The following is a 57671-nucleotide window of genomic DNA, read 5'->3' on the forward strand; positions in this document are numbered from 1 at the left end:
AAGATTTTCATATTCGTTTCAATGTAGAGAGCATAAATACAGTATTTTTAGCTCTAGCGCTGACCGAAACACAAAGCTTCAGTCAGCATTGTTTTGTATTAGATGATGCCACCATTGACACGAAGTACTTGGGCATTGACCCAGTTGCTGGCTTCATTCACTGCAAAATCTAAAACTGCTGCAATATCTTCTACCTGACCCAAGCGTTCCAATGGCGCCGCTTTGCTTAACTGTGCAATCAACGTTTCACTCTTCCCTTCTAAAAAAAGCTCAGTCGCAGTTGGCCCAGGCGCAATCGCATTAACGGTAATATTTTTACCTCGAAGTTCCTTGGCTAAAATAGCGGTTAAAGATTCAATTGCGGCTTTTGATGCTGCATAAACCCCATAGCCTTCAAGTTTTAGCCCAACCACACTACTGGATAAATTAATAATTTTTCCCCCATGCGTCAGTCTTTTTGCCGCTTCACGCATGGTATATAAAGATCCTTTCAGATTGATTGCCAGAATTTGATCAATACTTTCATCATCGACCTGCTCGATTTTACTTAAACGCATGATGCCAGCATTATTAATCAGGACATCCACACGACCATAGGTCTGGATCGCATAATCGAAAAGTTGGGTCACTTCATCTGAATGGCTGATATTGGCTTTAAACGCACTCGCGATGCCGCCCGCAGCCTGAATTTTCTTTACCACTTGATCCGCTTCCTGATTATTATTGGCATAGTTAATAATAATCTGATGTCCTTGCTGAGCCAGTAAATTTGCCGTAAAAGCACCAATGCCTCGAGAAGCACCCGTAATTAAAACTACTTTTGATGGATTAGAATGTGCTGCTGTATTTGTCATTTTAAACCTCATTGAATGAAACTTATCATCTTATGCGTTCTATGATACTGTCCAGCTATCAGTTAATAATCTATCGGATTCTGACATCTTTGTCCGAATAAACCGAACAAAGGACATCAAGATATGGATAAGTTAAATGCAATGTCTGCTTTTATCCATGTGGTCGAGCAGCAAAGTTTTACCAAAGCGGCGCAAATATTAAACCTGCCCCGTTCTACACTCACGGATGCGATCAAGCAGTTAGAGACCCAATTAAACACACGCCTGTTATTCCGCACCACACGTCAGGTTCGACCAACCGATGAAGGCCAGATTTATTATGAGCGCTGTAAGTATATCTTGAGCTATATCAATGAATCAGATCATGATTTTCTGCATGCAAAACCTCAAGGAACCTTAAAAATAGAAGTGCATGGTATTTTTGCCTCTCATTTTATTTTGCCAAAACTACGAGATTTTTTAAGCGAATTTCCTCAAATCCAATTACAACTGACAGAAAGCGATCGTTATGTTGACGTGATTAAGGAAGGAATTGATTGCGTGATCCGGATCGGACAACTGAATAATAGTGAACTGATCGTTAGGCATCTGGGAAATATCCAGCAAGTCACGTTGGCAAGTCCGCGATATTTACAACAATACGGTACGCCCCATCATCTAGACGCGCTTAAAAGCCATATTATGGTTGGGTTTTATTCCACTGCCCGCCAGAAGAATCTTCCTCTGGAGTTTATGGTTGAGGGCGAACTAAAAAATTATGATTTGCCCTTTATGATTCAGGTCAATGGTGCACATACTTACTCGGCAGCAGCAAAACAACACTTTGGGCTGATACAGGTGCCGCGTTATGGTCATGTTGATGAACTTGCACAAGGCGTACTGTGTGAAGTCTTGCCTCATTATCCCGTACCTTCGTTGCCTGTCTCTTTACTGTATCCTTCTAAGACACTGGTTTCACCGAGACAGAAAGTTTTTATTGAGTGGATTGTACAGTTATTTAAACGCTATCCTTTGGGTTGATGATTTTCTAGCAAAACGGCTCATTACCCTTGAATGGACAATGAGCCAAAATTCTATTTTTGAATACGTTAAGGCTTTTCACCTTGATTTAGACGGCGCTCAATATCATCTAATACGGCTGGTAAATCAGCGATACTATCAATCACATAATGTGCACCTGACTGATTCATTTTTGCGTAAGCTTTGTCTTTGAGTGGTTGTTGCTGTTCAGCAGATAGCGCTTGCCACTCTTCAAAACTCAGACCAACTTCATTCCCGCTAATCGCAAGACCGACCGTCCAGCAGCCTGCATTTAAGCCTTCTTCAATACCGACCACGGTATCGTCCACTTTAACCGCAGTTTTAATATCTGAGACATCTAGCTCAATCAGGTTTTTCCAGAGCATTTCTGGATATGGGCGACCATGTTTGACATCACTTGCGGTGATAATACAGTCAGGTTGATAGCCCTGCTGTGCCGCATCTTGAATCAGTTGTCCAATCATCATTGAGGCATAACCTGTATTACTGCCAATTTTTGCGCCACGTTGCTTGATATTGTCAAATACAGCCAATGCACCTGGAATCAGTGCTGAACATTGCGGAATAGATTTCAATTGGTATGGAATAAAGTCCTGATATAAACGGTCAATATCGGCAACCGTCACTTCACTGCCGTAAATCTCTTTCCAGAGTTGTGCCACACGAGGCATTTTCAATACAGCAGCAATATGATCACGTTTTTCCAAGCCCATGGGTGCACGAGCTTCTTCAATGGTGAGCTCGATTTTATTGTCTTTAAATAGTGCCATAAAAGCCAAAATCGGAGCGCGTGAACCAAAATCAACAGTTGTACCTGCCCAGTCAAAAACCACAGCTTGAAGTTGGATATTTGTATTTGTCATGAGATATTTCCCTAAAGTATTTATGTCGAATAAAGTTATGCAGTGACTGCGCTGAGATGGAGATGGGTCTGACAATAATCCGAAATTGCCGCTAATAAACCTTCGATATCCTGTTGCTTAACTTCGCCAATATTGCCGATACGGAAACAGTTCAGATCAGTCACTTTGCCGGGATAAATGACATAACCTGCTTGTTTTAAGCTTTCATAAAACTGCTGAAAGCTGAACTTTGGCGAAGCTGGATATAAGAAGGTGGTAATAATCGGAGATTGAGTACATGCATTGCCCAGTACCCGTTCAAATCCAAGTGCTGACATACCTTTTGACAGGGTTTGCTGATTATTCAGATAACGTTGGTAGCGCGCTTCGATACCGCCTTCTTGTTCCAATTCGAGCAAGGCTTGATAAAATGCGCGAACCACATGAGTGGGTGAGGTAAATCTCCATTTCCCATTTTGTTGTTCCATGGTATGCCACTGGTCATAGAGATCCAGACTGACTGAACGTGCCAATCCCTGACATTGTTCAAGACGCTCGCGTTTTGCCAGAATAAAACCAAAGCCCGGTACACCCTGAATGCATTTATTGGCACTGGAAATCAGAAAATCAATTTCAAGCTCAGCAATATCCATCGGTATGCCGCCGAATGAACTCATGGCATCCACAATCCAGACCTTGCCTGCAGCTTTGACTAAACGCCCGATGTCTTGAATTGGATTTAAAATACCTGTGGTGGTTTCACAATGAACGCAAGCCACATGGCTGATACTTTCATCCATTAATACTTGCTGGATTTCAGCCAAGTCGGGTGTACTAGTTTCAGGATAAACAAGTTCAACCACTTCGATATTTAAGCAGCGCGCCATTTGCACCATGCGCGCCCCGTAAGCACCGTTATTGATAATCAGCACTTTTTCATGCTTGGCAATCACTGAACCTAAAACAGACTCAACCGCAAAGCTGCCACTACCTTGCATCAGTACTGCGGTGTATTGATCTACTGCTGTGGTTGCCAGATTCACCAGTCTTTGGCGGATATCTTGTACCAGACCATTATATTCCTTGTCCCAAGTACACCAGTCTTTTTGCATGGCACGGCGTACCGTTGCAGAGGTCGATAATGGACCCGGTGTTAGCAGTAAATATTTATTGTCCAAGGCTAAATTTAAAGTGTCTTGTGTGTTCATGCTATTGCTCATCGTTTCAAGATTTGATTTCAATATATATCAATCTGGTTTAAACCAGATTACAAGATTAAAAAATATGTTGTTCTAAAACATGTCGGATAAAACCTGCACCTGTGGTCATGCCTTTACCTGCGATTGCACTAATCAGGAAGATGCCTGACTCAACTTCAGTCACACAGGCCAGTTCGGTTGGATGTTGAAGGTAATAGCCATTCCAGCGGGTTTGAATGGGTGGTAAACGCAGTCCAATTTTTTCCACACAGTACTGTTCAATAAACTGGTTGATTTCTTCACGCTGGTCGAACTGAGTCGGTTCATCAATATCTGCATATTCATGGCTATCGCCGAGAATGATCTGCCCAGCCTGATTCTGCTTAATGAGAATATGGATGCCAAAATCATGGACAAAGCCCTGTTGGGACGCTTGGTGGAGCTCCTGATAAGACGGACAGATTTCAAAAGCGGGATAACGGGAAACAGATAAACCTGAATAAAGGGAAACACCTAACTGTTGTGTTAAAGGCTGGGTTAATGCCATTTGCAAGGTACAACGTTTTAACCCTAGTTCCTGAAGTACTGTTGGATATAAGGTGTCCGTTTCGGCACCATGACAAATCAGGATGCGGCTTGCTTGTACGCTTTGACCTGAGGCAAGCACGGCGATAGTTGATGCCTGTTGAGAAATGGTTTTCACCACACAGGCATTACAATGGATTTCTACCCCTAAAGAGATTGCGTATTGCAAAAGACGCTGTCCGATCAGGTGTGGTTCAACGGAATAATCTTCTGCAAATAGTAATCCTCCCAGCATAGGCGCTTGCGGTTGAAGAAATCCGTATTGTTGTGCCATTTCTGTTGTAGATAATAGCTGTACAGGAATATCAAATTGTGGTGCAAGCTGGGCAAACTCATTAACCACCTGCCATTCCAGAGCGGTATTTACCACATACAGACCATTGCGCTGTTGAAAAGTAATGTCGTACTGATGCTGGATCCGTTGATAAAACTGCTTTGTATCTAGTGCATACTTGCGCCATTCACTTTCTGGATGAGTTAAGGTTGAGGTACCGACCATGCCAAAGTTACGGCGTGTCGCGCCGATGGGCTGGGCATCTTTTTCAAATACCTTTACGGTGAGGCCTTGTTCCGTAGCCTGAATAGCGGCAGATAGGCCTAAAATTCCTGCACCTACAATAATGAGATCGGTCATTGTGGTTGTCCTATTAAGTCTGTTCCAAGCAGTCATTGGGCTTGATTCGGGCTGAATTAACCCCTACCTCATACAATGAAGTATCAAAAACGAAGTGAAATTAATGAGTTAGTGTGAAGCTTCTCGCCAAGCCTGTGTTTTCTTCAATATTCCTCGAGTCAGCAAACCATGTATGAGTTTGACGATGGCTGAAGTGAGCAAGATCAAGACGCTCATTGCTACTGCCGAAGCAGTATCACCTGCATCATCCATATTCAGAATAGAAACCGCAGCAAGGTTGGTATCTGGTGAATATAGGAAGATTGCAGCTGAAACGGTGGTCATCGCATTAACAAATAGATAGACCGAAATATCACACAGTGCAGGTAAGCTGAGTGGCAAATATACTTTGTAGAAGGTTTTCCAGCGACTGCTTCCCAAGCTTTGTGCGGCAGCTTCCAGTTGTACAGGAATCTGTTTAATGGTGCTGCTCAGTGTCAGATGCGGCACGGTGTAATAGTGAATAATGGTTGAAATCACCAGTAAACTCATGGTGCCGTACAAGATATGTAAAGGATTCTGCATATCATTGAAAAACAGGATGTAGGCAATACCTAATACCAGACCAGGAATGGCAAGTGGCAATAAGGTCAACATCTGTACCAGATTTTTTAATAATGGGTGAACTTTAAAACGCTCGGCACATAAGGCCACCATAAAGATCACCACACTTCCGACCAGCGTTGTAAAACCAGCCAGTTTGAGTGAATTAAAATAGGCATCCCAGCCACCGCCCTGAACATATTCAAAACGATAATGATCGAGGGTCATGCTCAGGTCATACGGCCAGTAGCGGATAAAAGAAGCCACGATTGCAGTGATGATCAGCAATAAGATAAAACCAGCAATCAGATAGCAAAACCCGCTGAACAGCCACTGACTTTGTGTACTTGCTTTCATTACATACGGCTTGACCTGAAAATTCTGATAGCGCGCCTGACGTTTGCTTTGATAACGGTCAAACACAAAGGCCAATAATGCTGGACAAAGCAACAGGATGGAAATCACAGCACCCATTTGCATATTTTGTTGGCCAATAATCTGCTTGTACACATCCAGTGCCATCATGTTGAATGAGCCGCCAATGACTTTAGGAATACCAAAATCAGTAAGTACATAGGTAAATGCCACCAATGCTGCACTAACCAGACCATAACGGATAGCTGGCAGAGTGACAGCGCGATGTGTCGCCCACAGTCCTTTTCCTAAACTACGCGAAGCTTCTATCAACGACTGGTCAATATTTCTAAATGCAGACAGCATCAAGATAAAAATAGCTGGAAATAACCAGAAGCAATAGCTGATTAGGATGCCCAATGGCCCGTAGATTTCAGTATCACCGAGCAAACTTTTCAATACACCTTGTTGACCAAACAGATAGACCAGCGCCAGAGACGGTAAAATGGACGGCGCCAGAATAGGCAAAAATGCAATCGCTTTTAAGATCCCTTTTCCCTTGATATCAACGACTGTTAAGGCATAGGCATAAATACTTGCCATCAAGACCGTGATCGCTGTAGCAACACTTGCAATCCAGATTGAATTAAAAATCGATGAGAATAAACTTGGATTGGAAAAATATTCAATAAAGTTTGCCAGACCGATGTATTGTCCATCACTATTTAAAAATGCCCCTTTAAACAGAATCGCTAAAGGCAGAATGAGTAGACAAAACAGACCAAGTGCAGCAATAAATAAAAATGCTGATGAACGGAAAGAATAAAGCGAAGATTTAGCGGCCTGATTCTTTAAAATCGCAGCGGCAGTCGACTGATTTAACATAGTGTCCGCCCTTTCCCGTCAAAGACATGTAACTGTTTTATAGCCACCTTGATATACATGTTTGGATTGAGTATCGCGAGTGCATCATTGTCCAGATCAAGCTGAATCACATGGGCAGCATCATTTTGTTCAAGATTGACTTGGGTAAACAGCCGACGTTTTGCACCAAGAAATTCAGTTGAAATAATGGAAACAGGCAAATAGATAAATGCTGGATCATGATCAGCTTGTTCACACACGGCGACCATTTCTGGGCGAAACGCCAGTTCAATTTGCTGTCCAGCTTGTAAAGATGAAGTTTTTAATTGTACTGACTGCCCAAGTACCTGAATTGTGTTTGAGTCGCTCACCTGTGCTGGCAAGAAATTCATGGTGCCAATAAACTGGGCTACAAATTTGGTTTGAGGCTTATAGTAGATATTATGTGGTGTATCGACCTGCTCAATCACGCCGTGATTCATCACCACCACACGATCAGAAATACTTAGTGCTTCTTCCTGATCATGAGTCACCATCACGGTTGGTAAACCCAACTGCTGCTGAATGACACGGATTTTTTGTCTTAAATTGACACGGACGATGGCATCCAGTGCAGACAGTGGCTCATCCAAAAGCAGAATATCGGGTCGTGGTGCGATTGCACGGGCTAAGGCAACGCGCTGCTGCTGTCCACCAGATAATTGATTCGGATATTTTGTTGCAATCGTAGGTAACTCGATCAGTTGTAATAATTCTTCAGTGCGCTGTTGACGCTCAGCCTTATTCCATTGTTTTGCATGGAGTCCAAAGGTAATATTTTCAGCGACAGTGAGATTGGGAAACAGTGCATAGTTTTGAAATACGATGCCACAACGGCGTTTTTCAACTTTCTGGTTGGAAATGTCCTGTTCCATTTTAAGAACTTTTCCATAGTCCTGTACTTCTAATCCGGCAATAATTCTTAAAAGTGTGGTTTTACCACAGCCTGAAGGTCCTAACAGGCTAATGAACTCACCTTCATAGACTTCAAAATTGATATGATCCAGAACCTGATGTTTCTGAAAACTTTTATGAACATCAATAACTTCTAGAACTTTCTTGCGTTTATCCGCATGGATAAAATTGCTCAGTCCAGAGACTAAACTGCTCGCAGACTGAGTCGAAAAGTTATTCGGTGAATACTGCTTCATCAACGTTCCTTATCCAGAACTTTAAGTGATTAAGCCGTATTTGAGCAGGTTATTATGACAGTTTAATTAAATCTGGTTTAAACCAGATTGGCTAGCTTTGCGCTTCAAAATGTAAATCCAGCACATCATGTAACCAGTATTCTTGGTCAATATCAGTCACTCTTCCATGCTGGTCGCGGTTACTTCGGCAAATATAAAGCCCTAAAGATCCAACATTTACATGTAAGGCTTTAGCTTGTTGCTCAGCCAAGGCTGTAGGAAACAAATTAATATTGGCACGGGTAATGACACATTGATATTCATCTGCCATGAGTTGGGTGACTGATTGATTCAGCGGATGTGCTAAAAAATCAGGAAATAAATCTGCACGGATACGTAAATGCTCAACCACCACAGGTCGTCCATTAATACTTCGACGACGCCAGATTGAATAAACCGAACTACCGACCGCAATATCTAAATGTTTGGCATCCCAAGGGGTTGCTTCCACCTGCTCTGCTGAAATCAGGTCTGTAGAAGGCACATAGCCTTGTTCGCTGACATATTGCATAAAGCTTTTTGTCGATTGCGGATGATAAATAATGCGAGGTGCCCGAACATACCAGCCACGACGATCCAAACGGTAAATTAAACCATCCATCTCTAAAGCCAGTAAGGCTTCACGCACGGCAACGCGAGTGGTTTGAAACTTTTCTAATAGTGTACGTTCAGATGGAAGTTTGACATTACTCAGTAAAATTCCAGACTCTATTTCATGCGCCAATGAATCACGAATAGGAATATATTTAGGAATACGTGCTGATGATTGATCGATCTGAACCATAATTTTGAACCCAACATTTTAATTTTACTATACATGCAAAAAATGAAAGATTATTGAAAACTAGCATTTCTTTTGCGGAGTTTAAGTTTTTTTGTCGGAAAAATAAAAGAAGAAAAATAATAAATCTGGTTTAAACCAGCTTAATGAAATTGTCATATTCACTTGCTTAAATGTCCATCAACTCAGAAACCGTTGCATCATTATTCAAGGACGCTCTCATGACACGTTTATATCGATCTCTTTCTCTTTTAACCCCAACATTGATGGGCAGTTTGCTGTCGGCTACCCTCACCTCAGCTGGTGAAATTACTGTCTATACTGCATTAGAATCTGATCAGCTCGCTGCATATAGTGCAAAAATTCGTGAAGACTACCCTGATTTAAAAATTAAATGGGTACGTGATTCAACGGGTATCATTACCGCACGTTTGCTTGCAGAACAAAAAAATCCAAAAGCGGATGTGGTGGCAGGTCTTGCAGTGACGAGCTTAATGTTGCTGGATCAGAGAAATATGTTGCATCCTTACGCACCTGTGGGCGTGGAAAAATTAAATAAACAATTCGTCAGCCCGAAAAAGGTGCCGACCTGGACGGGTATGGATGCGTGGGAATCAGCGTTGTGCGTCAATAGTATCGAATTGAAAAAGCGTAAACTTCCAGTTCCTCAAACGTGGGCAGATCTAACCAAGCCCATCTATAAAGGCTTAATCGTAATGCCAAATCCTGCATCAAGTGGGACTGGATATTTAGATGTATCTGCATGGCTACAACTATTTGGACAGCAAAAAGCATGGACGTATATGGATGCGCTGCATAAAAATATTTCCCAATATACCCATTCAGGTTCTAAACCGTGTCAGATGGCTGCACAGGGTGAAGCTGTGATTGGTATTTCTTTTGGTTATCGTGCTGCTCAATTGAAACAACGTGGCGCACCGTTAGAAATCGTATTTCCTAAAGAAGGCTTAGGTTGGGAAATGGAAGTCTCCGCGATTGTTAAAGGAACAAAAAATCTGGCAGATGCACAAAAATTTATTAACTGGACGGTGAGTAAAAAAGCCAATGAAGCCTATGCCAAGAACTTTGCGGTGGTGGCTTATCCAAACGTGGCGAAACCAATGCCATTCCGACCAGCCCAGATTAACCAAATGATGATTAAGAACAATTTTGAGTGGGCTGCGAAAAACCGCGATGGTATTTTAAAAGAATGGACTAAACGCTACGATGGTAAAACCGAGAAAAAATAATCTTCAGCATTGCGATGAGGAGGATATTCTGTAGCTTGGTCTGCCTTCCTCCCCACCGCTATTTTTTATATTTGCTGCATCCTAAAACGTACTTTTTAGATGAAATATATGATTGATGAAAAGTTCAACGATCTGGCGGAGGGTTGAACTTTTCATGGGCAGCTAAAAGCCGATTCTCTACGCTATTTTATGATCACGTTTCACTAAAATCTGATACGCAATAATTCCGCCGACCAAGCCCCAAAATGCTGAACCGATTCCCAATAAGGTAACACCCGATGCGGTGAGAAGAAAACAGATAATCGCTGCATCACGACCTTGTTCTTCCGCCAATGCTTGATGCAGACTGTTCATCAAGGTGGTGATTAAAGCCAATCCAGCAAGAATATGGATTAATACAGTTGGTAAGCCATTAAACAATATAAAAATTGCGCCACCAAAAATCCCTGCGATTAAATAGAAGATCCCTGCCCATGTAGATGCAATATAACGTTTTGCAGGGTTTGGATGGACATCAGGTGCCATACAAAGCGCTGCGGTAATGGCCGCAATACAGATACTAAAACCACCCCACGGCGCTAAAATAATCGCGGTTAAGGACGTACATACCAGCAACATTGACGTTTTAGGTGAATAACCGCTGGCCTGTAAAATTGCAATACCTGGCGCATTTTGAGATGCGAGAGAAACAATAAAAAATGGAATCCCGACACCAATCAGTGTAGTCATGGTGAAATGCGGCTGGATAAAGGTTGGAAGCGTAAAGACGTTGCTGGTCTGTGTAAAATGCAAATCCCCACTGAGTCCCGCAACAACAATTCCTGTAATTAACGTTGCAATAATGGCATAAAGTGGAAACCAGCGGCGGGTCAACACAAATGCCGCCAACATGGCAATACACAGGATAAAGTTGACCTGTAATGCTTCAAATGTACTTAAACCAAAACGTAACAGGATGCCCGCCAACATCGCAGAAGCAATAGAACGCGGAATGTAATTCATGAGCTTGGCAAAAATACCAGTCGCGCCACATAACAGCATTAGTCCCGAAGCAAAAATAAAGACACCCACCACTTCATTAATACTTACCCCAGTCAGGCTGGTTGCAAGCAAGGCAATTCCGGGTGTCGACCATGCTGTTAAAATCGGAGTACGGTAATATAGCGACAAGCCAATACTGGTGATCCCCATGCCGATACCCAGCATCATCAGCCAGCTTCCAGTTTGCGAAGCATCCAACCCAGCCCTTTCCAGTGCCTGCAAAATAATGGCCAAAGAACTGGCATAGCCCACCAGTACGGCCACAAGTCCAGTCATGATCATGGCTGGTGAGGAAGACCTAAAAAATGCTAAGTTACGCATAGGAAGTACTTTACTGAAGATGACGGTAGAGTGACTAAAGTATCATCGTCTGTTATAACGGACAATCCTTTTTAATCAAGAAGACTTCTATTTATGCAAGATATTCCACCCAATGTTGCCGAAGCTTTAAAAAAATTAAGAACCGAGCGAGGTTTGAGTCTTAGCCAGACTGCTGAATTAACTGGTGTGAGTAAGGCGATGCTTGGGCAGATTGAGTTGGGTAAGTCGAGTCCAACTGTTGCAACCCTCTGGAAAATCGCTACAGGATTCAATATTGCATTTTCGACCTTTCTTGAAGGTGGGCAAGCTCAAAGCCAACCAGAGATTCATCATTTCAGTGATTTACCTGTTTTTGAACAGGATCATTCAGGAATGCGCGTCAGCCCTCTGATTCCTTTTGATGAAGAACTGCGAATGGATGTGTTGAAGATCGAATTGCTACCCGGTGCAAAAAGTGAATCTAGCCCACATGAGGCAGGCGTGATTGAGCATATTATTGTGTTTGCTGGGGTATTGCAGTTACAGCTTGAGGGAATGAATCATACTGTTGCGGCAGGAGAATCCATTCGCTTTCATGCCGATATTCCGCATACCTATGCCAATACGGGTGAGCAGAGTGTGATTATGCACAATGTCATTCACTATCCACATCCTCCCTCTTAACCTCTTATCAGCAAAGGCACACTTTTGCTTTTATAGGATCTTGGTCAGATCTGACAGATGTTGAATGGTATAAGTAATATTCAGATTCTGTTCATTCTTGAGTTGTTTCGGGTTATACCAACAGGTCGGGATTTCACAGGATGTTGCCCCCTTGATATCTGCCTCTAAGCTGTCCCCAATAAAAAGTATTTCCTCTTTGGCGATATTACTTCTGGCTAAGCAGGTCTGGAAAAAACGCTGGTCAGGTTTTTCATAACCCACATCATCAGAAACATATAAATCAGAGAAATGCGGTAATAAACCCGCCAAGTGTAAACGTGCTTTTTGTTGAAGCAGAATGCTATTGGAAGCGGCAAAAAGTTTATATTTTTGGCTCAAATACTGGATTGCTTCTTCGGCACCTTCTTCGAGCGTATGTTCTTTGGCCAGATTACCTTGAAAGGTATCACGAAAATGATCGTGGTTAATTTCAACTTTTAGTGCAGTAAACAGTTCTTTAAAACGATTATTAATCACATCCTGTACGGTAATTTGACCTAACTTCTGTCTTTCCCATAAAAGATGGTTAATTTGTTTATAGGTAGAATAGATTAGATCATCATGATGTAAATTGAATTCCCCAAATGATTTCACAAATGCCGAGCGATTCGCCACGCTAAAATTCAGCAAGGTATCATCAATATCAAAGAAAATCGCCTTATACATTCTACTCTTCCTATCTGTTCATCCTCAATCGCCGCTATTTTATTATACCGATAAGTCAAAAGCCAATGTACATCATCTTGAATCTATCATTGGCGGATTTGCAGACTGAAATAAAAAAGGAAACAGCGGAGCTATTTCCTTTGATTGTGGACGTCGAAAAATGAATCCTTTTCTAACCTTCAATTGATAAGACTAAATCAGGTAGTGACGATCTTTAGATTCTCTTTTTCTTCTACGGAATGCGTCGGTTTACGAAGTAAGATCAATGCTGAAATGGCAGCCAATAAAATCATTGGAATACTTGAAGCAATCACCACAATTTCACTTTGACCTGTTCCAAGTAAATACCCCGCGACTAATGGGCCAGAAAACGCACCTATCCGGCCAATTGCGACGGCAGCCCCCACTCCCGTACCTCGCATTTCTGTTGGATAATACTTGGCTGCTAAGGTATAGAGAATTGACTGACAACCAATCACAAACATACCGCATCCAGTCGCAAATAAGGTAAAGCTAAATGCGCTATTAGAATAAGCTAGGCCAATCAGCGAGAGCAAAATCCCGCTATAAACACTTGCAACAATCACGAACTTATTCAATCGATCCAGCATAAAACCTAAAATGAGTACGCCGATTGAGCCACCCAGATTAAAGCCAATCTGGATATAACTTGCTTGTTCTTTATTAAGTCCTAATCCTGAAATGAGGGTTGGTAACCAGTTTTGGAATAGCGCCAGTACCAAAAGCGTTCCGAAGAAACTTAACCATAGACTAGAAGTGATCAGCACACGTGGCTTTGCAAATAAAACCGTCATCAAGCTTTGATTTTTTGCTGGACTGGTTGCCGTTTTATTGAGATAAGCTTTTGATTCAGGTAAAAAGAAAATCAGAATAGGTACAAGCAATAAAGGTGCGATACCACCGAAATAGAAGATATGTCGCCACTCATGATCGGCAGTGAGAGATAATGCAACCACAGAAGTGAGTACACCGCCAATCGGCATACCGCAATACATCACACTTACCGCCGTGGCTTTGTATTTTTCACTCACAGCCTCGGAAACCATGGTAATCACAATGGGTAAAGCCCCGCCCATGCCTAATCCTGTCAAAAATCTTACCAACAGTAAGGTATTCAGTTGTTGGGCAAAAGGCGTTAATAAAGACATCAGGCCAAAAATAAGAATACAGCTAATAAATACTTTCTTACGTCCAATCGAATCGGCGATCCTTCCTGCAATCATGGCACCTGGTAAAGTCCCCAGAACCGCTGCGCTAAATACCCAGCCCATTTCCGTACTGTTCAGTAGCATTTCCGCTTTCATTCTGGGAGCCGCAACGCCCATTGACTGCAAATCAAAGCCTTCAATAATGGCGAAAATAAAACATAAAACTAATGTAATGATCATGCCAATTTTTGATGACGGCGATGCGACTTCTGCATCCTTTAACATTTCTATCTTCCTTTTTGATTCTTCGAATTTATAATCCCTTATATGCTATACACATTTTTGGCATATTTTTAGCGTGTGTAAAAGACTAGCAGAGCGAATTTAATTACGCAATGCAAAATAAATTTATGAATTATATAATCAATACACATTGTGAATACTTATAAAATATATAAACTTCATTAATCCAATAATGTTGATTCATATATTTAATCAAATCAGTTAGATGATAAATTATAAGTGTTAGATTCAAATTTTTAATTATTGAGTAGGTGTGCAAGATTGTAGTAATAGGTCAAAATCTCACCAAGCCGTTTTTTTCATATCTTTTTCTAAGTTATCGCCAATGAAAAATGCTTCTGTATTGTTTAAATAATAACGTTAGATATCTTTAAAATCATTGGCTTGAGTTTTCATTATCCCTAAAATAGGCTTTGTCATCTAATCTCTAAACCACATCCAGACCAATACTGCTGCCATACATGCTATAAGAGGATAAACTACCCAAGGATGTGGAATGATCCAGATCATAATTCCAGCAGCTATACTCATACTTACCGTTGAAATATATTTGGCTTTTTTCGGAATACGTCTATTTTTCTGCCATTCCTTGATGATTGGACCGATAAAGCGATGATTGAGAAACCATTGATGGAGCTTTTCTGAACCTCTGGCAGCAAAGAAAACAGCCAATATAATAAAGTCAACGGTCGGTAAACCCGGAATAAAAATTCCAAGAATACCGAGTCCAATGCACAACCAGGCAAGGCAAATAAATAATAATCGCCACCAAACAGAACGCGCCAATTTGCTTACTGGCTGTGGCGTTTGTGACAAAATATCTGTTTTCAGATCTTTATTCATGTGATCAATATTCTCCATACCTGGCAGTACTCAATTCACTTGTTTATTTCAACTCATCCAGTTGACTTAATGCTTTTCCAAAATACTCAAAAGCATCTAGCGCACCTTGCACTACGCGATCCTGTAAAGCCGTTTCAAAATCTGCATCATCAAGTGCCTGAACAAAGCGTTTCCAGACCTTGGCACGTCCTTCTGGATACGCCGCGAGGTTACGGGCAGCAAATGTTTCAGAGAAGCCTAAGTTTTTTTGAGCTTGTTTAAATAAAAAAGCTGCGCCTAAGGTTGACCCTTCTGAGACATAGATCCAGCCCAATGCTTCAGGTAATTTAACCGCTGCACTTTGCAACGGCTGTCCTGCTGGTTGAATACCTAAATCTTGCAAATCTTCAAAAGCTTGCTGGGAACGTCCACGAATACCGAGATCTGGAATTAATACCGCAATACCTTCTTGCTCAAAAAGATGCTCAATTTCTTGCTGAAAATAGTATTGAGACAAAGTGAATTGCGCATATTTTTCTTTGCTTGCAAAGACATCTGCCTGAGCCATTAAGTGGTGCATTCTTTCATGTTCTGCTGCCGTTTCTTGCTTTAAGCGTTGAGAAAGGCTGTTGGCGACTATTTGTTCTGTTGCTGCGTTCATTATCATTCTCCTGAAGAAAGAATATTGCTCATCGGCGACCCCGACTGAGATTAAGTTGCACTGGAAAATCAACGACAATAGCCACTGCTCGGCCATTGACTTTGTAGGGTTTGAATCTGGACTGACGGGCTGCGTTTAGAACTCGCTCATCTAAGCTGGCAATACCCGAACTTTGTTTTAATTGAATATCGATAGGCTGCCCGTTTTCATTGATGCGTAAACGTAACTCCACCATGCGAGTTTGTTGCCGAAGTTCCCGATCATCGTAACTAAACTTTCCGAAACTGAGCACATCCACACTACTGACTTGAACAGGTTCATCATGCTGAACTTGGCTTTCAGGTGCTCGACTGAGCTCTTGTTGTGCTGCGGATGTTTTTACACCTCCAGAGTGTGGTAGATTTTCCTCAGAATTCTCTTTTTGTATTTGCTGCTTTTCACTCACATTCGCAACTTGTTGATGAGTCTGTGTCTGTTGTTTAAACGCTTTACTTTCTACAGACTGAACGGCAACATTTTGTGCTGATTGAGATGCAACGGAGTGATCTTTTTGACTCGGCTGTTTCTTCTGCACCGTATGTGTTGCATTTTGACTGATGAATATCTTTTGCTCGATGGTCTCTGTACTTTGTTGCGTAGCACGAGGTGCAGATTCTTTTTTTAAGTGTTGTTGTTTGGGGGGCTGAGCAATGGCACTCTGAGCCGTTGTATGAGGAGATGGATTTTCTGATGGTGCTAACGACAAAAAACGTACCTTGAGTGCATTTACTTTCGGTGAGGTGGCTAATGTATAAGGTTCAATAAAATGACTCAGACACCATAAGGCGATTAGATGCAACGCAATGACCAGCAATACAATGATCGACTTCGGATAGGAATGTGCCAAAACCAAAATAGAGGGTGGTTTTGAGGTCAATTCATAAGCTGGGTATTGGAGCTTTGATTTCATCGTCATCCCTCTAAAAACGATGCTCAAGCTTCAAGCTGACATTGTGTTTATCATAGGAATACAACCAATCCACATTGCTATTGTTATGGTTATAACGATAAGTCAGATTTGGCGTCATGCCGTAAAATTTAAATCGGGGCATCTGCAAAACAAAGGTATAATTTTGTTCAAAATCATGACGACGGGCTTGTAGACTTTCGGCATATCGATCAAACTGCCGCCAGCGATATGAACTAAATAAAGTGGTATTCAACCCAACATTCCAGGATTTACTCAGCCCTAAACGGACACCTTGTTGTTGATAGGCCGCCATGTACTTTTCTTGGGTGTCATGATCCAGTACATCTAGTCCACTAAATAATGTCCATTGTTTGGGTAGAATCTTCCAAAAGGTGAACATCGCCGAGCTTTCTTTACCATCTAATGTTTTATATTTTTGATAATCCAGATCCTTGATTTCAGCTTCAAGCTTGAATGCTTTGTCTGCGGCAATAAATCGCATCCATTCAGCACGTGCACCCCATGCATTGTATAAACCATTATTTGCATAACGTTTATGTTCAAACAGCGGTGCAATACTGATCTGATTTTTTAAATCGAAAAAACTATAACCTGCATTAATGTTCAGGGTGGATTCGTTATAGTCAGCATGATCATCATAAGACTGTCCATATGCTAACCCACGTAAGGAAATCCCATGATTGCCGTAGAGAGAAAAGCGTTTCATTAAACTGGCTTCATAGTCCATACCCGTTGCTGATGCTGCTTTGGGACTGCCACGGGTAATTTCTTGGATGGGAGTCGCATTGCCCTTATCGTCAATACCATACAACGTCCAAGTTTTACTTTGTTCAGAAGAACTATTCAGATTTGTGGCATAGGATGGACCAATCGCGACACTGCCTTGCCATGAATCACGCTGATCGAGCGCTTTGACGAACAGATTAACCGTTTGTTCTACTTCAGGCGGTATCACCGCCCGATCACTCTGTCCCAATTTGTTTTGAATTGATGTAAAAAGGCGTGCTGCTTCTTTGTTCTTTTGCTGTTCAAACAGCACGCGCGCTAACTCTAGTTCACAAATAAGATTATTGGGTTGTTTATTGAGACTGCTTTGAAATTTTTGCTCGGCTAATTTGAGCTGCCCTTGGGCACGTGCCAATGCCCCTTCAGCAAAATCAGTTAAAGCCTGATCATAGCCTTCATATTGCTGATAATGCTTTAAATAAACCGTAGCATTGCCCCACTGTTTTTGCATGACAGCCAGATAGAGGGCTTTGGCCAAATCATCCTGATTTTTTTCTACTGCATAAATTTGACCATTGATACGGATACTGGGGAGTTTCTCGGTATCACGAATTGTGCCTTGTTGTTGTAGTTGATGTTGCTGTTGTAATAAATTCTGATCCAAACTTTGATTCAGGCGAAGTTGAGTATCATCATCTGCATAGAGTGATGAAGCAGCCAATAGAGTCAGACAGCACAGCAATGTTCTTTTCATAAAAACCGCAAAACAAAAAATAAAATCATTAAGTCTTAAGTAAGAAAAAGGAACCTACAGGTGTAGATTCCTTTCGCTATAATTAGTTCTTCGCACCACCAAATGCAGTGTTATAAGAAACATTGTCAAATTTCGCGATACCTGCTAAAGCAGCAGCATTTGCACCAAAGAAATGACCTTGAACAGCACCAGAATCATCTAATCCAGCGGTACCATTTGCGATTGCAAATCCGCTAAATGCAGCCGAGCCCGGATTAAATGTCACACCATCAAGTGTTAAGTTTGAAACGGTTGTACCTGTTCCAGTTAATGAACCTTCCAAGGTGCCTGCACCAAAGTTTGCAGTGAAATTACCAGTTAACAGATTGCTTGCTGAACCATTAATCCCAGCAACGGTATAGGTCGCAGTACCTGCGGTTGGTACTGTGGTATTGGTATTATCACCCGCGTAATAAACGGTATGGCTTGCACTGGCAGGCGTATCACCTGCTTTCCACCATTCACCGAAATAAACTTCCTGTGTACCCACTTGACCAAAATTAAAATTACCTAAGGCACTGTGTGAAGGTGGCATTGCCGATACTGGAATATGAGAGATATTAAATGTTTTGGTACCGACAGTAACATTGCTATTACTTGTACCTTGCGCAGCAAATGCTTGTGCTAGACCTTTGAGTGAACTAAAGCCTGTAAAAGCGTTGTATGGCGCACCTGCCGCCTGCACTGAAACTGCAGCTGCACCACCTGGATGACTGGCATTGGCTGCCGCACCGACTTTGATATTTGCTTCATTACTTGAAGCACCTTCAATACCTGCATGAGCAAATACAGCAGAACATGCAACAAGACCGATGAACAGTTGAGAGATTTTCATTTATTGTTACTCCATTTTTTCTAAAGCTAAGTTATTGTTTCAATAAAGATAACGATATCGTTACCTATTTAGTTGTATGAGCAGTTGGATTTTGAACTGCCCTTGATTTTGTAAATAATAATCATTCAATATTATTATTTACCTTTATCTAATTTCCGCTTTTTTTAAAAGAGGAAATTAAATTCTGTGTTAAAACTTAGTTGTCCAGCTGACTTTCAGTGTGCGGCCTGGTGCAGCCATTGCACTCCGCGTGAGAGGATCGATATAGAATTGGTTTGAAAGGTTATTTCCAACAAATTCAACCGTGTTATAGGTGTCGACTTGATAGCGTGCGTAAGCATCAAAAATCCAGGTGTCATCCCAAGCCAGCGGTACGTTGAGGTAATAGCCTTTATTGATTCCCGCATCGTTATTTTTACGTAGTGGACTTTCATAGCCTTTGTAAAAAGTTGCACGGGCACCCAGTTCCAATCTTTCATCTAGGAAACGTGCACCGAACAAGGCATGTGCACTGAGTTCTGGTGTCGACATGGTGACAAGATAGCCATTGGGGAAACCATCATCGACACAACGTTGATAAGCATCACGGAACTGAACCCCTTGCTCAGTTTGTACAGTGCCACTGTTAATCATCTTATCAATGGCACTATTGGTGTCGCAGACTTCATTTTTGAGGCTATAAGCCAAACTTAAATCGGTAAAGAAAGCCCCATTATCAAAACGGCTTTGCAACTCTAAACCTGAAAGTTTTTGCTCATCCATATTGGTGAAAATCAGATTTTGATTTCGCTCAATCACATTTTTGGTCTTATTGTAGTAATACGCCAGTTTAATATCGGCGTTTCGCGCTGAGCTTAACCAGTCCCGCATGTCATAGACATAACCCACTTCATAATTAAAAGCATGTTCGGGTTTAATCGCTTGATATGGCATCATGGCAGAAAAACCGACTGTGCTTTCAAATAAGCTGGGTAAGCGATACTCTTCTGCATAACGGACATAGAGTCGATTATTGTCAGTTAAATGAATAGATGCCCCAAGCTGAGGTGCCCAGCCACTGTCTCTTACCTTCTGAGCTGACTCAATCGGGACCTGTTCAATCACTGCCGGACTCAGATTGCCACTGCCAGTAATGACATATTTTTGACCTAAGGCATTCAGACGATTTAATACATTATCCGCCAAAGCTAAATGACCATTTTCATCTGCCTTCCAGGTGAGCGTATTTTTCTGTGACCAAATAAGGTTATACAAAGTGCTTTCTGAAGCAGGAACGCTTTCTAACTTGCCATCCCAATCGGGATTTTTAGCAGCATAGCGCTGTGTGAACCGATCCAGCATACGCTGCTGCTGAGCATCGTAACTTTCAGGCATGGTTTGATATTCAAAACTATATTCCTTCAGCTTACTTTTCTTGGTAAATAATGGATTTAACGCAGGATCGACCCCATCTCTCAGGGATTTATTCAAGAAATCATCAAAGGCCCAATATGAACGATAGCGCATGCCTGCATCAAAACTTAACCACGAAACAGGACTGTAGTTGAAATTAAAATCAAAGGTTTTTTCTTCACGTCGGCCAGCGCGAGGTAAGGCTTGATATAAAGAATAGCTCGGCCCATATTCACCATAGATATCATCAGAGGTCAGTTTTTCTTTTAAGAAACTTCCACCCAGCGTTAAATTGAGCTGGTCCGTTAATCGTGCTTTATTACTGATACTAATTCCCTGACGTCGATTGTCAGAATGGCTAATTGCTGTATTGATAATACGGTTGTCCCGAAAATCAATCGTTGTTGGCCAACCGCCGCGTGTGTAGGTCTGACTTTCGGTATCGGTTTGCCAAATATTGGCATAGAAATCGACCCACTGAATGTTTTCGGGCTTAAATTTATATTCCAGACTATAGGCTTTAGAACGAATGTTGCTGAGCGGCCATTGCGGTACACCTATATCAGGCGTTAACCCCCACTCAATCCTTGATGGCATGATTTCACCAAATCTATTTTTGGTGTCTCGGTAAGTCAGTTTCAGTGCCTGTTCATCAGTTGGGCGATAATTGGCTTTGAATAACCACGATTCCATTTGACTTGAAGTGTTCGGTACTTCATCGCCAGGCTTGTAGGAGTGTGCAAAATAAGGAATAAAATCAAGACTGTCACTTGGTTCTGCCCGTTTATAGTACCCTGCACCATGTGTCCCTGAAAAATAGTTACCGCGTTCACGTACTGCATAAACCGCCAATAAATCGAATTTATCCTGCTTCATTGCCAACGCAAGTCGACCCGCTAAATCATCTCCTGAGAAGTTAGAGTTATCATCTCTGGTGCGGTTCTTTTTATAAATATCAGGGTCATACTTCTTACCATTCACATCGTTCCAAGGCGTTGTATCGTCATAATTTTTGCCGACCTTGCTCATATCAGGAAGCGATGGATCGATTGAATTGGTTGAACCTTCAACTTTTAGCTCGGCACCAAATATTTTACCTGGACGAACAATATCATCCGCTTCCAGAGTTTTGACTACAACACCACCGCCGACTGAGGTGGTGGTATTTCTTTCTAGCGATGGTCCTTTAATGACTTCTATGCCCGCAATTAGATTGGGGTCGATATAATTTCGGTTATTCACACCATTATAGCCGCGCCATACCGCAATCGACTGCTCAGTCCCATCAATGGTCAAAGGAACACGGCCTACCCCTTGTACACCACGAACACTCGGATCCAATGCCCCACTATTTCGGGCATCACCGCTATAAACGCCGACCATACCTTGTAAGACATCGGCTGGATTGGTGCCTTTAAAGCGCTCAATATAATCTTTTCCTGCATAGACGGAAGATCGATTGGCATCGTAAACCCTGTTACTGCCCTGTGTATCTCGATCTTCTTGCCCATAAACGACAAGTGGGGTCAAACGAACTGAAACTTCATCTTGCTGAGCCTGTGTAGTCGCTGTCTTGTTCACTACGGTATTGGTAGCAACAGCGGCGATATGGGGTGGTTGCGTGGTTTTTTTCGCCAGTGTGTAACCTTGCCCCACTCTTACCGCATAAAATGTTGAAGAGGCCAAAATATGTTGGAAACCTTGATCTACTGCATAGTTTCCTTTTAATCCAGCACTGGATTGTCCTTTTAATTGCTGGGCATCAATTGCAATAGCAGTACCAGATTGTTCAGCAAATTGATTCAATACATTGGCTAAGGTTCCTGCTGGAATATCATAGGCTTTTATTCCCACTGTTTCCGCATAAGCCTGTTGTAAAGGTAAAGTTAAGCTACCAATACAAACTGTATGTATCGCAAATGCGAGTGTTGAAAATCGAAATAAGTTCCGATTTCGCATTTGACCCTTTCCAACTTTGTTCATTTTGCCGCCCCAGTAAATAGAAATAAGAATCATTCAATATTCTTAAATAAAATGATCCAAATTTATTGCTTCTACTTACTATGACGAACAGCTTTGAAAAAAGTGGAACCTTAATTTGAAAAAAAATTAAAAAATTTTTAAAATCCGTTTATTGGGACTCTAAAAATAGAGATTGTTTTCTATTTTTTTAATGAAATAACAATCAGATATGGTGTAACTTGGTATACCTTTAAGTTTGGGAATACAGTTGCCAACAATTTAAGTGCATCTTGTGTTTGATCTAATGGCAACACCGCATTCACCTGAATAGTGTGCAATGCTTCGGCATTAAACAGGATTTTACCTTTATAATTTTGATCTAATTCCTGTAATACCTGATCAAGTGGTAAATTTTCAACCATCAATTGATGTTTATTCCATTTTTGTTGTTCATTATAAATATTGAGTGCTGGCAGTGATTGCACGCCATTTTGATTCATACTGACAGCTTGCCCTGCATTGACTATCACCTGCTGGGTTGAATAGCCATTCGTTGTTGTCGCTTCTACACGTACTCGTGAATGCAACATTTTTAGCTCTGTTGCAACGGGATCATAGTTCACACTAAATACTGTTCCTAGTGCTTGAATCTGCCCATGTTTGGTTTTGACTAAAAACGGCCGTTTCGCATCTTTAGCAACATCCACATAGATTTGCCCTTTAACGAGTTCAACCACCCTTTGTTTTGCCTGAAAATCAATATTGACTGCACTCTTCCCACGCAAAATCAAGCGTGTCCCATCTTGTAAGGTTTGTGCTGTCCACTGCGCCGAATCACTCTGAATATCAGCGCTCAGGTAGGCAATAGAAGTATCAGATAGATATAGAGAGCCTCCACTGATGATAACGAATGCGATAGCAAATGCACTGCCCGCACGGATATGTTTGTAGGTTTTTGCAGACCCCAAACCTGCTTTAAGTGCTGATTTGACCAGTTTTTTATGAGGCGCTGTCTGAGAGACTTTTTGAATCGAGCGGATACACTGTTCGATATCTGCCGCAATTTTTTGATGCTGTTGACTGTTCTGTTTCCACTGATTAAATTTTAATTGTGCATTTTCTCTGGTCGACTCATCATCTGAACTTAATTGTACAATCCATAATGCTGCTTCCTCGACCAGTTGATGATGATCTTGTTTGTCGATAGTCATTCAGATACTAACATCCATATCTAATCGAGCTTGATAGCAACGGATTAAACAGCTTGCCAGATATTTCTGGATCATTTTGGTTGAAACGCCCAATTGTGCGGCAGTTTCTTTATGGGTATAGCCTTCTAGATAATGCAGGATAAATGCCTGTTGAGCCTTTGCAGAAACATCTTCCAGGGCTTTACAAAGCTGGTCGAGCGCTTGAATAATTTGCAGCTGGTCTTCTGGCGAGGCAACAGTATCCAGCATATATTCCATCTCGCTTAAGCCATCCAGATAAGCCTGTTCAATACGTTTACGTCGTACCTGATCAATCAGTAAATTTTTTGCGACAGACGTAAGATAGGCACGTGGCTCTTTTAATCCTAAAAGTTCATCGCGAGTCTGTAGAAGTTTGATAAATGTATCTTGAACCAGATCAGCAGCTTGATCGTTATTACCAAGTTTTTGCCTCAACCATTGGTGAAGCCAGCCACGATGGTTTTTATATAATTCATCTATAAGCAGAGAGGTTCTGTTCACAATGATCTGACTCAAACAAGGTGTGCTTAAATGATAATAATTATCATTAACAAAAGTCAAGATAGAAGTATGCTTTATCTTTTTTTATATTAAATACATGAAATTTGATAGATATATCCACTAAAAATACAATCATTTTGATGCAAAGAGCACCAACTGGCTTTTTAGTTAATTGATCGTTTTGAGTCAGAAGTCATCTTATCTGATATGTACAGCGCTTTCTTCTGACTAAAGCACTGCACATATCACTTATTTATTTAGCTTTATTCTTAGATTTAACTAGAACTTCTGGGAAATACTGAGTTTATAATCTCGGCCTGTACCCGTCATATATTCACCTAGATACATTTTATAGTCTCGATTAAATAGATTATCAATCGACATATTTAAGGTAGGCCCTTTCTCTCCAATGGGTTGCCAATCCACATAAACGCCATGCAATGAATAGCCTTTGGTTTTCGGTAATGAAAATGAAGAGGCGGCGATAGATTTATCGTTGTCCGAGAGACTACGATCTTGTGCAGCCACAAAAATCCCGCGCCATCCCATTGTCAGGTGATGCTCAGGCACATTCACGCCCAAAGTAGCTGTGGCTTTTCTCGGTGGAATATCCGTCATCCAGGTCTTTTGGTCAAACCATGGATTGACTGGGGAATTATCCCGTTGTCCGCGAATATAAGAATAAGTTAAACCTGTAAACCACATTGGCTGGTTATAGAAAATCTCCGCTTCATAGGCTTTGATCGTATAATCGTTCACATTACGATAAAAACCGTGGTGATATTTTCCATTGCAGTCATCGATACTGCCATTGCCGCCGTTGGCATTATTTTCAGCTTGTGCTTTACAGAACGTCGAGCGATTACGGAAGATTTCATCAGATCCGCGATTACGATGATAGGTCAGGCGAACTTGTAAATGGTCGTCCTCTGCAAATACATTATCGAAGTTCATTTCATTGCCTAAGCGAAGCGCGAGCATTTTTTCAGGCAATAAATAACGACTGGTTGAAGGTACAGATGTGATCGCGGATTGCACATAATATTGTTCATCCACACGGGGCGCACGCCAGGTTTTACTGATATTGGCAAACCAGGTTAGATAATCTGCCTGCTTCCAAGCCAGTGCTAAACGAGGTGACCAGCCTGTGTAGGTTTTACTGGAATAATCATGCCCTGCTTCCGGATCATTATACCTTGACGCACGGTTGGGCTTGCCCGTGTTGGTAATATGATCATAGCGAATTGAAGGTGTAATGGTAACATTATGAATCTGATATTGATCTTCCACAAAGGCACTCAGCATTTGCTGATCCCCAGCGGGCATATAATTCGGTTCATAATAACCAAAATTATAATCTGGCTTTTTCGAATTGGTTTTATCGTAAATCAAAGAGTTCTGTTCCATCTTTTGATATTGCGCACCGACCTTTAATTTGTGCGTACCATATTCGGTATCAAAATCACTGATATTGCTCAGTTTAAAAGCCGTATTGGTATAAGTGACCCAGCTTTCATTGCCTAAGGTTGATGCTGATCCATTTACGCTCGGTAAGCGCTGGTCATGTTGATCTGTCTTAGAATATGAGGCTGTGGCCTTGAGGTTGACATAGGGATTGGACGCAGGGTTTAACTCATATCCAAACGAATAGCTGGTATCTTTCTGGTCACGATAAACCAGTCGGCGTTTCCATGCCTCTTCATAGCCATATTTCTTAATATCAGCTTCGGTTGGCACAGCATCCTGATCACGCATAGCTGCAAAGGGTTCCCAACCATCGTGTCCACTTCGCATGGCATTGAGGGTGATTTTCTGACTATCGGTAGGATGAAAATTCAGCTTGGCCAAATAGGTATTTTGTTCTTGGGCCGAATATAAAAATTTTGTGCCATCTGGACGTGTCACATCACCACTATCACGATTGGTGTAATAAAACATGCCATCGACCAGACCATTTTGACTTTGACCATAGACAGCACCAGTATAGGTATTTTGCTGGTTATTGGAAAAGCGTGAATATTTTAAAAAAGCCCCCACTTTTTTATTGTCATCAAGCAGATCTGTCGCATCTTTGGTTTCTAAGGTCACTTTACCGCCAAAACCGCCATTGCCAACCTCAACATTATGAGGCCCTTTATCGACCGTGATTTTCTTTAAAATTTCAGGCTCAATAAACACCGAACCTTGTCGATATTTATCAAAACTTTTGACCGAGTCATCCAGCGTAATCGGAACATCCTCAACGCCGCCCATTCCTAAAATATTAATGGTTTGCCCACCTGGTCTTGGAGAACCCGCAGATCCTACACTTGGCATATGATCGAGCAATTGAGCGACATTATTCGCTTGATAACGATCAATGGCTTTCTGGTTTAATACGCTCTGACCAAACTGAATGGTATCGTCTTTTTCTGCCTGCACAACAATCGGTGTCATCTGATAAATCTGGTTTTGGGCATTAGTTTGGAGCGATTTATTTGATAATACAGTTGTACTCTCGGCATTGGTTAATGGCTGTTCTGCAAAGCTTTGTCCAGAGATTAAATTCATGGACAAAGCAATCGCAGTCGCCAACAACAACGGTTTAAATACAAGGCCCTGTGCAAGTGGCTTATTTAGATTTGATTCACCAAGACGTGATGTCCGTTTCTTGGTGAAGTTAAGGGAGTATTTCATTCAATTAAAAAATGTTGCTTAATTGATAATAATTATCGTTTACATTTGTAATTTTGTAAACAAATTCAAGTTATTTTTCCATCAATTAAACGTTTAATCTTCATTGTTAACTTACTTTAAGGATTTTGCAGTTCACTCCATGCAGTTTGTCTAAACTTGCTCTAAAGCTTCAATCATTGCCAGTGCAGTCACACGCGCTGAAAATGGATTTTGTCCCGTAATCAAGTTGCCATCTCGAACGACATTCGGCATAAAAGGAATCAATTTCTTTTCATAATCTGCACCCCGCTCTTTTGCGAGTTGTTCTGCGTTATAGGGCACTTTTTTTGCCACACCAGCCAATACCTCTTCGCACCACGCAAAGCCAGTCAGCTTTTTACCTGCAATCAAGTATTGTCCGTTTGAAAGCTGAACATTGAGTAATCCACAATAACCATGACAGACACTGGCAACGATGCCACCTTTTTCATAAATATTCTTGGTGATCTGTTGCAGCTCAGGATTATCTAAAAAGTCCCACATCACACCATGTCCACCCGTGTAATAAATCGCATCGTAATCTTGCCAATTAATCTCGGCAGGTTTCTTGGTTGTTTCCAGTAATTGCATAAATGCAGAATCATTTTTGCGTTTTAAAACAGAAGCGTCAGCCACGAAACGCTCCAGTGATTTAGGTTCAATCGGAGAATGACCGCCTAATGGGCTCACAATATCTTGAATATAATGATGCTTTTCAAACTCGTCATAGGCATGGGTCAATTCCCCTAGCCATAGACCTGTTGGACGATCAACTTTTTCATATTGGGCAACATTGGTCACCACATGCAGGATACGTTTAGACATTTTTCACCTCAGCTTTTAACGTTATTTTTAGTCTTGCTTTTGTCTCACTATAAGTCTAAAGTTAGCTTTAATGTCAAGAGGAAATCGGTAAAATGAATATCAGTGAATTATCGAAACGTAGTGGTTTAACCACTCCAACGATTCGTTATTATGAGCAGATTAAACTGTTACCGAAAGCAAAGCGCAAATCGAATGGTTATCGTGAATATAGCGAAAATGACCTCAAACAATTATTTGTGATTCAGCAAGCACAACAAGTCGGTTTCTCTTTGACCGAGATCAAGGCTTTTCTACCATCAAATGTTAGCTCTTGGGATCATGATGTTCTGATTAATCTTCTGGAAAGTAAAATCAAGGATATTGAAGACTTAGAGCAGAAACTGGCAATGAGCAAACAGAATCTTCGAGTGATGATTACTGCAATTAATAACAAGCCAGATGAAATCACCTGTGCAGAAAATGCGCAGCGTTTGCTCAATCTTTACTATAGCAATGACAGCACTGAAAAATAATCGGCACCCTCTTTTATCGTTCTTTCCTCATCCGAAACTGATCAAAAGCTATTGACCTTAAACCTTACTTTAAGCATAGGATTATTGACAGGTGATGAATGAGGAACCTGTCATGTTGCAACGTTGGAATCTTCAAAAGTGGTTGATCAGTATTTTTATGCTGATCTTTTCGGTTAACTCGGCCTTAGCGGCTGAATCTGTACAAAATGTACAAACGAAATCCTTAGGCAAAATTTTGGTGGTGATGACCAACCACGCCGCTTACCCTTCTCGTTCAGACCATACGGGCTTATGGTTGACTGAACTGACCCATTTTTATGATATTGCACAAGCTGCTGGCTATGACATGGATTTCGTTAGTCCACAAGGTGGCGCTGTTCCTTTAGATGAACGCAGCCTAAAGCCCATTTATCTAGATAAATCAGCTAAAGCACACCTCGCCGATCCTAAATTTATGCAGCGTTTAAATAATACACTTGCACCTGCTGCGATTGATCCATCTCGTTACAAGGCCATTTATTATACGGGTGGTCACGGCACCATGTGGGATTTCCCCAAAAATGAGGGTCTTAAAAAGATCAGTGAGCAGATTTACCAGCAAGGTGGTGTGGTATCCGCTGTTTGTCATGGTGTAGGAGGTTTATTGTCGCTTCAGGACGATCATGGCAAAGCATTGATTGCAGGTCGAACTGTAACAGGATTTGCCAATATTGAGGAAACACTCTCAGGCATCAAATCGCAAGTGCCTTTCTCATTGCAAGATGGACTGATACAACGCGGCGCACATTATAAGCGTGCGTGGGTACCATTTACGTCTTATGTGGTTGTGGATGACCGCATTATTACAGGACAAAATCCACAGTCGAGTAAAGAAATTGCGGAAGCTGTGGTCAAACGTCTCAGTACTTTAAAATAAAAAATGCCATTAAAGCCAGATCTTAACAATCTGGCTTTTTTATTAAACAAATAGATATTTCTCAATGAGATTTATATTTCCCTATTGATTCATTGTTCTCATGCATTGAATGAGTGAAAGCCTTCAAAAAATGCTTGACCTTAAAGTGAGCTTTAATCTTAGCATCTTAAAAGGTTAACAGGAGGAATCTCATGAACTTCAATCAACGTCATTTCAGTCGTTCAATCTCGGCAATGGCAGCAAGTATATTGCTCAGCACTGCAACTTATGCAACTGAACCAAATCAGCTCGCAAATCAACCCCATACCTCACAGAACACAGCGCAAACCACTGTTGTTGAATTTGGTCCTTATAAAGTCAATGTGCCTAAAGGTGGTTATTACGATCGTTTTCGTATGAATCCTGATTTAGATGAAGTGGCAAAAGATCCAGCCGCTGGAAATATTGATTATTTCCGTACTATTCCTAAAAAGCTGGTGGATACACGCGTGGGTAAAGTCTGGTCACCAAATTTCTATTACCGTACCAGCAATGTACAATTGTTGATGCTTGCCCCAATCGCAAAATTAAAGACCAAGTTACCTGCACCGCTGGAACCCTTACAACCTTTCCCGGGTTATGGTTTAGTTTCTCTAACCTTCTTTTCCTATGCTGTGGGTGATGTCGATCCATACGATGAAGTTTCTGTTACCATTGTGGTTCGTCAGCCTGGTGCACATCATTTCAATAGCACTGAATTATTAAGCTCAATGCGCAAGCATAAATATTATGGTTATGTACTGGCCTTACCTGTCGATACGGAAATTGCCCGTGTTCGCGGTGTTTATGGCTACCAGTTACCGAAATGGCTCACACCGATTGATCTGAATATCGGTAGTCAAAAACTACAGGCTCAGATTTTTAATACAGATGGTCAACCTGATTTAAGTCTAACCGCAGCTTTGCCAAAAATTAAAACAGTGAAGCCACAATCAAGAATTGAAACCAAGACCATGTATCAACTGGTTGACGGTAAATGGCACAGCACTTCTGTAGAATCAAATACATTGGCATTTGGACAAAAGTTATTTCCAAAGGACGTGCAACTGGTTCGTAGTGGCGGGCCATTGACGAAACTTCTGAATGATTTAGGCACGGAGAAGATCTTGCGTCTCGATGTGGTCAAAGATGCTCAATTAGCCCTGAATATGCCGGTTCCTTATCCTGCGCTGGATCAGGTCAGCAAGCATAAAAAGTAAGTTGATTATATGACCAGCACCCGTTTTCAGATTGAAAGCGGGTGTTTTTTTATTTCAACTAAAATGTTTGTCGTTTTAAAAATAGAAAATTCTCGTCTTTGGTCAATTATTTCTTTTTAGTTTTAAGCCTAAGTATCCATCTTATTTGCTTGTGTAGGGTTTTAGAACATTGGGTTGAAGTCTAATAGTCTGATCGTAGATTGCAAAAAAGCTCTCAATAAAAAAGCCAATGACAGATGTGCTGCCATTGGCTGTTGCTTCATGATTCAAACTATAAAAAGTTTAGAAGCTCTGCTGCTGTTTAATATGCTTAGGCATAATGACGCATCTGGTTTTTATAAAGACGGGTACGGCGTGCCATCGCAGCTTGTTGCAGAATCAATGCCCAAAGTGGAGAAACTTTTGGATTCGGGTGTTTTCCAAGACTCAATTTACGCAACTGAAATTTCACTGTGGCCATATTTGCCAAAGAAGCCAGCGTTTTATTTTTCCAATGGATGGGCTGTAACTCAGGTGCTGTGTTCTGCCCTTGCTGCCATTGATGAGGTAAATTTGGTTCGATTGCCAACGCAGTCGCTATCCCGACCATATCGACACCGCTTTCAATCACTTGTTCCGCCACCTGTTTACGGCGAATTCCCCCCGTTACCATCACTGGCATCTTGGCTACTTTGCGGATCTCCTGAGCAAATTCCAGAAAATAAGCTTCACGTGCCAAGGTACGACCATCGCGTGCCTGTCCTTGCATGGCAGGTGCTTCATAGCTACCACCAGACAGCTCGACCAGATCGACTGCTAATCCATTTAGCATCTGCACCACTTGCTGTGCATCTTCCGCACTAAAACCACCGCGCTGGAAATCTGCTGAATTGAGTTTTACTGCAACAGTAAATGTCTCAGAAACCACAGCACGCACTGCTTTAACTATTTCGATCAGGATACGCGCCCGATTTTCCAGAGAACCGCCCCACTGATCCTGACGTTTATTGCTGAGTGGTGAAAGGAACTGGCTGAGTAAATAACCATGTGCTGCGTGGATTTCAACACCTGTAAAGCCTGCTTTCTCTCCTAGACGTGCAGTATTGGCAAAGCGGTCTATCACTTCCTGAATCATGGCCTGATCCATTTCAATTGGCGTATTAAAACGATCTGACATTTTGCCTAAATCTAGAGCAACGGCTGAAGGTGCCCAAGTATCCTGACCTAAATTTGATTGCATCTGACGCCCAGGATGATTGATCTGTAACCAGACTTGTGCGCCTTTAGAACGACCGATTTGTGCCCAACGCTTAAAGGTGTCCAGATGTTGTTCATCTTCAAGTACCACACCGCCAGGCCCTGTCATTGCACGGCGATCCACCATCACATTACCGGTAATGATTAAACCGACACCACCATCCGCCCATGCCTGATATAAACGCATCAGTTCTTCCGACGGCGCATGATTGATATCTGCCATATTTTCTTCCATTGCCGCTTTTGCAATGCGGTTGGGAATATCAGAACCATTCGGGAAAACCAGTTTTTCAAATACTTTCATTTTTGTGACCTCATTGAGTATGGATTTACTTTAAGATTAAAGCCAACTTTAATGTCAATAGTTTTATCAAATGGAATAATATATTTTTTATAAATATTTTTTAGATTCAGTTAATTAGGTAATAAAAAAATAGAGGCACGCAGGCCTCTATTTTGATTGTGTTGAGTAAAATTGATTATTGTCGGATAAATGCCAGTAAATCTGGATTAATCACATCCGCGTTTACGGTAAGCATTCCATGTGAGAAACCTTTATACGTTTTTAAAGTACCGTTTTGTACTAGCTTGGCTGACAATGCGCCCGAATTTTCATAAGGAACCACCTGATCATCATCGCCATGCATCACCAGCACAGGCACTGAAATCTTTTTTAAATCTTCAGTAAAATCGGTTTGGGAAAACGCCACGATGCCATCGTAATGTGCTTTGGCACCGCCCATCATGCCTTGTCGCCACCAGTTCCAGATCACAGGCTCAGATGGTTTTGCATCGGGACGATTAAAACCATAGAAAGGACCAGCAGGCAAATCGTAATAAAATTGCGATCTATTCTTGAATAACTGGTTTTGCAGGTCATCAAACACTTCTTTCGGTAAGCCGTCAGGATTATTCGGTGTTTTTACCATAATGGGGGGCACTGCACTCACCAGCACGGCTTTGGCAACATTTTCTTCGCCATGACGCGCGATGTAATGTGCTACTTCCCCACCTCCTGTTGAATGTCCGATATGAATGGCATTCTTAATCCTGAGATGTTGTACTACCGCAGCGACATCATCAGCATAATGATCCATATCATGTCCATCCCAAACCTGACTGGAACGGCCATGCCCACGACGATCATGTGCGACGACACGGAAACCTTCGTTTAAGAAAAAAAGTAACTGGGCATCCCAATCATCTGAGCTCAGTGGCCAGCCATGATGGAAAAAGAGGACCTGTGCATCTCGTGGACCCCAGTCCTTATAAAAAATTTCTACACCATCTTTTGTCGTAACGTACGCCATCTTTGTTTCTCCTGTGTAAGATTTACACTGTCGAGTCATGATCTATGTTGTAATTCATGTCGGTAAAATCACATTTTTTAAAACTATCTGTATGGATAGCCACTCTATACTAAGGTTAAAGTTCACTTTAAGGTCAACGGGTTTAGTCCCATTCTGATAATAAAAATGTAATTTTATAATTTAGAAATAAAAGACAAAATCGAAGATGAGCTATTGAAATTCAATGTTTTATTAAAGATTTAAAAATATTTGATTGTCTATTCTGTTTACATACTTTCAACGAATACAGCGCCCGTTTTCCGAAACAGAAATTTTAGGGCTTGACTTTAAAGTTAGCTTTAATCTTATAGTGATCTCAGATGACAAATGCATAGATTCTTATACAGGCATTTTGAATAACTTGATCAATTAAAGGTTAACCCATATGAACAGCAATAAACAGTTTACTGAAGTTGAGTTTGGACAACAAAAGGTTAGCGTTCCTAAAGGTGGCTACTATGATCGTTTTAGAATGAACCCGAACCTTGATGAAGTTGCTCAAGATCCTGCTGCAGGAAATATCGATTTTTTCCGTAAGATTCCAAAGAAGCTAGTCGAATCGAGAGTTGGCCCTGTCTGGGCACCTAATTTTTATTATCGCAGCAGTAGTGTGCAAATATTGATGTTGGCACCGTTGAAATTACTCAAGAAAAAGCTACCTGCGCCTTTGCAACCTTTACGCGCTTTACCTGGTTATGGCTTGGTTGCATTAACCTTCTTCCGCTATTCTGTTTGCGATAATGATCCATATAACGAAGTCTCGGTTGCAATTGTTGTGCGTAAACCAGAGGCTCATGGCTCACATGCTTTAGAGCTGGCCAATTCGATTCGACAACGTCATTTTTATGCCCATGTATTGGCATTGCCTGTCGATACCGAGATTGCACGCGTTCGTGGCGTATATGGCTATCAACTGCCGAAATGGCTCACCGAAATTAATGTCGAGATTCATCCCGATCAAATTCATGCAAATTTGACAGATACCACAGGCAAGATCGATTTAAGCCTGACCGCAGTGACACCTGCTTTACAGCATGTGAAATCTGAATCTCGAATGACTGAAGCGACGATGCTTCATCAAGTTGATGGCAAATGGCATAAAACACTGGTGCAATCTAATCCCCTTTCATTGGCACAGCAATTATTACCGAAAAAGGTCAAGTTGCTTCGTCATGGCGGGCCTTTAAGCCAGTTACTGGATGAGTTGGGAGCATCCAGAATTCTTCGTCTGGATGTGGTAGAAGATGCTCAAGTTGTGCTCAATTTACCGAAACCACTTTAAATATTAAACCACTTAAAATGAAGGAAAATAAACAATGACACAAACCAATTATGATCTTGTTGTATTCGGTGCCACCAGTTTTGTTGGGCAAATTCTGACCCGATATCTGGCAGAATATTTTTCGACCCAACAGGAACAACTGAGCTGGGCAATTGCGGGCCGCTCTCAACAAAAACTACAAGACCTTAAAAGTAGTTTAGGTACTTTGGGAGAATCTTTGCCGATCCTGATCGCCGATGCAAGCAATCAAGCTGAGCTAAACGCATTGTGCGCACAGACGCGTGTGGTGGTTTCAACGGTTGGCCCTTACGCTTTATATGGCGAACCCTTGATTCAGGCCTGTGTAACCAATGGTACAGATTATTGTGATCTGACGGGCGAAACACAATGGATCAAAAAAATGATCGAGAAATACGAATCTCAAGCCCAGCAATCAGGCGCACGCATTGTGCATTGTTGTGGTTTTGATTCAGTTCCATCGGATATGGGAGTTTATTACTTACAGCAACAGGCTCAAAAACAGTTCAATGCACCTGCAACGCAAGTCAGCATGCGGGTCAAGACCTTAAAAGGTGGCGCGTCAGGTGGCACAGTTGCGAGTCTTATTAATGTGATTCAGGAAGCGGCGGCTGATCCTGCACTACGTAAAGATCTGGTCAATCCTTATGTGCTTTGCCCGCCTGATCATGGCAATAGCCAACGACAAATTTATATTAAAACTGCGAAATTCGATTCAGATTTTAATGCTTGGATTGCGCCATTCGTGATGGCAGCAGTCAATGAACGTGTTGTGCATCGTTCTAACGCATTGTCAGGCAATGCCTATGGCAGCAACTTTAGCTATAACGAAGCCATTTTAACTGGCGAAGGTTTAAAAGGACGTTTCAAAGCTTTAGGCGTGGTTTCTGGCTTAGGTGTCTTCATGCTCGCCGCAGTGAGTAAACCTGTGAGCCAGCTGATGGAACGTTATATGTTGCCAAAACCAGGCGAAGGCCCTACCCCAGAACAGCAGCGCACAGGACGTTTTGATTTACGTTTTATCGGCAAAACCGAAGCAGGTCAAACCCTCAAAATCAAAGTCACAGGTGATCGTGATCCAGGCTATGGCTCTACTGGAAAAATGTTGGGACAAGCTGCCTTAAGTCTTGCAATTGATCATGTTAAAGAAGCTAAAAATACGGGCCGTGCCGGTGGTTTCTGGACACCTGCAACCATGTTTGATGATCGGTTTATTCAACGTTTGACCAAGCATGCAGGCATAGCGTTTCAACAGCTCTAAGTCTAGCCAATATCCACATGTCGGCAGCCTGTCTGCCAAAATTCATGAGGTTGAAGATGAACACATTTAACGATATCAGTCATGTGGACAATGCATCTGAAATATTGAAACAGCAACGTCAGGCTTTTCTGGCCGCGGAAGCGCCAAGTCTGGCACAACGCAAAGCCAATCTGGCGAAGCTACGCGCTGCTGTGCTTGCCTATCGTACTGAATTACAAACCGCGGTCAGTGAAGATTTTGGACATCGTTCAGCACACGAAACGGATGTTATGGAACTGGTTGGGATTGTACAGTCGATTGATTATCTCTCACGTCATTTACGCCGATTCATGAAGGCTGAACGCCGTCATGTCAGCCTGTTTTATCGAGCTGCAAAAGCCCATGTGGAATATCAGCCCAAAGGCATCATTGGCGTGATGTCACCTTGGAACTATCCTATTTCATTGACGCTTATCCCGCTCGCGACTGCATTGGCAGCGGGTAATCGGGCCATGCTTAAACCTTCAGAACTGACACCACGTACCAGTGATGTGATGCACCGTATGCTTACAGCAACTTTTCCTATTGAGGAGGTTGCCGTGATTTTAGGCGGGCCTGAAGTTGGAGCTGCTTTCAGTGCTTTGCCTTTTGATCATTTATTATTTACAGGCAGTACGCCTGTTGGTCGTAAAGTGATGAAGGCTGCTAGTGATCATCTTGTCCCGCTGACGCTTGAGCTCGGTGGTAAAAGTCCGGTGATTGTCGCCCGCGGACATGTAAATCGTCGGACGATGACCAGTATTGCTTATGGGAAATTGTCTAATAGCGGACAGACATGTGTTGCGCCTGATTATGCATTGATCCATGAAGATGATCTGGAAGACTTTATCCAGCAGTTCAATGAGACGGTAACACGTTTTTATCCAGATGGACCAGATTGTCAGGATTACAGTTCTATCGTGAGTGAACGTCACTATGCACGTTTGCAAGGCTTGCTGGATGAGGCTCGTAAGCGCGGCGCCCGTGTGCTTGAAATGGGCACAAAACCCGAATCAGCTTCGGAGCGTATTCGTACCCTAGCCCCTACTTTGGTGGTTGATGCGCGGGACGATGATGCCATTATGCAACAAGAAATCTTCGGGCCAATACTACCCGTAAGAACCTATCGTCATATCGATGAAGTGATTGACTATATTAATCAGCGGGATCGCCCACTCGCCCTATATTATTTTGGTGAAAAAGATGCGGATTGTAAAAAACTGCTGAGACGAACCACATCAGGCAATGTCGGTATCAACAATACCATCATTCATGTTGCTCAAGATGACTTGCCATTTGGCGGTGTCGGACCAAGCGGTATGGGCGCTTATCATGGCATTGAAGGATTCCGCTCCATGAGTCATGCCAAAGGTGTTTTTGATCAAGGACGCTGGAATTTTCCAAGCCTGTTACATGCTCCGTTTGGCAAATTTATGGAACTGGCACTCGCCGTCACATTAGGCAAGAAAAAATCTGATGTTTAATTGAACTCCATGCAGTGGCAGTTTTCTATTCTCATTCTACCACTGCGATTTTACGCAAATTTATAAAATATCGAATAAGGTACAGTCTCATGAAATGTATTACGTTTAACGGTGCGGGTGGCCCGGAAGTCATTACGGTCAGTGAAAGACCAATGCCGGAATTGAGTGATGAAGGAATATTAATCGAAGTGGTTGCCGCTGGTATCAATGGCCCAGATGTGATGCAACGTCAGGGTTTATATGCACCTCCGCCTGGGGTGACTGATATTCCGGGACTGGAAGTTTCAGGCATTGTGAAACAGGTGGGAAAATCTGTCAGCAAATTTAAAGCGGGTGATGAAGTATGCGCCCTCGTCCCTGGCGGTGGCTATGCTGAATATGTTGTCGCTCATCAAGATAATGTACTTTTTCTTCCCGAAGGACTGACTTTGGTGGAAGGCGGTATTTTACTTGAGACCTTTATGACAGTTTGGTCGCACTTATTCCAGCATGCCAAATTTCGCCCGAATAGTTCGATTTTAATTCATGGCGGTACTTCTGGTATTGGCACGACGGCAACCATGTTGACCCGAGCATTTGGCGCCACACAAATTTTTACTACGGTTTCTAGTGAAGCACATCAAAAAGCCAGTCTAGAACTTGGTGCGGATGTTGCCATTAATTATCACGAAAATGACTTTGTTGAAGAAGTCAAGAAACATACCGATGGTAAAGGCGTAGACTTCGTACTAGACATTATTGCAGGTGATTATATTCAGCGAAATTATGACGTTGCCGCGATGAATGGCACCATTTTACAAATTGGTGTATTAAAAGGTCTCGCGCAGAATCTTAATATTTTTCCGATGTTAGCAAAACGCCTCACGCATACAGGCGCGATTTTACGCTCACAATCATCCGAAGCCAAAGCGGAAGTCATGTCTGCCTTACAGGAAAAAGTTTGGCCTTTAATTTCCAAAGGACAAATCAAGCCTTTGCTTTATCAATCTTTTGATCTGGAGCAGGCTCGTCAGGCCCATGAACTCTTAAATCAGGGACAACATGTCGGCAAGCTGGCATTAATCGTGAAAAAATAATCTGGTTTTGAAAAGAGCTAAAAGTATTGCTTTTAGCTCTTTCTTTAATTAAATATTATTCAGCATTAAACGTTGTCTAGCTGCTCGATATTCTCTTTCAAGACGATCAACCAGCTCGGCAACCGATGTGGTTGCTTTCACCGCATTTAGGCCTTGCCCACATCCCCAGATGTCTCGCCATGCTTTCACTTTATGCTGTGTGCCATCTTCACTGGAAGTACTAAAATCCATGTCCTTCAAATTACCTTCGGGCAAATTGGCTGGATCAAGCCCTGCTGCACGAATACTTGGTGCTAAATAGTTGCCATGTACGCCAGTAAATAAGTTGGAATAGACAATTTCATCTGAATTATGATCAACGATGGCCTGTTTATAAGCATCCGTTGCATTGGCTTCATGAGTTGCGATAAATGCCGAGCCAATATAACCAAAATCAGCACCCATCGCTTGCGCTGCCAAAATCGCATCCCCTGTAGAAATTGCTCCAGATAAAGCTAAAGGCCCATCAAACCATTCTCGGATTTCCTGAATTAATGGAAATGGGCTCTTTACGCCTGCATGTCCACCTGCACCTGCGGCTACTGCAATTAAGCCATCAGCACCTTTTTCTATGGCTTTTTGGGCAAAGCGATTATTAATCACATCATGTAAGACTACGCCGCCATAACTATGCGTTGCGTCATTAATTTCAGTTCGAGCACCCAAAGAGGTAATCACAATCGGAACTTTGTATTTAACAATCAGTTCCATGTCATGTTCGAGACGATTATTACTTTTATGCACAATCTGGTTAATTGCAAATGGCGCTGCGGGACGGTCTGGGTGTAAGGCATTATGTTCTGCAATTCCGTCTGTAATTTCTTTTAACCATTCCTCCAGCTTTTCTGCTGGACGTGCATTTAGCGCAGGCATGGAGCCAACGATTCCAGCTTTACATTGAGCAAGCACCAGTTGAGGTGTGCTAATGATAAATAATGGAGATCCAATAACAGGAAGTCTTAAGTGCTTGAGTACTTCTGGAATGTTTGACATGAAATATGCCCTTTTTAAGATAAATTTTTATTTCAATACGTTCATCAAGCCATTTAAATCATCAACGCCTGATTTTGACTTCACCTGATCATATCGGGACAATTGATGTTATGCAACAAGTTGCATAACATCAATCCATGAAAGAATTTTATGAATCATGCTTGCACACTGATAATTTACATAAGATATTGAAATTGATTGTATAAAAATAAGGATATCAACCAGTCCGCTTAAAATTTATCACTTAGCTCAATACAGTTAATTGCTTAAATATGCTTATCTTTCAAGTCTGTTACCTAGTCTCTCAAGGTGATGAGCGATAAAGATGATATGCTTCAGTCATTTTTATGGTTTTATTAATCTCCTGAGACGATGTTATGAGTGCTACCACCCAAAAATTGCAACGTTTACGTTTGGCTTCCATTCTTGAGGCTGTGACTTTATTACTTCTATTTGCCGTTGCGATTCCTGTTAAATATGCATTTGACCTGCCTGTTGCTACCAAAATTATGGGGCCAATCCACGGCGTGGCATTTCTTTTCTATTTGTGGAATTTGATCAGCACGGCTGCGGTATGGTCAAAAGCTGAATTGCTTCGTTTATTTATTCTGGCGTTTATTCCTTTTGGTGGCTTCTTTAACGAAAAATATATCGCACAGCGACAAGCTAAAATTAAATAGAAATACGAACATCTATATAAAAAAGGAAATCATATGATTTCCTTTTTTATTACGTACAACATACTCAAATTTAATTTTTATCGAGTGATTTCAATAAATGAATGACAGCATCACCTGCCAGTTGCATTGACTTTGGATCAACCTGTTCAATGGTGTCACATGCTTTGTGATAGCACGGTGCGAACTCAAGCTCGTCCCCTTTCATTTGTTCATTAAACAAGATGACAGCAGTCACTGGAACTTTACCTAAAAACGGAGCCGTATCGCTTGCGGTTAAGGTGGAGACATCTTCTTTAATTTTTAGATTCTTAGTTTTAAAAAATTCTTTGAGCGTATTCTCTAAGGCTAAGTCACCGCTATGGCTTGGAAGACTGCGTAAACCATCGAGTAAAGGCTTATAGTCCTGTTCCTGCATGCCACGTTCTTTTAACATTTTCTCCATCTCGTCTACAGAGGATTTATCACCATCTGCAATCAAGATTTCAGGGTCTTTGGTGCCAACCATATCCAAGTTGATATAGGCTTTAATCGCTTTTAATTGCTCGGCAGTCAGTTTTTTCACATAAGCTTGAGAGCCTGCGATTCCCACTTCTTCTGAATCCCAGAATGCCAGATAAATAGTATGTTTAGGCTTTATTTTTTGAGTCGACAATTGTGTCATCAACTCAAGTAATAAGGCGACACCAGAAGCATTGTCATTTATACCAGGTCCCATTTTGACCGAGTCATAATGCGCCCCTAGTAAAATAATATTTTGTTTTGATTCACCTGGAATCTCCACAATAATATTCTGGCCTTTGGTCTTTTCACGATTTTCGAAAGTCTGAACCTCTGTACTAAAACCTGCTTTCTTGGCTTGATCTAAAATGTAATCCGCACTCGCTAAACCGCCTTGCGTACCCACTGCACGATTGCCACCATGCTGTTTGGCAATGTGTTCAAAAGCATTTAGGTGCGCCATCATCTGTGCTGCATCCAGTTTTAAACCAGATTGATTCACATCTTCAGTTTTTTCTTTGGAATGTTGCTCGTTTTTTTGACAGCCACTCATTGCAAATAGGCTACTTACGATACAAACAGCTAAAATTTTCTTTAAAAACATAAAATAAACTTAAACCAATTTTTTTATAAAGTCAGTCTAATACTAGTTTTGCACCTGGGGATTTGCCATTTCAATTTGTATCCTTTTCACTTATCGATTGAGCCACAACGCTATCAGTGCTTATTTTTAGTAATACAAAACCCACCTTCAATTAAACGGGCGATGTATTGAAAATGAAGTTATGTTAGCGATCATTTAAGCTGCTAAAAATCTGTTCCAGCGCTTGTCCAATTGCCAGAAGTTGCTGGTCCGTATGAGGTAAGCCATCGATTTCCAGTGCCACAGGAAGTTGTGATTTTTTCCCTAGACCAATGGGTAAACTAAGCCCTGGTAAGCCAATATTACTGCCCGGATCGGTATTACGAATCAGTGTTTGGAAAAGTTCAATGGAGCTAACCTGCTCATCCACAAGTGGTGCCACAATTGGCGAGGTTGGAAAAATCAAAGCATCAAGTTGATGATTCTCAAAGGTAGTTTGATAGAGCGCTAGCAGTTGTGGCTGAGCTTCCTGAATCGCTTTTTGATAAAAAGGTTGAACGGGTACAGATTGCCCCGTTTCGTCCATGATCATTTCAGGCAATATATTTTGTTGGAAAATATGTTTTACATCTGGACTGGAAATCTGCTCAACCAAAGCTTCCAGACTCAGCTCGATCTCATGATGTTTTAAATACGCAATCAGGTCATATTTACCTTCATAAATCACCAAAGGAAATGAAATACTCTGGTTGAGCTGAGCCAAATCTGGCATATCCACGGGAATAATTTCGATAGCTGCGGTTTTTAACAGTTGTAGCGCTGTATGTGCCTGTTCATGAACATCTTCATCCAGATTCTCCCAAAAATAGGCATTGATTCCGAGCCTGATCGGTCGTGTAGACAATTCAATAGACTGAGCCGAAGGTGCAATTAACTGATCAATCAGAATAATATCAGCCATACAATGCGCCATAGGCCCTGCTGTATCACGTGTATGCGAAATCGGGGTGATATCTGCTTGAGCATAGCGTCCAACTGTTGGACGAAAGCCAATACAACCATTTAAGGCACTCGGTAATCGGACAGATGCGCCTGTATCGGTTCCGATGGCAATTGGCACCATTCCTGCGGCAACTGCAACGGCACTGCCAGAAGAAGAACCGCCTGCAATATGTGAAGGATTAACCACATTACGCGTGCCGATTACACCGTCAATATGCATTGCGGTGTTATAACCTGTCACACCAAATGCCAATTCATGCATATGAGCTTTACCAACAATAATCGCCCCTTGATCAGTCAGGGCCTGAATCACTGGTGCTGTGGTTTTGGGTCTGAAATCTGCCAAGGCTGGTGTTCCCGCTGTATTCGGAAAACCTGCGACATGAATATTATCCTTTACGGCAAGCAAGACCCCGATCAAGGCAGGACAAGCATGGCCCTCACGGATTGATTGATCCCAAAATTGTGCTTGTTGAATAGCTGCTGCTTTATCCGTCCGAATAAAAGCATTTAAGGCTTGCTGCTTTTCAATGTTGTCAAAATAATGGTGGACGAGTTGTTCGCAAGTGACTTTCCGCTCTTGTACCAGACGGGTAATTTCGCCAATGGTGGCTTTATTCAGGTGAATGATTTGATCCGAATTTACTTTTTCATTCATGTTTAGCATAGTGACTTAAAATCCATTTAAGCAATTGTTTTGCTAATTTAGTACAGTTGTAAATTCCGGGGATATCCTCAAAATTGAGGAGTGAATTAACAATGGATGAGCCGTGCCATTTCGGTACGATTATGGCAACCCATTTTTTGCATGGCGTTTTTAAGATGAGTTCTGACCGTGGTGAAGCCAATATCAAGTAAGTTGGCAACGTACTTATCGCTTAATCCTTTCGCCACTAACGTTGCAACCTCCTGCTCGCGTGGAGTTAAAAAATATTGAATGGATAAATCCATTGCTAAGGCTTGGGTCAGATAAGGTTCCAGTAAATTAAGGATCCTTTTCTCCCGCTCACTGAACATGATTGAATCTTTGGCACGCCAGATACGTAAGTCTCCGATATCCATGCCATTTCGAACGAAGTAAACATTCAGACCGTGATACAAACCATAAGGTTGTAAAAACTCATTGTAATAATCGGTTTTCTTGAGCGCGGAAAGAGAAATGATTTCATGAACAAAGGTTGGATGTTGTCGCTGTCGAAGTTGGGTTGTGATCGGATCATCATATTGCCAGATTTGGTCATATTCTGTGATGGCTTTGGGATCAATCTGCCACATGATCCCTTTTCTGGATAAATGATGTTTGGCATCCCAGATATAAGATGCTGCAAAATCAGCACGTAACAAGGTTGCAATATCTGCAATGATCGTTTCGCGTAAGCTTTCCTGTCCTTTTTGCGCGCCTAATTTCCAAAGTATTTCGGAAAAAAGCGTAAACTCCGATGGACTTAAATCGTGTTCTAAAAGCATAGACTGACCGTTTTATTAAAAATTACGTATTAAAATATTTTTGTTATCCAGATTTAAATCTAAACTGATTCCATTCAGCAGGCTGAAAAAACAACCAACTCCTTTTATAGATCAATAGACTGTAAATTTCTATACTTTATTTTTTAATCGGGTTGCATGTGGGGTGTTGCCATACCAGCGTTTGTAGGCATGAATGAAACTGGCAGGCTCTGCATAGCCTAACCATTCAGAAATTTGCTCGATGGAGGTTTGGGTTAAAGACAAATAATAGTCTGCAAGAATTTTTCGAACCTCTTCCCTGATCTGGAGAAATGTCACCTGCTCTTGGGACAAATAACGGCGCAAGGTACGTGAATTTAAGTGCAATCGATCCGCTACTTCCTCCATAGACGGGATTTGCCCTTTACTATTCATCAATACTTGCTGAACCTGATGGGTATATTTCTTTTGTGATTGTCGTTTATCCAGCGTCTGTCGACATTGTTCTTCTGCAGCATGTAACACCAGCTCATTGGCCATACTCAACTTCTGATCTATTTTTTCTGCGTTTAGGACAATAAGGTTTTTTGATCCGCCAAATTCTGGGGTAACGCCAAATAGCGCGGTATAAGGCTGCATTTCTCCCCGAAGCGGAAAAGAAAATACTACTTTTTGACAGAGATGATCCTGCATTAAATCGCGTTGCACGGTAATGAGTGCAGCTACATCTCGTTCAATAATAAATGGCCATAACGTTTTTGGAATCCCTTCATCCACCACAATTTCAATTTGAATACTTTGGGTCTCGGTTTGTTCCGATACCACAAACTGGCTAAAAGCAAAGGATAAGGGAAAATAGGCCAATGCAAAGTTCAAAGCTTCACGAATATTGGCACTACTGATCAAAGCAAGTCCTAATGAGCCAAAAGTCGTAAAGTGATAACGTGTTCCGATTTCCAGCCCTAGCAAAGGCCGTTGTCCGAATTTCTCTACCAGATTACGGATCAGTTGTAATTCTTGCTGGCCTGTCACCAGTGTATTGGGATCAAGCAATTGCTGTTGTTCTAAGCCTGTTCCTTTCAGAATCTGATGATGGTTGACTCCTAACTCTGCGGCAAAATCAGCCATCAGGCGAACACTATGGATACTTCGTTCGTAGGACCATAAGTACTTCAAGCGTCTTCTCCATGTCCGCTAATCACAATATTTTGTCCTCATCCATCCTCTAAATCAATGCATGAAACGATTATTCTGCATGTAATACATGATAATTTTCACTTGAGTCAGTTATGTTTAAACAACAATTATCTTCAAATAAAAATATTCGTATCGCCATTATCGGCACAGGCTTTGGCGGATTGGGGCTGGCTATTCAGCTCAAACTTGCTGGATTTGAACAATTTACCTTATTTGAAAAAGCCAATGATGTCGGTGGTGTCTGGCGTGACAATACCTATCCTGGTGCAGCCTGTGACGTGCCTTCTCATCTGTATTCCTTTTCTTTTGAGCAGGAACTGGGTTGGAAAAACCGTTATGGCTCATCACAAGAAATTCATCAATACTTAAAACATTGCACAGAAAAATATCAACTGTACCCGCATATCCAGTTTAATACTGAAATTGCCAGCGCTGATTTTGATGCGACTCAAGGTGTTTGGCATATCCAGAGTTTAACTGGGGAAAAATTTGAGGCGGAATTTCTAATTGCTGCGGTTGGTCAGCTCAACCGCCCTGCATATCCGAAAATTAAAGGTCTGGACAGTTTCAAAGGCAAAGCTTTCCATTCGGCGCGCTGGGATCATGACGATGACCTGAATAATAAGCGTGTCGCAGTCATTGGGACAGGTGCCAGTGCGATCCAGTTTGTACCAGAGATCGTCAAGCAAGTGGCTCATTTAGATATTTATCAACGCTCTGCTCCTTATGTCATTCCAAAACCAGACCGTGTTTATTCAAAACTGGAACGAAAAGCATTTCAAAAACTTCCCATTTTGCAAAGCCTTGATCGCGTATTTCAATATAGTTATAACGAGATCCGCCTCAAAAGCTTTACCGCAACCTTAAATGAGATTCCATTAGCCGAATATATTTTCCAGCGACATATCCGCGAAGAAATTAAAGATCCGCATTTTCGTCATCGTCTAATGCCTGATTATCCGATTGGCTGTAAACGAATTCTGATTTCAAACCATTGGTACCGTAGTCTGGTTCGTCCGAATGTTGAGGTCATCAATACCGCAATTCAGGAAGTCACTGAAAATGGTATTGTCGATAAAGATGGCAAATTACGTGAAGTAGATACCATTATTTATGGAACAGGATTTGCTGCAACCGAGTTTATGGCACCGATGCAAATCACAGGACTCAAAGGTAAAAAATTAAAAGACCAATGGGCCGATGGTGCTGAAGCCTATTTAGGCTTAACGGTGAATGGCTTCCCGAATTTCTTTATGTTGTATGGCCCGAACACCAATCTTGGTCATAACTCAATCGTCTATATGATTGAAAGTCAGGTGAACTATATTCTGGATGCAATTCAGGCACATATTCGCAATCAGCTTTGCTATACAGATATTAAGGCTGAAATCCAGACACAGTTTAATCAGGAAATTCAGGAACGGATGAAATCAACCATGTGGTCGCAAGGTTGTACCAGCTGGTATCAAACTGCGACAGGAAAAAATACCAATAACTGGCCGGGCTTCACATTGGAATATCGTCAGCGTACCCGTCGCTTTGATCTGGAAAATTATCATCAGGTCGCAAAGTCAGCTCATACTCATGTTCAGCCACAACTTTTAGAACAACAAATGGCGGTTTAGATGAAAACATTTCATAACAAGGTCGCAGCCATTACAGGCGCTGGTTCAGGGATTGGTCAAGCACTTGCGGTCGCGTTGGCAAAAAAAGGCTGCCATCTGGCTTTATCTGATGTAAATGAACTGGGTCTAGCCAAGACACAGAATCTATTAAAAACATATCCAGTCAAAGTTAGCACACAGGTGGTCGATGTCGCTAATCGACAAGAAATGGCAGATTGGGCTAAAACGATTGCTGAACAGCATCAGCAGGTCAACCTGATCTTTAATAATGCGGGTGTGGCTATGGGCAGTACCGCGGAAGGTGTTAGCTATGATGATCTTGAATGGCTGATCGGGATTAATTTCTGGGGTGTGGTTTATGGCACCAAAGAGTTCCTACCTTACCTGAAACAGAGTGGTGACGGTCATATCATCAATATTTCCAGCATGTTTGGTTTGACAGCGCAACCAACACAAAGTGCTTATAATGCCAGTAAGTTCGCAGTTCGTGGCTTTACCGAATCTTTACGGCAAGAACTGGATATACAAGGTTCAGGTGTCAGTGCAACGTGTGTGCATTCCGGCGGGATTCGCACCAATATTGTTAAAGCTGCCCGTATTAATAATAGTGTCGAAATTTTAGGGCTAGACCCAGCAAACAGTCAGGCTGCTTTTGACAAAATACTGAGAACCTCTGCCGATGAGGCAGCAAAACAAATCCTGACAGCCGTGCGCAAAAATAAACGTCGTTTATTGATTGGTGCTGATGCAAAAGCAGTTGATATCTTGCAACGAATTTTGCCACAAGGATATCAAAAGATTTTTGCGACAGCCTCTACCCTACAAGCTCAATTCTTCTCATAAATAAAATATGTATGGTGATCGGCCATTCGCTGGGTGTATGAATGCTCGATCATTGAGATCAAAAACTGTATTTCAACAATTTTTATTTTGATGCTTTAATTCATAGCCCAATATCGCACATCAATCATTCTGATTAAAAAAACATATATTTCCATTTAAAGTTCATTCATTTTGCTTTTTTAATTGCGATGAAAATAATAAATTTAACGAGCTAAATAAACAGATATAACCCTAAAAATTGAAAATCCCCTCTTGACCTTCCCATAATGTTAAGGTCTATGCTTTAAGCAATCAGAATTAACTCTATAGGTCTTACTTATGGAAACCCAAACAAATACAGAGACTAAAAATATAAAAGTTTCACTTCAAGTTGAAGGAATGACCTGCGCCAGTTGTGTCGGTCGTGTCGAAACTGCCTTAAAAAAAGTTGAAGGCGTACAATCCGCCTCCGTGAATTTAGCCACTGAACGTGCAGATATCACCTTGACTAAGTCGATAGATCGACAAGTACTGATTCAGGCAATCGAGCGAACGGGTTATGACGTCCCTGCCAATACAGTAGAGCTTTCTATTGAGGGGATGACCTGTGCTTCGTGTGTGAGTCGGGTTGAAAAAGCATTGAATGCTGTAGCAGGCGTAAAAACAGCCAATGTCAATCTCGCTACAGAACGTGCAACCGTAAATGGTACAGCCAGTATTGGAAGCCTCATCGCAGCGATTGATAAGGCGGGTTATGATGCCAAAGAAATTCAGGCGGCGGCTCCAGATCAAACAGAACAACTTGAGAAGAAAGATCAGGAAAGAACAGAACTCAAACGTGACCTGATCCTTGCCACGATTCTGGCCTTGCCTGTGTTTATTCTGGAAATGGGTTCTCACCTGATTCCGGGTGTTCATCATCTGATTGAACACAGCATTGGGATTCAAAACAGTTGGTACTTACAATTCGTTTTAACCACTTTAGTCCTAATTATTCCGGGTCGACGTTTTTATAGTAAAGGTATTCCTGCCTTATTCCGTTTAGCACCCGATATGAACTCTTTGGTAGCAGTCGGGACTTTAGCCGCTTATCTCTTCTCACTGGTCGCTACCTTTACACCGACACTGTTGCCAACAGGAACCGTCAATGTTTACTACGAAGCAGCAGCCGTTATTGTGGCTTTAATCCTGTTAGGACGGTTTCTTGAAGCCAAAGCCAAAGGCCGAACTTCGGAAGCGATTCAACGTTTGGTTAGCTTACAGGCAAAAGTTGCTCATGTTTCACAAGATGGTCAAATCACTGACATTCCAATCGATCAAGTAGTTGCGGGCGACTTGGTGATGGTGAAACCTGGTGAACGAATCCCTGTCGATGGCGAAGTGATTGAAGGTCAAAGCTTCGTCGATGAATCCATGATTACAGGCGAGCCTATTCCTGTTGAGAAGAATATCGGCAGTCAGGTGGTGGGCGGAACCGTTAACCAAAATGGCAACTTGAGTTTTAAAGCGCTGGCTGTGGGTGGCGACACAATGCTTGCGCAAATTATCCGTCTGGTTGAGCAAGCGCAAGGTTCTAAAATGCCGATTCAGGCAGTGGTGGATAAAGTGACATTATGGTTTGTGCCTGCCGTCATGTTGGCTGCCCTACTAACTTTCCTCGTCTGGCTGATTTTTGGGCCATCGCCCGCTTTAACTTTCGCTTTGGTCAATGCTGTTGCGGTACTGATTATCGCATGTCCATGTGCAATGGGATTGGCAACGCCAACTTCGATTATGGTCGGTACAGGTCGTGGCGCAGAGTTAGGTGTATTGTTCCGTAAAGGCGAAGCTTTACAACTGCTAAAAGATGCTCAAGTGGTTGCGGTGGATAAAACAGGCACATTAACCGAAGGTCATCCTGTATTGACAGATTTTGAGGTGACTCGCTCTTTTCAACGCGATGAGGTGTTGAGTCTGGTTGCGGCTGTTGAAGCGCGCTCAGAACATCCAATTGCTAAAGCGATTGTCGATGAAGCGAAATTGCAACAACTGGGACTTCCGCAAGTTGAGCGGTTTGAGTCAGTGACAGGTATGGGTGTTGATGCCAGCATAAATGGTCAGGCCATTCAGATTGGTGCAGATCGCTATATGGTTCAACTGGGTATTGAGGTTGCACCTTTTGCGGCTACAGCACAACGTTTAGGTGACGAAGGCAAATCGCCACTCTATGTTGCCATTGATGGTGCACTTGCTGGGATTATCGCTGTCGCAGATCCGATTAAAGAGTCAACACCAGCAGCCATTCAGGCATTACATCAGCTCGGTTTAAAAGTAGCCATGATTACGGGTGACAATGCACGTACGGCCCATGCGATTGCCAAACAACTGGGCATCGACGAAGTAATTGCAGAAGTTCTACCTGAAGGCAAAGTCAAAGCAGTACAACAGTTAAAAGCAAAATACGGCAATATTGCCTTTGTCGGTGATGGTATTAATGATGCCCCTGCGCTTGCAGAAGCGGATGTAGGTCTTGCCATTGGTACGGGCACAGATGTTGCGATTGAATCTGCGGATGTGGTGTTGATGTCAGGCAATCTGCAAGGTGTAGCCAATGCCATTGCTTTATCCAAAGCGACGATTGGCAATATTCACCAGAACCTGTTTTGGGCCTTTGCTTACAATACCCTGTTGATTCCTGTGGCTGCAGGGCTACTCTATCCAGCCTATGGTATCCTGATGTCACCTATCTTTGCAGCGGGTGCGATGGCACTGTCTAGTGTCTTTGTGCTGGGTAATGCATTACGTTTACGTCGTTTCCAGCCACCTTCTACACGCAGTAGCTAATGGAGGATGTTATGAATATTGGTAAAGTATCTCAGGCTTCTGGCGTGACTGCCAAGATGATCCGTTATTACGAGCAGATAGGTTTGATTCCAGCGGCTGGACGTAGCAATGCGGGTTATCGCTCTTATTCAGATAATGATGTTGAGCGTTTGAAATTTATTAAACGTAGTCGTGAATTAGGCTTCTCGGTAGCAGAAATCACCGATCTGCTAGATTTATGGAACAATCGCAACAGGCATAGCGCGGATGTAAAACATCTGGCTCAAGCACATATCCATAAGTTAGAAGAACGCATTCAGGATTTACAGCAAATGGCGCAAACCTTGCAAACTTTGGTGGATTGTTGCGCTGGTGACAATCGTCCCGACTGTCCAATTCTTGAGGGCTTGAGAGAACCGAGTCATGAAATGAAGGATATCCACCATCATAATGATTTGCTCTCGCTCTCACCCTTAACTGGGCGTAAATAAGATTTACTGCAAGGCTATAGACATATGGCCTTTTAATTTTTTAGCATTTTCTTGAAATTAAAAAAGCGGCTATATCAGCCGCTTTTTTAATTAGATACAGATTAACGTGGTGGAAAACCTGCTTCTGCTAATGCATCAGCCACTTGCTGTTGTGATGCCGTGGTTTCTACTTTTACACTACGGTTAGGTGGATCAGTGATGACCTTTGCATTGGCATCCACTTCTTGAATCGCGCGCGTTACGCCACGTGCACAGCCACCACAAGTCATATTTTCTACATGAAATTCCATCATACAACTCCAATCAGATGAGGATATGAACCTAATATAAACGTTCCCATTATAGTAAGGTCAAGCGTTTTAAACTGTTATCTATAAAATGATATGAAATCATGAAAATAAAAAAAGTGCATGATCAACATGCACTTTTTAAATGAATATTTAACGTGTTTTAGACATTTAAGCCAACTGCTTTCGCACGCGCTTTGTGCAATTTTTTATAGCTGTCGATTAAACGTAAATGACGATCAAGTCCTTCCAATTGCATATTGGTTGGTGTTAAGCCGTAGAAACGAACTGTGCCTTCAACCGAACCGATAACCGCGTCCATACGTTCATTGCCAAACATACGGCGGAAATTGATCTCGTAATCTTCCAGTTCCATTTCATCATCGAGCAAGACTTCAAGCACGACATTCATGCACTGATAGAATAAACCGCGTTCTACCGTGTTGGTGTTGTACTGCAAGAAGGTCTCAACCAGCTCTTTGGCTTCTTCAAACTGTTGCAATGCAACATAGATCAATAACTTCAATTCAAGCAGCGTTAACTGGCCCCAAACGGTATTGTCATCAAATTCAATGCCAATCAAGGTGGTGATTTCAGTGTAATCATCCAGTTCGCATTCTTCTAAACGCTCGACCAATGCTTCCAGCTGTGCTTCATCTAAACGGTGTAGATTGAGAATATCTTCACGGAATAATAAGGCTTTATTGGTATTGTCCCAAATCAGGTCTTCAACCAGATAAATTTCAGAATAATCAGGTACCAGAATACGACATGCTGTTGCACCTAAGTGCTCATACACCGCCATGTAGACTTCTTTACCCATTTCCTCAAGAATGCCAAATAACTCAGCTGCTTCTTCAGCATTTGAGTTTTCGCCTTCATTGGTGAAGTCCCACTCGACAAAATCATAATCAGATTTGGCACTAAAGAAACGCCAAGAAACCAAGCCGCTTGAGTCGATGAAATGCTCAACAAAATTATTTGGCTCAGTCACTGCGTTGCTTTGGAAGGTTGGCTGCGGTAAGTCGTTTAGTCCTTCGAAACTACGGCCTTGCAATAACTCAGTCAAACTACGTTCTAAAGCGACTTCAAAGCTAGGGTGCGCGCCAAATGAGGCAAAGACACCGCCTGTACGTGGGTTCATTAGCGTCACACACATTGCAGGGAATTGACCGCCTAATGAAGCATCTTTGACAAGTACTGGGAAGCCTTGTTCTTCCAGACCTTGGATACCTGCTACGATAGCTGGGTATTTGGCCAATACCTCTTGTGGTACGTCTGGCAAAGCAATTTCACCTTCCAGAATTTCACGTTTTACCGCGCGTTCAAAAATTTCAGATAAGCACTGAACCTGAGCTTCAGCCAAGGTATTGCCCGCGCTCATGCCATTACTGAGATATAAATTCTCAATCAGATTCGATGGGAAATAGACAGTTTCATTGTCAGATTGACGTACGAATGGTAATGAACAAATACCACGTTCAGTATTGCCCGAGTTGGTGTCGTACAGATGTGTGCCCAGTAACTCATCGTCAGGGTTATAAATTTCTAAACAATATTCATCCAGAATTTCTTGTGGTAACTCGCCATTTGGACCCGGCTTAAACCATTTTTCATCTGGATAATGCACAAATTCTGCATTGGCAATCTCTTCACCCCAGAACTGGTCGTTATAGAAGAAATTACAGTTTAAACGTTCAATGAATTCACCTAAAGCCGATGCCAAAGCACTTTCTTTGGTTGAGCCTTTACCATTGGTAAAACACATTGGAGACTGTGCATCACGGATGTGTAATGACCATACATTCGGCACAATATTACGCCATGATGCAATTTCAATCTTCATGCCTAAACCAGCCAAAATCTCAGACATATTGGCAATGGTTTGTTCTAGCGGCAGGTCTTTGCCCAAAATATAAGTATTGTTTTCTGAAGTCAGACTTGGCATCAGCAACGCTTGCGCATCTGCATCAATACTTTCCACTTCTTCGATGATAAATTCAGGGCCCGTCTGGATTACCTTCTTTACCGTACAGCGATCAATCGAACGTAAGATGCCTTGACGGTCTTTTTCAGAAATATCCGCTGGGAGTTCAACCTGAATTTTAAAAATCTGTTTATAACGGTTTTCAGGATCGACAATATTATTTTGTGATAAACGAATATTATCCGTCGGAATGTCACGCGCAGCACAATACACTTTGACAAAGTAAGCCGCACACAACGCAGATGAAGCAAGGAAATAGTCGAATGGACCGGGCGCAGAGCCATCGCCCTTATAGCGAATGGGCTGATCGGCGATTACCGTAAAATCATCAAACTTCGCCTCTTGTCGAAGATTGTCGAGATAATTAACCTTAATTTCCATGCGAACACCTAAATATTCTTATGCGTTGCAAGCACACAAGAGTGAAAATATTGATTGATAAGCCGAATCGTAGATATGAAATAGACTTAAAAAAGAAAGCTGTGGCTAAGGTCATTTAAGCACGATCGTACACTGACCTTAGTAATAATGGCCGCTATTATAGAAGTATTTTGTGTAATTGATAACTTTTGTCTGTTTTTCTAGCCTTTTTATGAACAGTCAGCTGAATTGTTGATGATTGAACCGGATATTTACAGTTGTGTTGCAATCTCAATAAATGCCTTTGCAATCGGCGTCATTTGCTGCTTGTTCTTCACAGCCAAGCCAATTGAGCGTTTAATATTTGGTGATAACGGTCGTTTTACGATATTGGGATACAGTTGCAAAATGTTTTGATCAAGGGATAAATCAGCCACAATAGATACCGCTGCGTTGCTATTTACCATATTTAAAATCGACAGGATTTGAGAGAGATGATACTTCACTTGAGGTGTCAGTTGAGCCGCTCTAAATAATTCCAGCACATGATTTTGACTGCCTGCACTGGTCAAAATAAAAGGATAATCCATCAACTCTTCCAGTTTGACAGCAGCTTGTTGGGCAATCGGTAAATGCTTTGGTATCAAAGCTACAAAGATATCTTCCAATACAGCAAAAGTATCAAAGCGAGACTCAGGTAAAACCACAAAACCAAGATCAACTTTGCGCTCATCTATCCATTGCAACACCTCTTTATCTGTTCCCTCAAAAATCAGCACGTCGATCTCAGGATATTTCCGACTAAAATTTTCTAAAATCAATGGAAGTAATACATTGGAAGAAGATGCGCCAAAGGAGCCGATACGCAAACTCCCTGTTTTAAAGCCTTTGAGGTCCATGACCTGTTGATGAATGATGGTTGAGACATTGAGCATTTCATTCACATAAGGTAGCAAACCTTGCCCTGCTACGGTGAGTTCAACTTCATTGTTATTGCGATAAAATAGCTGAGTTTCCCATTTCTTTTCTAGGGATTTCAGTGCATGTGAAATCGCAGACTGTGAAATATTCAGTTGCTGTGCGGTCAGCGTAAAGTTTTTTAATTCTGCCAGTTTTGAAAAGATTTCGAGTTGAGTTAGTGTCATGATGGATCATTCATGAGTAAAAGCTCATTTTACTATAAAGATAAATTAGTTTTACGATTTGATTTAATTCTGTATTGATTAAAAACTCATGCGCCATTTCGCAATTTCTCTGCCACGTTGTACTGTTTATTTTAAATTGATCTGTGTGGCTTTGATGTGGGGTGGCACCTTTATCGCTGGGCGTATTCTTGCCGCAGAAGTTTCTCCAACTTTGTCTGCACTGTTACGCTTCACAATTGCTGCCATCTTACTGCTTATTTTACTGATCAAAACAACAGGCGGCCTTCCCCGTCTTTCCACTCAACAGCATATTTATGCAATTCTGATGGGCTTAACTGGAATATGCGCTTATAACCTATTTTTCTTTGCTGCGCTTTCCCGAATTGAGGCAGGTCGAACAGCTTTGTTTGTCAGTTTGTCACCTATCCTGACTGTCTTGATCATGCGTATTTTCTTTCACGAAAAGTTAAGCAGAATCAAATATCTTGGTGTCTGTATTGCCCTAGTTGGAACACTGCTGGTGGTGACTCGCGGTGAAGTATTTAATGCTTTACAACAGTCTTTTGGGCTTGGCGAAATGATGATGTGTGGTGCGGTATTCAGTTGGGTGATTTATACCTTGTGCTTGAAGCACACAAATACATCGGCATTGACCATGTCCACATACGCCGTCCTTTGGGGAACCGCATTTCTTTTCATCAGTTCAATGTCTGAGTTCAGCTATAAAACGCTTATGACTATCTCATTGAACAGTTGGCTAGCTGTTCTTTATTTAGGTGCTTTGGGTACTGTATTGGCCTTCATCTGGTATGCACAAGCCATTCATGCCATTGGAGCATCCAAAACCATTATTTTTACTAATCTTGTTCCGATTTTTGCTGTGTTACTGGCCTTTTTTATACTGAAAGAACCGATTACTGGATCAATGGCTGTGGGTGCGGTTCTCAGTTTCGTCGGTATCTTATTGGTGAATAAATATTAAAAACAAAATGATAGCGATCATCTTTAAAAAACTTATCCTTTTAGCTAAGTTTTAATTGACATCTGATTAATAAATATACAATACTTAGCTCTATGGCTAAGTATGATTCTAAACTCGACTTATTGTTCAGTGCGCTTAGTGATCCAACGCGTAGAGATATCTTAACGCGGCTGTCTTTTGGGGCAGCCTCAATCACGGAGTTGGCTGAACAACATGATATGGCCCTGCCTTCTTTTCTAAAGCATTTGAACAAATTAGAGCAGGCTGGACTCATTCATTCTGAAAAAAATGGACGAATCAGAACTTGTGCTTTGGCCCCTGATGCATTTACGCCTATGCAAAACTGGTTAAGTGAACAACGAGCCATCTGGGAACAAAGACTCAATCAATTTGATCGTTACGCACTCGAATTAAAAAGGAAAAGAGAAAATGAAACTGGACCCCAAAACTGATTTAAAACTAGAAAGAGTGATTGATATACCCCGTGAACTGGTCTGGGAATGCTGGACGAAGCCTGAACATATCAAACACTTCTTTATTCCTCGACCTCACTCGATCAAGGCCTGTGAAATTGATTTAAGAGTGGGTGGAAAATTCAATACCACTTTTGATGTGGATGGCAATGAAATTAAAAATGAAGGTGTCTATCTGGAAGTGATTGACGGCGAAAAACTGGTTTTTACTGATACCTATACTGAAGACTGGAAACCAGCTGAAAATCCATTTATGACTGCAATTCTATTACTTGAAGATGTGGGTCATGGCGCAACTAAATATACGGCGATTGCGCGACATCGGACTCAGGAAACCCGCCAACAGCATGAAGATATGGGCTTCTTTGAAGGTTGGGGAACCGTGGTTGATCAACTGGTCGAATATGCAAACAGCTTAAAAGCTCAATAATTTTCCCCCTTCTACTCAAAATGCCTCAAAGTTTACTTTCCAATACTTTGAGGCATTTTTATAGATCAAATCAAATCCGCCCAACTTCCAGATATGGAATTAAACTCTTATCAAAATTCGGACGTGGATCACCTGCAAAACTAATAAAGCCATGCATTCCTGTTAATCGTTCACCTTTATAAAACTGATTCAACTGATAGCGTGGATCTTGATGTGACAAGGTAAAACTTACCACTCCAACGCCTTTCTGTTTAGAGAGTTGATAAGCATCTTCAAGCATTAAATGGTGCAGCCCCAAATGTTGTGGATGAGATAATAAGCTGTGTAACACATGATATTTGAGTGAATCACCCAGTTTCGGCAATGGCATTGCTTTGGTGATTTTGGTCAATAGATTATAAACAGGACGAAATACACCAATTAAGGGGCTGTAATGCAGGATTTTGGTTTGTTTCAGGCTATGCTGATCCCACAATCCAAACATGCCGACTAATTTCTCATTCTGGAAATACAATTGAAAGTCTGACAGTTGTAGACCTGTAAAATAGTGATGCCCAGCTTGCAGTTCTTCAAAATTATAAGCAGGAATAAAATTATAGTGCTGTGCCATTGCAGCAATAAACGCATTCATTGCAGGAATATCTTCTGGTTGCGCGACACGGGCATGCATGTTGCCTATTTCTGTTTGCTTGGTCTTTTCTAAGAATGCATCAATATCACGTTTTGTCCCTAGATGGGTCAAAGTCAAAGTCTCGATCAGACCTTCATCATAGTAATCTGGAATTCCTGTCTTACCGGTTTGTATGGCAGCCCTTGCAGCATAGTTATCATTGAAAATAATCATCTGGCTAAAATCAGGTTCATGGAGCGTTTGTTTAACGTGTGCACCCAGAATTTTGACCAATGATTTGCCCCGATAATTGGGATCAACCCGCAAATCGCTAGCATATCGCACATTCTGTACTGCTTTATCGACATAACACGGACGATGACCGTTGCTGTAACAGGCGACATTCTTCTGATTCTCAGTATCTTCAATCACCACATGCAGTTTGTGACGATACAAAATATCTGATGCCTTAAAATAACTTGGTTCGCGCTGAAAGCTGATTTGCACGCCTTTGGTGGTCATTGGCACAGCAATCAGTTCACGTAAAGCCTGATCATCTGCCAATGTGGCTTCACGTGTAATCAAGCTGTTTTCAGTTGATGTCGGTGGATTTGTTTTCATTCATTATTCACCTGTGTTGTGGTCTGGTTTGGAACCAGCTGATTTAATTGTCCCATTTGATCAAGAAGTTGATAGACAAAAACAACTTCATCCTGTTCATTAACTGTTTTCTGGGTTTGTACATCCAATAATTTTTGTTCGGTATTGAGCAAATCAAAGGTTGTTTTGGTGCCCAATTCAAACTCTTTGCGGGTATAAACAAAGGCAATCGACGCCGCATCTATGGCATTTTGAAGTGCCTCTTTATTTTGTCGAATGGTTTGCAATTGTGCGTATGTCGTCCGTGCACGCTGATTCAGATCAAGCTCAAGCGTTCGGATCTTCTGGTTGGCTAAGTCGACATCTGCCTGTGCTTTTCGCGTATTGGCCCGATTCAAG

The 57671-nt window shown here is 41.8% G+C and carries 50 protein-coding genes (1 of these 50 only partly in view); 18 read left to right on the forward strand and 32 right to left on the reverse strand.

Annotated features, from left to right (window positions below; translation table 11 throughout):
• Positions 1-98: 98 nt before the first annotated feature.
• Positions 99-854, reverse strand: coding sequence for an SDR family oxidoreductase (locus IEV36_RS02210; protein WP_005257682.1), 756 nt, complete (start codon positions 852-854; stop codon positions 99-101).
• Positions 855-977: 123 nt separating this feature from the next.
• On the opposite strand from IEV36_RS02210, the gene IEV36_RS02215 reads away from it, so the two are divergent.
• Positions 978-1874 (forward strand): LysR family transcriptional regulator, encoded by an 897-nt coding sequence (locus IEV36_RS02215; RefSeq protein WP_005257683.1) that lies wholly within the window; start codon positions 978-980, stop codon positions 1872-1874.
• Between the two features lie 68 nt (positions 1875-1942).
• Here IEV36_RS02215 and phnX read toward each other — a convergent pair whose 3' ends face one another.
• The 6 genes from phnX to IEV36_RS02245 all read right to left on the reverse strand — a co-directional run bounded on the left by phnX (position 1943) and on the right by IEV36_RS02245 (position 8959).
• Positions 1943-2758 (reverse strand): phosphonoacetaldehyde hydrolase, encoded by an 816-nt coding sequence (gene phnX, locus IEV36_RS02220; protein ID WP_005257690.1) that lies wholly within the window; start codon positions 2756-2758, stop codon positions 1943-1945.
• 35 nt (positions 2759-2793) lie between these two features.
• Positions 2794-3945, reverse strand: coding sequence for a 2-aminoethylphosphonate--pyruvate transaminase (phnW, locus tag IEV36_RS02225; RefSeq protein ID WP_005257698.1), 1152 nt, complete (start codon positions 3943-3945; stop codon positions 2794-2796).
• 67 nt (positions 3946-4012) lie between these two features.
• Positions 4013-5155 carry a TIGR03364 family FAD-dependent oxidoreductase gene (locus IEV36_RS02230; RefSeq protein WP_005257700.1) on the reverse strand — a complete coding sequence of 381 codons (1143 nt, stop codon included), beginning with the start codon at positions 5153-5155 and terminating at the stop codon, positions 4013-4015.
• 108 nt (positions 5156-5263) lie between these two features.
• Positions 5264-6976 (reverse strand): putative 2-aminoethylphosphonate ABC transporter permease subunit, encoded by a 1713-nt coding sequence (locus IEV36_RS02235; protein ID WP_005257702.1) that lies wholly within the window; start codon positions 6974-6976, stop codon positions 5264-5266.
• On the reverse strand, positions 6970-8145 hold the full coding sequence (locus IEV36_RS02240) for an ABC transporter ATP-binding protein (protein ID WP_005257704.1): 1176 nt from the start codon (positions 8143-8145) through the stop codon (positions 6970-6972). The genes IEV36_RS02235 and IEV36_RS02240 overlap by 7 nt, the downstream gene beginning before the upstream one ends.
• A 91-nt stretch (positions 8146-8236) precedes the next feature.
• On the reverse strand, positions 8237-8959 hold the full coding sequence (locus IEV36_RS02245) for a UTRA domain-containing protein (RefSeq protein WP_050560021.1): 723 nt from the start codon (positions 8957-8959) through the stop codon (positions 8237-8239).
• 227 nt (positions 8960-9186) lie between these two features.
• On the opposite strand from IEV36_RS02245, the gene IEV36_RS02250 reads away from it, so the two are divergent.
• Positions 9187-10215 carry a putative 2-aminoethylphosphonate ABC transporter substrate-binding protein gene (locus IEV36_RS02250; RefSeq protein WP_005257706.1) on the forward strand — a complete coding sequence of 343 codons (1029 nt, stop codon included), beginning with the start codon at positions 9187-9189 and terminating at the stop codon, positions 10213-10215.
• Between the two features lie 177 nt (positions 10216-10392).
• Here IEV36_RS02250 and IEV36_RS02255 read toward each other — a convergent pair whose 3' ends face one another.
• Positions 10393-11577 carry a benzoate/H(+) symporter BenE family transporter gene (locus IEV36_RS02255; RefSeq protein WP_032863910.1) on the reverse strand — a complete coding sequence of 395 codons (1185 nt, stop codon included), beginning with the start codon at positions 11575-11577 and terminating at the stop codon, positions 10393-10395.
• A gap of 93 nt (positions 11578-11670) precedes the next feature.
• Here IEV36_RS02255 and IEV36_RS02260 point away from each other — a divergent pair, with 93 nt between their 5' ends.
• A complete protein-coding gene (locus tag IEV36_RS02260) occupies positions 11671-12240 on the forward strand; it encodes a helix-turn-helix domain-containing protein (RefSeq protein WP_005257709.1) in 570 nt (189 codons plus the stop codon).
• A gap of 30 nt (positions 12241-12270) precedes the next feature.
• Here the strand turns inward: IEV36_RS02260 and IEV36_RS02265 are convergent, their stop codons facing one another.
• The 12 genes from IEV36_RS02265 to IEV36_RS02320 all read right to left on the reverse strand — a co-directional run bounded on the left by IEV36_RS02265 (position 12271) and on the right by IEV36_RS02320 (position 27830).
• Positions 12271-12945, reverse strand: a complete 675-nt coding sequence (locus IEV36_RS02265; RefSeq protein WP_005257711.1) for a YjjG family noncanonical pyrimidine nucleotidase — start codon at positions 12943-12945, stop codon at positions 12271-12273.
• A 197-nt stretch (positions 12946-13142) separates the two neighbouring features.
• The gene (gene mhpT / locus IEV36_RS02270) at positions 13143-14399 is read right to left on the reverse strand and encodes a 3-(3-hydroxy-phenyl)propionate transporter MhpT (protein ID WP_005257713.1); all 1257 of its coding nucleotides are present in this window, start codon (positions 14397-14399) and stop codon (positions 13143-13145) included.
• Between the two features lie 438 nt (positions 14400-14837).
• Positions 14838-15278 carry a YbaN family protein gene (locus tag IEV36_RS02275; protein ID WP_005257715.1) on the reverse strand — a complete coding sequence of 147 codons (441 nt, stop codon included), beginning with the start codon at positions 15276-15278 and terminating at the stop codon, positions 14838-14840.
• A gap of 25 nt (positions 15279-15303) precedes the next feature.
• Positions 15304-15903, reverse strand: coding sequence for a biliverdin-producing heme oxygenase (locus tag IEV36_RS02280; protein ID WP_171068028.1), 600 nt, complete (start codon positions 15901-15903; stop codon positions 15304-15306).
• Positions 15904-15928: 25 nt separating this feature from the next.
• Complete coding sequence (locus IEV36_RS02285) at positions 15929-16849, reverse strand: energy transducer TonB (protein WP_005257721.1); 921 nt, start codon at positions 16847-16849, stop codon at positions 15929-15931.
• A 10-nt stretch (positions 16850-16859) separates the two neighbouring features.
• Positions 16860-18350, reverse strand: a complete 1491-nt coding sequence (gene hsmA, locus IEV36_RS02290) for a hemophilin secretion modulator (RefSeq protein ID WP_005257723.1) — start codon at positions 18348-18350, stop codon at positions 16860-16862.
• An 82-nt stretch (positions 18351-18432) separates the two neighbouring features.
• A complete protein-coding gene (locus tag IEV36_RS02295; RefSeq protein WP_005257724.1) occupies positions 18433-19224 on the reverse strand; it encodes a Slam-dependent surface lipoprotein in 792 nt (263 codons plus the stop codon).
• 189 nt (positions 19225-19413) lie between these two features.
• Complete coding sequence (gene hphR / locus IEV36_RS02300) at positions 19414-22575, reverse strand: hemophilin receptor HphR (protein ID WP_276530044.1); 3162 nt, start codon at positions 22573-22575, stop codon at positions 19414-19416.
• A gap of 203 nt (positions 22576-22778) precedes the next feature.
• Positions 22779-23789: a FecR family protein gene (locus tag IEV36_RS02305; protein ID WP_005257726.1), complete on the reverse strand. Its 1011-nt coding sequence runs from the start codon at positions 23787-23789 to the stop codon at positions 22779-22781.
• Positions 23790-24311, reverse strand: a complete 522-nt coding sequence (locus IEV36_RS02310; RefSeq protein WP_005257727.1) for a sigma-70 family RNA polymerase sigma factor — start codon at positions 24309-24311, stop codon at positions 23790-23792.
• Between the two features lie 279 nt (positions 24312-24590).
• Positions 24591-26987, reverse strand: coding sequence for a TonB-dependent hemoglobin/transferrin/lactoferrin family receptor (locus IEV36_RS02315; protein ID WP_005257728.1), 2397 nt, complete (start codon positions 26985-26987; stop codon positions 24591-24593).
• 150 nt (positions 26988-27137) lie between these two features.
• The gene (locus IEV36_RS02320; protein ID WP_005257730.1) at positions 27138-27830 is read right to left on the reverse strand and encodes a type 1 glutamine amidotransferase domain-containing protein; all 693 of its coding nucleotides are present in this window, start codon (positions 27828-27830) and stop codon (positions 27138-27140) included.
• Positions 27831-27922: 92 nt separating this feature from the next.
• Between IEV36_RS02320 and IEV36_RS02325 the strand changes: the two genes are divergently transcribed.
• The 3 genes from IEV36_RS02325 to IEV36_RS02335 all read left to right on the forward strand — a co-directional run bounded on the left by IEV36_RS02325 (position 27923) and on the right by IEV36_RS02335 (position 30496).
• Entirely contained in the window at positions 27923-28342 is a 420-nt protein-coding gene (locus tag IEV36_RS02325; protein ID WP_005257733.1) for a MerR family transcriptional regulator, read from the forward strand.
• A 112-nt stretch (positions 28343-28454) separates the two neighbouring features.
• Complete coding sequence (locus IEV36_RS02330; protein WP_005257734.1) at positions 28455-29258, forward strand: type 1 glutamine amidotransferase domain-containing protein; 804 nt, start codon at positions 28455-28457, stop codon at positions 29256-29258.
• A 191-nt stretch (positions 29259-29449) separates the two neighbouring features.
• Entirely contained in the window at positions 29450-30496 is a 1047-nt protein-coding gene (locus IEV36_RS02335; protein ID WP_005257735.1) for an acetoacetate decarboxylase family protein, read from the forward strand.
• Between the two features lie 310 nt (positions 30497-30806).
• Here IEV36_RS02335 and IEV36_RS02340 read toward each other — a convergent pair whose 3' ends face one another.
• Together IEV36_RS02340 and IEV36_RS02345 are read right to left on the reverse strand one after the other, a co-directional pair.
• Positions 30807-32036, reverse strand: a complete 1230-nt coding sequence (locus tag IEV36_RS02340) for an NADH:flavin oxidoreductase/NADH oxidase family protein (protein ID WP_005257738.1) — start codon at positions 32034-32036, stop codon at positions 30807-30809.
• 175 nt (positions 32037-32211) lie between these two features.
• Positions 32212-33042 (reverse strand): alpha/beta fold hydrolase, encoded by an 831-nt coding sequence (locus IEV36_RS02345; protein ID WP_005257739.1) that lies wholly within the window; start codon positions 33040-33042, stop codon positions 32212-32214.
• A 424-nt stretch (positions 33043-33466) separates the two neighbouring features.
• Between IEV36_RS02345 and IEV36_RS02350 the strand changes: the two genes are divergently transcribed.
• The 4 genes from IEV36_RS02350 (at position 33467) to IEV36_RS02365 (ending at position 38220) form a co-directional block, all read left to right on the forward strand.
• Positions 33467-34363: an acetoacetate decarboxylase family protein gene (locus IEV36_RS02350; protein WP_005257740.1), complete on the forward strand. Its 897-nt coding sequence runs from the start codon at positions 33467-33469 to the stop codon at positions 34361-34363.
• A gap of 34 nt (positions 34364-34397) precedes the next feature.
• The gene (locus IEV36_RS02355; protein WP_005257741.1) at positions 34398-35642 is read left to right on the forward strand and encodes a saccharopine dehydrogenase family protein; all 1245 of its coding nucleotides are present in this window, start codon (positions 34398-34400) and stop codon (positions 35640-35642) included.
• A 56-nt stretch (positions 35643-35698) separates the two neighbouring features.
• Positions 35699-37144, forward strand: coding sequence for a coniferyl aldehyde dehydrogenase (locus IEV36_RS02360; protein ID WP_005257742.1), 1446 nt, complete (start codon positions 35699-35701; stop codon positions 37142-37144).
• Between the two features lie 89 nt (positions 37145-37233).
• Positions 37234-38220 (forward strand): NAD(P)H-quinone oxidoreductase, encoded by a 987-nt coding sequence (locus IEV36_RS02365; RefSeq protein ID WP_005257743.1) that lies wholly within the window; start codon positions 37234-37236, stop codon positions 38218-38220.
• Between the two features lie 48 nt (positions 38221-38268).
• Here the strand turns inward: IEV36_RS02365 and IEV36_RS02370 are convergent, their stop codons facing one another.
• Positions 38269-39252 (reverse strand): NAD(P)H-dependent flavin oxidoreductase, encoded by a 984-nt coding sequence (locus tag IEV36_RS02370; protein ID WP_005257745.1) that lies wholly within the window; start codon positions 39250-39252, stop codon positions 38269-38271.
• Positions 39253-39629: 377 nt separating this feature from the next.
• On the opposite strand from IEV36_RS02370, the gene IEV36_RS02375 reads away from it, so the two are divergent.
• A complete protein-coding gene (locus IEV36_RS02375) occupies positions 39630-39932 on the forward strand; it encodes a DUF3817 domain-containing protein (RefSeq protein WP_005257747.1) in 303 nt (100 codons plus the stop codon).
• A 70-nt stretch (positions 39933-40002) separates the two neighbouring features.
• On the opposite strand, the gene IEV36_RS02380 is transcribed toward IEV36_RS02375, so the two are convergent.
• The 4 genes from IEV36_RS02380 to IEV36_RS02395 form a co-directional block, all read right to left on the reverse strand.
• Entirely contained in the window at positions 40003-41034 is a 1032-nt protein-coding gene (locus tag IEV36_RS02380; RefSeq protein WP_005257748.1) for a M20/M25/M40 family metallo-hydrolase, read from the reverse strand.
• A gap of 184 nt (positions 41035-41218) precedes the next feature.
• Positions 41219-42682: an indoleacetamide hydrolase gene (gene iaaH, locus IEV36_RS02385; RefSeq protein WP_005257750.1), complete on the reverse strand. Its 1464-nt coding sequence runs from the start codon at positions 42680-42682 to the stop codon at positions 41219-41221.
• Positions 42683-42768: 86 nt separating this feature from the next.
• Positions 42769-43482, reverse strand: coding sequence for a response regulator transcription factor (locus IEV36_RS02390; protein WP_005257752.1), 714 nt, complete (start codon positions 43480-43482; stop codon positions 42769-42771).
• 129 nt (positions 43483-43611) lie between these two features.
• Positions 43612-44637: an AraC family transcriptional regulator gene (locus tag IEV36_RS02395; RefSeq protein WP_032863912.1), complete on the reverse strand. Its 1026-nt coding sequence runs from the start codon at positions 44635-44637 to the stop codon at positions 43612-43614.
• A gap of 113 nt (positions 44638-44750) precedes the next feature.
• On the opposite strand from IEV36_RS02395, the gene IEV36_RS02400 reads away from it, so the two are divergent.
• The 4 genes from IEV36_RS02400 to cueR all read left to right on the forward strand — a co-directional run bounded on the left by IEV36_RS02400 (position 44751) and on the right by cueR (position 50398).
• Positions 44751-46283 carry a flavin-containing monooxygenase gene (locus IEV36_RS02400; RefSeq protein WP_005257755.1) on the forward strand — a complete coding sequence of 511 codons (1533 nt, stop codon included), beginning with the start codon at positions 44751-44753 and terminating at the stop codon, positions 46281-46283.
• Positions 46284-47126 carry an SDR family NAD(P)-dependent oxidoreductase gene (locus IEV36_RS02405; RefSeq protein ID WP_005257757.1) on the forward strand — a complete coding sequence of 281 codons (843 nt, stop codon included), beginning with the start codon at positions 46284-46286 and terminating at the stop codon, positions 47124-47126.
• Positions 47127-47444: 318 nt separating this feature from the next.
• Positions 47445-49928, forward strand: a complete 2484-nt coding sequence (locus IEV36_RS02410) for a heavy metal translocating P-type ATPase (RefSeq protein ID WP_005257758.1) — start codon at positions 47445-47447, stop codon at positions 49926-49928.
• 11 nt (positions 49929-49939) lie between these two features.
• Positions 49940-50398 (forward strand): Cu(I)-responsive transcriptional regulator, encoded by a 459-nt coding sequence (cueR, locus tag IEV36_RS02415; RefSeq protein ID WP_005257759.1) that lies wholly within the window; start codon positions 49940-49942, stop codon positions 50396-50398.
• Between the two features lie 101 nt (positions 50399-50499).
• Here the strand turns inward: cueR and IEV36_RS02420 are convergent, their stop codons facing one another.
• The 3 genes from IEV36_RS02420 to IEV36_RS02430 all read right to left on the reverse strand — a co-directional run bounded on the left by IEV36_RS02420 (position 50500) and on the right by IEV36_RS02430 (position 54177).
• Positions 50500-50688, reverse strand: a complete 189-nt coding sequence (locus IEV36_RS02420) for a heavy-metal-associated domain-containing protein (RefSeq protein ID WP_004772280.1) — start codon at positions 50686-50688, stop codon at positions 50500-50502.
• A gap of 160 nt (positions 50689-50848) precedes the next feature.
• Entirely contained in the window at positions 50849-53053 is a 2205-nt protein-coding gene (locus IEV36_RS02425; RefSeq protein ID WP_005257760.1) for an OsmC domain/YcaO domain-containing protein, read from the reverse strand.
• A 251-nt stretch (positions 53054-53304) separates the two neighbouring features.
• Complete coding sequence (locus IEV36_RS02430) at positions 53305-54177, reverse strand: LysR family transcriptional regulator (RefSeq protein ID WP_005257761.1); 873 nt, start codon at positions 54175-54177, stop codon at positions 53305-53307.
• Between the two features lie 88 nt (positions 54178-54265).
• Here IEV36_RS02430 and IEV36_RS02435 point away from each other — a divergent pair, with 88 nt between their 5' ends.
• From IEV36_RS02435 to IEV36_RS02445, 3 genes are all read left to right on the forward strand, one after another.
• Complete coding sequence (locus tag IEV36_RS02435) at positions 54266-55159, forward strand: DMT family transporter (RefSeq protein WP_005257762.1); 894 nt, start codon at positions 54266-54268, stop codon at positions 55157-55159.
• Between the two features lie 92 nt (positions 55160-55251).
• Complete coding sequence (locus IEV36_RS02440; RefSeq protein WP_005257764.1) at positions 55252-55611, forward strand: ArsR/SmtB family transcription factor; 360 nt, start codon at positions 55252-55254, stop codon at positions 55609-55611.
• Complete coding sequence (locus tag IEV36_RS02445) at positions 55589-56062, forward strand: SRPBCC family protein (RefSeq protein WP_005257765.1); 474 nt, start codon at positions 55589-55591, stop codon at positions 56060-56062. Before IEV36_RS02440 ends, IEV36_RS02445 begins: the two co-directional genes overlap by 23 nt.
• 70 nt (positions 56063-56132) lie before the next feature.
• Here IEV36_RS02445 and IEV36_RS02450 read toward each other — a convergent pair whose 3' ends face one another.
• Together IEV36_RS02450 and IEV36_RS02455 are read right to left on the reverse strand one after the other, a co-directional pair.
• Positions 56133-57293, reverse strand: coding sequence for a hypothetical protein (locus IEV36_RS02450; protein ID WP_005257767.1), 1161 nt, complete (start codon positions 57291-57293; stop codon positions 56133-56135).
• Positions 57290-57671, reverse strand: the 3' portion of a protein-coding gene (locus IEV36_RS02455) for a TolC family protein (protein ID WP_005257769.1). The gene runs 956 nt beyond the window's last position; only the last 382 of its 1338 coding nucleotides appear in the window; the start codon falls outside the window, past its right edge; its stop codon occupies positions 57290-57292. The genes IEV36_RS02450 and IEV36_RS02455 overlap by 4 nt, the downstream gene beginning before the upstream one ends.

The organism is Acinetobacter vivianii, assembly GCF_014635885.1.
Taxonomy (GTDB): Bacteria; Pseudomonadota; Gammaproteobacteria; order Pseudomonadales; family Moraxellaceae; genus Acinetobacter; species Acinetobacter vivianii.

Bases quoted from the DNA above. Each gene is read 5' to 3' on its own strand.
- IEV36_RS02210 (WP_005257682.1), bottom strand. From the start codon at position 854: ATGACAAATACAGCAGCACATTCTAATCCATCAAAAGTAGTTTTAATT.
- IEV36_RS02215 (WP_005257683.1), top strand. From the start codon at position 978: ATGGATAAGTTAAATGCAATGTCTGCTTTTATCCATGTGGTCGAGCAG.
- phnX (WP_005257690.1), bottom strand. From the start codon at position 2,758: ATGACAAATACAAATATCCAACTTCAAGCTGTGGTTTTTGACTGGGCA.
- phnW (WP_005257698.1), bottom strand. From the start codon at position 3,945: ATGAACACACAAGACACTTTAAATTTAGCCTTGGACAATAAATATTTA.
- IEV36_RS02230 (WP_005257700.1), bottom strand. From the start codon at position 5,155: ATGACCGATCTCATTATTGTAGGTGCAGGAATTTTAGGCCTATCTGCC.
- IEV36_RS02235 (WP_005257702.1), bottom strand. From the start codon at position 6,976: ATGTTAAATCAGTCGACTGCCGCTGCGATTTTAAAGAATCAGGCCGCT.
- IEV36_RS02240 (WP_005257704.1), bottom strand. From the start codon at position 8,145: ATGAAGCAGTATTCACCGAATAACTTTTCGACTCAGTCTGCGAGCAGT.
- IEV36_RS02250 (WP_005257706.1), top strand. From the start codon at position 9,187: ATGACACGTTTATATCGATCTCTTTCTCTTTTAACCCCAACATTGATG.
- IEV36_RS02255 (WP_032863910.1), bottom strand. From the start codon at position 11,577: ATGCGTAACTTAGCATTTTTTAGGTCTTCCTCACCAGCCATGATCATG.
- IEV36_RS02260 (WP_005257709.1), top strand. From the start codon at position 11,671: ATGCAAGATATTCCACCCAATGTTGCCGAAGCTTTAAAAAAATTAAGA.
- IEV36_RS02265 (WP_005257711.1), bottom strand. From the start codon at position 12,945: ATGTATAAGGCGATTTTCTTTGATATTGATGATACCTTGCTGAATTTT.
- mhpT (WP_005257713.1), bottom strand. From the start codon at position 14,399: ATGTTAAAGGATGCAGAAGTCGCATCGCCGTCATCAAAAATTGGCATG.
- IEV36_RS02275 (WP_005257715.1), bottom strand. From the start codon at position 15,278: ATGGAGAATATTGATCACATGAATAAAGATCTGAAAACAGATATTTTG.
- IEV36_RS02285 (WP_005257721.1), bottom strand. From the start codon at position 16,849: ATGAAATCAAAGCTCCAATACCCAGCTTATGAATTGACCTCAAAACCA.
- hsmA (WP_005257723.1), bottom strand. From the start codon at position 18,350: ATGAAAAGAACATTGCTGTGCTGTCTGACTCTATTGGCTGCTTCATCA.
- IEV36_RS02295 (WP_005257724.1), bottom strand. From the start codon at position 19,224: ATGAAAATCTCTCAACTGTTCATCGGTCTTGTTGCATGTTCTGCTGTA.
- hphR (WP_276530044.1), bottom strand. From the start codon at position 22,575: ATGCGAAATCGGAACTTATTTCGATTTTCAACACTCGCATTTGCGATA.
- IEV36_RS02305 (WP_005257726.1), bottom strand. From the start codon at position 23,789: ATGACTATCGACAAACAAGATCATCATCAACTGGTCGAGGAAGCAGCA.
- IEV36_RS02315 (WP_005257728.1), bottom strand. From the start codon at position 26,987: ATGAAATACTCCCTTAACTTCACCAAGAAACGGACATCACGTCTTGGT.
- IEV36_RS02320 (WP_005257730.1), bottom strand. From the start codon at position 27,830: ATGTCTAAACGTATCCTGCATGTGGTGACCAATGTTGCCCAATATGAA.
- IEV36_RS02325 (WP_005257733.1), top strand. From the start codon at position 27,923: ATGAATATCAGTGAATTATCGAAACGTAGTGGTTTAACCACTCCAACG.
- IEV36_RS02330 (WP_005257734.1), top strand. From the start codon at position 28,455: ATGTTGCAACGTTGGAATCTTCAAAAGTGGTTGATCAGTATTTTTATG.
- IEV36_RS02335 (WP_005257735.1), top strand. From the start codon at position 29,450: ATGAACTTCAATCAACGTCATTTCAGTCGTTCAATCTCGGCAATGGCA.
- IEV36_RS02340 (WP_005257738.1), bottom strand. From the start codon at position 32,036: ATGAAAGTATTTGAAAAACTGGTTTTCCCGAATGGTTCTGATATTCCC.
- IEV36_RS02345 (WP_005257739.1), bottom strand. From the start codon at position 33,042: ATGGCGTACGTTACGACAAAAGATGGTGTAGAAATTTTTTATAAGGAC.
- IEV36_RS02350 (WP_005257740.1), top strand. From the start codon at position 33,467: ATGAACAGCAATAAACAGTTTACTGAAGTTGAGTTTGGACAACAAAAG.
- IEV36_RS02355 (WP_005257741.1), top strand. From the start codon at position 34,398: ATGACACAAACCAATTATGATCTTGTTGTATTCGGTGCCACCAGTTTT.
- IEV36_RS02360 (WP_005257742.1), top strand. From the start codon at position 35,699: ATGAACACATTTAACGATATCAGTCATGTGGACAATGCATCTGAAATA.
- IEV36_RS02365 (WP_005257743.1), top strand. From the start codon at position 37,234: ATGAAATGTATTACGTTTAACGGTGCGGGTGGCCCGGAAGTCATTACG.
- IEV36_RS02370 (WP_005257745.1), bottom strand. From the start codon at position 39,252: ATGTCAAACATTCCAGAAGTACTCAAGCACTTAAGACTTCCTGTTATT.
- IEV36_RS02375 (WP_005257747.1), top strand. From the start codon at position 39,630: ATGAGTGCTACCACCCAAAAATTGCAACGTTTACGTTTGGCTTCCATT.
- IEV36_RS02380 (WP_005257748.1), bottom strand. From the start codon at position 41,034: ATGTTTTTAAAGAAAATTTTAGCTGTTTGTATCGTAAGTAGCCTATTT.
- iaaH (WP_005257750.1), bottom strand. From the start codon at position 42,682: ATGCTAAACATGAATGAAAAAGTAAATTCGGATCAAATCATTCACCTG.
- IEV36_RS02390 (WP_005257752.1), bottom strand. From the start codon at position 43,482: ATGCTTTTAGAACACGATTTAAGTCCATCGGAGTTTACGCTTTTTTCC.
- IEV36_RS02400 (WP_005257755.1), top strand. From the start codon at position 44,751: ATGTTTAAACAACAATTATCTTCAAATAAAAATATTCGTATCGCCATT.
- IEV36_RS02405 (WP_005257757.1), top strand. From the start codon at position 46,284: ATGAAAACATTTCATAACAAGGTCGCAGCCATTACAGGCGCTGGTTCA.
- IEV36_RS02410 (WP_005257758.1), top strand. From the start codon at position 47,445: ATGGAAACCCAAACAAATACAGAGACTAAAAATATAAAAGTTTCACTT.
- cueR (WP_005257759.1), top strand. From the start codon at position 49,940: ATGAATATTGGTAAAGTATCTCAGGCTTCTGGCGTGACTGCCAAGATG.
- IEV36_RS02420 (WP_004772280.1), bottom strand. From the start codon at position 50,688: ATGGAATTTCATGTAGAAAATATGACTTGTGGTGGCTGTGCACGTGGC.
- IEV36_RS02425 (WP_005257760.1), bottom strand. From the start codon at position 53,053: ATGGAAATTAAGGTTAATTATCTCGACAATCTTCGACAAGAGGCGAAG.
- IEV36_RS02430 (WP_005257761.1), bottom strand. From the start codon at position 54,177: ATGACACTAACTCAACTCGAAATCTTTTCAAAACTGGCAGAATTAAAA.
- IEV36_RS02435 (WP_005257762.1), top strand. From the start codon at position 54,266: ATGCGCCATTTCGCAATTTCTCTGCCACGTTGTACTGTTTATTTTAAA.
- IEV36_RS02440 (WP_005257764.1), top strand. From the start codon at position 55,252: ATGGCTAAGTATGATTCTAAACTCGACTTATTGTTCAGTGCGCTTAGT.
- IEV36_RS02445 (WP_005257765.1), top strand. From the start codon at position 55,589: ATGAAACTGGACCCCAAAACTGATTTAAAACTAGAAAGAGTGATTGAT.
- IEV36_RS02450 (WP_005257767.1), bottom strand. From the start codon at position 57,293: ATGAAAACAAATCCACCGACATCAACTGAAAACAGCTTGATTACACGT.